This is a genomic window from Rathayibacter sp. AY1C1, assembly GCF_002932105.1.
Lineage (GTDB): Bacteria > Actinomycetota > Actinomycetes > Actinomycetales > Microbacteriaceae > Rathayibacter.
Genome location: NZ_PSWH01000016.1, coordinates 1 through 54,986 on the forward strand (window position 1 = coordinate 1; position 54,986 = coordinate 54,986).

The window sequence follows — 54,986 nt, forward strand, 5'->3', positions numbered from 1 at the left end:
CCCCAGATCGAGAGCGTGCGGCCGGTCGGCTCCCTCCGCAGACCCAGGATGCCGAAGACGAGGCCCGCGGCGCTCGCCCCGGCGCCCTCGACCCCGTTCTCGCTCACCAGCCTGATCCTCGGCGTCACCTCCGTCTTCTTCGGACTGACCGTGATCGCTCCGGCCGCGGGCCTCGTCTTCGGCATCCTGGGTCTGCGGAGGGAGCCGACCGGCCGCACGCTCTCGATCTGGGGCATCGTGCTCAACTCCGTCATGCTCGGCCTCGTCCTGCTCTTCGCGATCGCCGTGCTCGTCGTGGTCGTGCTCGTGCCGCTCGCGGCCCTCGCATCGGGCAGCGACTACCGCTGATCCGCCGCTTCCCGCGTCCCGCGCCTCCTGTCCGCTCCGGCGGCGGGAGGCGCGGTCGTTCCGCGCCCGCCGAGCGGACGCTCCGCGCCCGCGTCCGCCGCCGCCCCGTACCCCGGCGATAGGCTGGCCGCGCAGTTCGCGAGCCCCCTGCACCCTCCGGGGCCGCACGACGACAGCAACGGAGCTGGACGTGCCCCTCGCACCGAGCACCCTCCCCGACCGCGACCCGGAAGGCAGAGCCCTGGACGACACCGAGACCCCCGCCACGCGCACCGAGAGCGACTCCCTCGGCTCGATGGAGATCCCCGCCGAGGCCTACTGGGGCATCCACACGGCGCGGGCCCTCGACAACTTCCCGATCTCGAAGCGCCCCATCTCGATCTACCCCGATCTCGTCCGGTCCCTCGCGACGGTCAAGCTCGCGGCCGCCCGGGCCAACACCGAGCTCGGCACCCTCGCCCCCGCCAAGGCCGAGCTGATCGAGGCCGCGTGCCGCCGCATCATCGACGGCGAGTTCCACGACCAGTTCGTGGTCGGGGTGATCCAGGGCGGCGCCGGCACCTCGACGAACATGAACGCGAACGAGGTCGTCGCCAACGTCGCACTCGAGATCGGCGGCTTCGAGCGGGGCGACTACGCGCACCTGCACCCCCTCGACGACGTCAACCGCAGCCAGTCCACCAACGACGTCTACCCGACCGCGATCAAGATCGCGATGACCTGGTCGCTGCGCCGCCTGCTCGACGAGCTGGCGCTGCTGCGCGAGTCGTTCTCCCGCAAGGCGGTCGAGTTCGGCAGCGTCCTGAAGGTCGGCCGCACGCAGCTGCAGGACGCGGTGCCGATGACGCTCGGCCAGGAGTTCCACGGCTTCGCGACGACCCTCGGCGAGGACCACGCCCGTCTCTCCGAGACCATCTGGCTGCTCGCCGAGGTCAACATCGGAGCCACCGCGATCGGCACAGGCATCACCGCCGATCCGCGCTACGGCGCGGCTGCTGTCCGCCACCTCAACGAGATCACCGATCTCGACCTCGAGATGGCGCAGGACCTCGTCGAGGCGACGAGCGACACCGGCGTCTTCATGTCGTTCTCGAGCGCGCTCAAGCGCTCCGCGATCAAGCTGTCCAAGATCTGCAACGACCTGAGACTCCTCTCCTCGGGCCCCCAGGCCGGCTTCGGCGAGATCAACCTGCCTCCGCGCCAGGCGGGATCGAGCATCATGCCCGGCAAGGTGAACCCGGTCATCCCCGAGGTGGTCAACCAGGTCGCCTACTCGGTGGCCGGGGCCGATGTCACGGTCACGATGGCGGCCGAGGCGGGTCAGCTCCAGCTCAACGCCTTCGAGCCGGTGATCGCGCACTCGCTGCTGCAGAGCATCACCTGGATGACGCAGGCCTGCAGGACGCTCCGCGAGAACTGCATCGACGGCATCACCGCGAACGTCGACCGGCTCGAGGCCATGGTCGCCTCCTCGGTCGGGGTCGTGACGGCGCTCACGCCGAGCATCGGCTACACCGCGTCCGCCGCCCTCGCGAAGGCCGCCCTCGCGACCGGCCGCAACATCGCCGACCTGGTGGTCGAGGCGGGGCTGATGTCCCGCGAGGAGGTCATGCGGCTGATCTCGCCGGCGCGGCTCTCGGGCATCGAGGCGATGACCGCGGCGCTCCCGATCATCGACCCCGCGCCGGAGGCGTGACCGCGGCCGCGAGGCGCGCCCCGGCGTAGCTGCGCCAGGGCGCCCAGCGGCGTCCGGTCTCGGTCAGCGCGCGCTCGCCGGAGGGCAGGCCGAGCGCCGCCGCGCCCCGCCGGAGCACGGGATCCCCGGTGAGCAGGACGTCGGGATCTCCGGTCGCCCGCTGTGCCACCTCGGCCGCCGTGGCCGCGTCGATCCCGGGGACCGCCAGCAGCTGCTCGGCGAGCTCCTCCCGGTCGGCGTCGAGCCGCAGGGCTCCCTCGGCGAGCAGCGTGCAGGTCCGCACCAGCACGTCGGCGGATCCGCGGAGCACGTCGGCGGCGTGCTCGGCGATCACCGCGGGGGAGGGGAAGGCGCGTGCGATCGATCCGCTCGCCACGGACTCCGGGAGCGTCGCGCCGAGCGCTGTGACCAGCCGTGCGGCCTCCCGCCGGCCGAGCAGCGCGCGCACCAGCGTCTCGGCCGGATCGACGGAGCCGGGCACGCGGACACCGGGGCGGTCGGCGACGCTCGGAGCGAGTGCGGGATCGGCCGCGAGGGCCTCGTCCACGGCCCGGGCGTCCGCGTCCAGGTCGAGAACCCGCCTCACCCGGGCGACCAGCGGCCCGACGTCGGCGACGGAGACGAGCGTCGCGCTGCAGCGGACGCTCTCCCCGTCCGCCGCCAGCCGCACCAGTGCCGCGCCCCCGGGCAGGACGAGCGAGCGCGCGTAGCCGCCGGGGGACGCCTCCTCGATGCCCGGGAGCGCGGCGCCGCCGAGCACGTCGAGCACCCCGGGATCGAACGGAGCCCGCACTGCCAGCCGGAGCTCCAGCGTGGTCGCGCCGTCGTGGACGCTCGCCTCGGAGCGCGTGCCGCGGGCCGAGGCGCGCAGGGCCGTCGGGGTCCGCTCGTACACCTCCGCCAGGGTCGCGTTGAACTGCCGGATGCTCGTGAAGCCGGCGGCGAAGGCGACGTCGGACACGGGCAGGTCGGTGCTCGTGAGCAGGAGCCGGGCGGTCTGGGCGCGCTGGGCGCGAGCGAGGGCCAGCGGAGGCGCGCCCAGCTCCTCGCGCAGGATGCGGCCGAGGTGGCGCGCGCCGTAGCCGAGCCGGGCGGCCAGCCCCTCGACCCCCTCGCGGTCGACCACTTCGTCGGCGATCAAACGCATGGCGCGCGCCGCCGTGTCGTCGCGCAGGTTCCACTCGGGGGAGCCGGGGACAGCGTCCGGCAGGCAGCGCTTGCAGGCGCGGAGCCCCGCCTCGTGCGCGGCGGCGGCCGTCGGGTAGAAGCGCACGTTCGCGCGCCGCGGCGTGATGGCGGGGCAGCTCGGACGGCAGTAGATGCCGGTGGAGTGCACGCCGGTCAGGAACCGCCCGTCGAACCGGGAGTCGCGGGAGGCGACGGCGCGGTAGCGCTCCTCGAAGAGCGGATCGGAGTCGGGCACGCCTCGAGCCTCGCACGCGGCGACGTCGAGCAGGAGCGGGAATCGGACACGGGCGTCCGCACCCCGGCCCTCCTCCACGCGCCCGGCGCGTGTCAACCGCCGACAGCGCACCCCGCCCGTGCCCTACTGTCGGCCCCATGAGCGCCTATCCGCCGCCCGCACCACCCGCCACCGCCCGCTCCTCCGTCGTGCCGACCGTGCTCGGCTCGATCGGCGTGGCGCTCCTCGGGATCCTGCTGCTGCTCGTGCTCGCCTACGTGGTCCTCGGACTCGGCGTCAGCGCCGCGGGGATCTGCGCGGTCATCGCCCTCGTCCCGCTGACCGTGGTCCTGCTGGGCGTCCGCTGGGTCGACCGGTGGGAGCCGGAGCCAGCGCTGGGCCTGTGGTTCGCGTTCCTCTGGGGCGCGGCCGGGTCCGTCGCGATCGCGCTCCTGGTCGACCTCGGCGTGCAGATCGCCGTCTACGCGTCCGGGCAGCAGCCGAGCGGATCCGACTTCGTCGGCGCCGTGATCCAGGCGCCGCTGGTCGAGGAGACGGCCAAGGGGATCGGCGTCCTCCTCGTCCTGCTGATCTGGCGCCGGACCTTCGACGGGCCCGTCGACGGCATCGTCTACGCGGCCGTCGTCGCCTCCGGGTTCGCCTTCGTCGAGAACATCCTCTACTTCGGCAGCGCGCTGGTGGAGGGCGGTCTCGGTTCGCTCGCCGTGACCTTCTTCCTCCGCGGGGTGCTCTCGCCCTTCGCGCACGTGCTCTTCACCGCCTGCACGGGCGCGGCCCTCGGCTTCGCCTCGAACCGGCCCGCCGTCGCGCGGCTGCCCATCGCCCTGCTCGGGCTGGCGCTCGCCGCGTTCCTGCACGCGCTCTGGAACGGCTCGTCGTTCCTGGTGTCCGACTGGTTCGGCTTCTACGGCGTGGTCCAGGTGCCGCTGTTCGCGGTCGCCGTGGTCGTGGTGGTGCTGCTGCGCCGGCAGGAGCGGCGCGTGACGCTCCAGCGGCTCGACGACTACGCCGTCGCCGGCTGGCTCTCGCCGGCCGAGGTGCGGATGATCGGCACCGGGGAGGGGCGCCGCACCGCCGCTCGCTGGGCCCGGAGCGCGGGAGGGGACCGGCCGCGGGCGATGCGGGACTTCCTCCGCTCGGCGACGCGGCTCGCGCACCACCGGCAGCACCTCCTGCTCGGCCGCGGCGGACGCACCGGAGCGGTCGACGAGAAGGTCCTGCTCGACGAGCTCGTCGCCCGCCGGGCGGTGCTCACCCGCTGAGCCGGGGCCGCCCCCGCTCAGCCCCGGCGCGCTAGGCGGAGGCGCTGCGCACGCGGCGCTCGCCGGCCGTCACGGGCACGCCGAGCCGGTTCTGCGCGGGCGGCAGCGGGCAGTTGTAGTGGGGCGAGAAGCCGCACGGCGGGATGTACGCCCGGTTGAAGTCCAGGAGTACCGGACCGGGGGTGCCCGCGTCGGCCGCGCCGCCGATCCGCTGCACGACGAGGAAGCGGCCGACGGGGTAGCTCGCGAGCTCCGGGTCGTCGCTGCGGTTGGTCGGATCGCCGAACGGGACGAGGAGCGTGCCGCCGTCGTCGAACGCCGCGACCGTGTACTCGCGGGCGCGCCCGTCGTCCACGAGCGAGAAGGTGATGTCGCCGGGCACGACGAGCTCGCGGGTGGCGCCGTTGTCGCGCAGGTGCTCGAACGGGACGGTGCGGTCCTCGGCGACCGGCTCGAACCACGCCTCGAGCACCCAGGCGGCGTCGAACGGGAAGGTCTCGATGGCGTCGAAGGAGCGGATGCCGTCGGAGGCCGCGTCCCAGACGCGGTAGCCGTACTCCGGCTCGCCGGTGTCGAGGTTCTCGCGGCGCATCCGCGTCAGGGTCGCCGAGGGGCCGTAGCCGGCCAGCGCCTGCTCGTCGTCGACGCTCTCGCCGGGCTCGAGCCAGCGCGTCTCGACGAGGGCGAGATCGCCCCGGGGTCCGGTGACGCGCTCGACGCGTCGGGCGAGCCACGACTCCCAGCCGGCGCGCGCCGACTCCGTGAGGTCGATCGAGGCGCGGGAGGGGGCGGTGACGCTGCTGCTCGGAGTGGCCATGGGGCGTGCAACGCGGGGCCGTCCGGTTCTCTTCCCGGTCGATGACCGGACGGAGGACGGACACCCGCGAGAAAGAGCTCGACGCCCTGCGGCAGCGGCAGGGCCGGCTGCTCGGACGGGGCGTCGAGCTCTTCGTGAGAGAGAGGATGCTCCTCCGCGGCGCCGAGCGCAAGAGGCATCCGGATCCCGCTGTCGGGACGGGCCGCTTCGGATCGCTCGGTAGACTGGACCGCCTGTTTTCCCGCGGCCCCCGGAGCGCATCCCGCGCCTCCCGGCCCGCGGCGGCGGACCCTCGGAAGGCGGACGATGACGGACGGCAGCACTATGCAGGCCACCGAGCTCTCTCGGGAGCGCGACTACGTGGCGGCGCTCTACGCCCGCCTCGACGAGCTGATCGCCCAGGCCCGCGAGGCTCTGGACACCGTTCGCATCGAGAGCGTCGGCGGCAACCACCAGAGCCGCTCCGAGCGCGACGCGTACGCGCGGCTCTACGAGGACCGCATCCGCTCGCTCACCGGCGCCGACGACCGGCTCGCCTTCGGCCGGCTGACGCTCGCGGACGCCGACGCCGAGCACCGCTACATCGGCCGGATCGGCCTGCGCGACGAGGAGCAGGACACGCTGCTGCTCGACTGGCGCGCCCCGCAGTCGGCCGCGTTCTACCAGGCCACCGCCGCCCGGCCGATGGGGACGCGCGCCCGGCGCCACCTCACCACTCGGGGCCGCGAGGTCCTCCGCTTCGAGGACGAGGTCTTCGACGAGGAGCTGCTGCGCGAGGGCACCGTGCTGCAGGGCGAGGGCGCGCTCATGGCGGCCCTCGGCGCGCAGCGCACCGGCCGGATGCACGACATCGTCGCGACCATCCAGAGCGAGCAGGACCGCATCATCCGGTCCGAGCTGCGCGGCGTGCTCGTCGTGCAGGGCGGGCCGGGCACCGGCAAGACCGCGGTCGCCCTGCACCGGGCCGCCTACCTCCTCTACTCCTACCGCGACCGCATCGCCTCCTCCGGCGTGCTCGTGGTCGGCCCCTCGCGGTCCTTCCTCCGCTACATCGAGGCGGTGCTGCCCTCGCTCGGCGAGACGGGCGTCGTCCTCTCGACGCTCGGCCAGCTCTACCCGGGCCTCGACCTCGTCGAGGAGGACGTGCCCGCGGTCGCCCGCGTGAAGGGCTCGGCGCGCATGGCGGAGCTGCTCAAGCGCGCGGTCCGCTCCCGCCAGACCGTCCCGGCCGAGACCCAGGTGCTCGACGTCAACGGCGAGAAGCTCCGTCTGGAGCCGCAGGACGTGGAGCGCGCGATCACCCGCGCGCGCGACACCCGCAAGCCGCACAACGAGGCGCGCGTCTCCTTCGTCAAGACGCTGCTCTCGCAGCTCACCCGCCAGCTCGCCGATCAGCTGCGGAGCCACGGCAGCACGGTCGACGAGGCCGACGAGGCGGTGCTGCGCGAGGACGTGCGGACCGCCCACGACGTCCGCGTCGCTCTCAACACCGCGTGGATCCCGCTGACCCCCGAGAAGCTGCTGCAGGACCTCTACGCCCGTCCGAACTGGTTCGCGACCCTCACGCCGCGCTGGACCGCCGCGCAGCGCTCCCTCCTCCGCCGAGACCGTGACGCTCCGTTCACGGTCTCCGACGTACCGCTGCTCGACGAGGCCGCGGAGCTGCTCGGCGCCTACGACGATCACGCCGACGCCTCGAAGAAGGCCGAGAAGGAGCAGCGCAAGCGCGACGTCGAGAACGCGGAGGCCGCCATCCGCAACATGGGCGTCGACGGCCTCGTCAACGCCAAGGACCTCGCGGCCGGCTTCGCCGAGCGCTCGGTGCTCGGCACCACCGCCGAGCGGGCCGCGGCCGACCGCACCTGGACCTACGGGCACGTCGTGGTCGACGAGGCGCAGGAGCTCTCGCCGATGCAGTGGCGGGTGCTGCTGCGCCGCTGCCCGATGCGCTCGTTCACGATCGTGGGCGACGTCGCGCAGGCGTCCGGCGCCTCCGCCGCCTCGAGCTGGGACGCCGCGCTCCGCGACACCTTCGGCCGCCAGGGCCGGGGAGTGGAGGCGGCGCCGTGGCGCCTGGAGGAGCTGACGGTCAACTACCGCACGCCCGCGCAGATCGTCGCCTTCGCCGAGCGGACGGCGCGCGAGAACGGGCTGGAGATCACGCCGGGGGAGGCCGTGCGCTCCACCGAGTGGCCGGTGCGGACGATCCGCGATCGCGGCGACGCGAGCCTCGCCGAGCGGGTGCTGGGGGCCGTCGTCGAGGACCGGGCGATCGAGGCGGAGGGGACACTCGCGGTCATCGCGCCCGACGACGACCTCGCCGCGATCGCCGAGCGCCTCGAGGAGCGGTTCGGCCGGGAGGTGGGCCGCGGAGCGACCGGGCTCGACCGCGCGATCGCCGTGCTGTCGACGAACGACGCCAAGGGGCTCGAGTTCGACTCCGTGATCATCGCCCGGCCTCGCCTCATCGCGCAGACCGGCGAGCGCGGCGCCGCATCGCTCTACGTCGCGATGACCCGGCCGACGCAGCGCCTCACGCTCGTGGAGTGAGTGCTCGCAGCCCGCTCCCAGACTCCGCTCCCGAGCGCCGTAGGATCGAGGCATGAGCAGCGAGAACCTGACCAAGCCCGAGGTCGACGCCCCTGAGGGCCCGGCCCCCGACACCCTCGTCGTCGAGGACATCGTCGTCGGCGACGGCGCCGAGGCGCAGCCCGGCTCGACCGTCGAGGTCCACTACCTCGGCGTCGAGTACGACACCGGCGAGGAGTTCGACTCCTCCTGGAGCCGCGACCAGTCGATCAACTTCCCCCTCAACAACCTCATCCGCGCCTGGCAGCAGGGCATCCCGGGGATGAAGGTCGGCGGCCGCCGCAAGCTGATCTGCCCGCCCGCGCTGGCGTACGGCCCGGCCGGCGGAGGGCACCCGCTCTCCGGCAAGACCCTGATCTTCGTGATCGACCTGCTCGGCACCGAGTAGCTCCGAGCACACGACGAAGGCGCAGCTCCTAACCGGGCTGCGCCTTCTTCACGCGGTCGACCAGCTCGCGCCAGGCTCCGTCGAGCTCGGTCTCGCCGAGGCGGACGTGGTGCGTCTGCACGCGGATCTCGTAGACGAAGCGGTCGGCCCGGCCGGGGGACTCGCCGTCGGCGGCGTCCCAGGGGAGCGAGCCGAGCAGGTCGCGCCACGCGCCCTCGTCGGGCTGCTGCTCGACGTCGACCCGCCACACCCGGCGGAGGCCGGCGAATCCGCCGCTGCGCGACACGATGACGTCCATGCGCGCGATGCTACCCGCCTCCGCCCTCGATCGGACCGGCTCAGGCGGACAGCGTCACGCCGACCGTCGTCCAGCCGGTGCGCACGGCGGCCTCGACCTCGGAGCCGGATCCGTAGCGCTCGGCGGCGGCCCGCACGGTGAGCGCCGCGAACGCCTCGAAGTCGGCCGTCGCGGTGAGGACGCCCCCGGTCAGCACGTCGTACCAGACCTGCCCAGCGCGCTCCCACGCCTTCCCGCCGAGGGTCGTCGCCGCCACGGCGAACGCGCGGTTGGGGATCCCCGAGTTGATGTGCACTCCGCCGTTGTCGTCGTCGGTCTCGACGTAGTCGGCCATCGAGCCCGGCTGCGGGTCGGAGCCGAGGACGTCGTCGTCGTAGGCGGTGCCGGGGGCGATCATCGACCGCAGGGCCGTGCCCTGCACCTCGTCGGTGAAGAGCCCCTCGCCGATCAGCCAGCTCGCCTCGTCGGCGCTCTCGCCTGCGCCGTACTGCTCCAGCAGGGCTCCGAACACGTCCGAGACCGACTCGTTGAGCGCTCCGGACTGGCCGCGGTAGACGAGGTTCGCCGTGTACTCGGTGATGCCGTGGGCGAGCTCGTGGCCGATCACGCTCTGCGAGACGGTGAAGCGGCGGAACACCTGGCCGTCCCCGTCGCCGAAGACCATCCGCGAGCCGTCCCAGAAGGCGTTGTCGTAGTCGTCGCCGAAGTGCACGGTCGCGTCGAGCGGGAGCCAGGCGTCGTCGATCGAGTCGCGGCCGTACGCACCCTGCAGGAAGGCCGACATCGCGCCGAGGCCGTCGTACGCCTCGTCGACGGCCGCGTCCCCCGTGGCCGCCTCGCCCTCGCGGCGGACGACCGTGCCGGGCAGGGTCTCCTCGGTCCGCGCGTCCGCGATGGTGCGCTGGAGGGACTGCACGCGGGTGCGCGGCGAGGACGTCGCGGTGGCGGTCGGCGCCCCGCGGTCGGGCGCGGGCTCTCCGGGCCGGACGCGCCGGAACGGCACGTCCTGCTCGAGCGAGCGGCTCGCGGCCCGCGCGGCCCGGGCGAAGGCCGGATCGTCGAGGCGGGCGATGCGGACGAGGAGGTACGGCGGCACGACGGTTCGTCTCATGCCCCGATCCTGGCACCGACGTCCGACACGGTCCCGGGCTCGCCCGGCGGGCCCGCATGCGGTAGCGCCGAGCGGTAGCGTGAGCGCGACGAGCGGTTTCCAGCGATCCGGGGCCAGGCCCCGAGGACGACGAGGGCGGACATGGGCATCATCACGCGGGGCTTCTTCGGCAAGAGGGAGGCGGACCCGGACCTCCCGCCGGGCCAGCACCTCGAGAACGGCTTCCCCGTCCTCTCGATCGGGCCCACCCCGAACATCCACGAGTGGGCCTTCTCCATCGACGGCGGGCCCGCGGGCGTCCGCCGCTGGAACCGGGAGGAGTTCGACGCGCTTCCGCACGAGGACGTGCACACCGACATCCACTGCGTGACCCGGTGGTCGAAGCTCGGCACCAGCTGGCGCGGCGTCTCGGTCGACACGCTGCTGGAGGGCCTGGAGACGGATGCCGGCTTCGTCATGGCGCAGAGCTTCGGCGGCTACACGACGAACCTCCCGCTCGCCGAGATCCGCGGCGGGAGGGCCTGGGTCGTCACCGAGTTCGAGGGGAAGCCCCTCGCGGCCGAGCACGGCGGCCCCGCCCGGCTCCTGGTGCCGCACCTCTACTTCTGGAAGAGCGCGAAGTGGGTCCGGACGCTCCGCCTGATGCCCGGCGACGAGCCAGGCTTCTGGGAGCAGAACGGCTACCACATGCACGGGGACCCCTGGAAAGAGGAGCGCTACTGGTGATGTGGACGGAGGCGGTGGCCGAGTCGGTCGCGCCGCTCACGCCCACGTCGCGCCTCCTGGTGCTCCGCGTGCCCGGGTGGCCGGGCCACCTGGCGGGGCAGCACCTCGACGTGCGCCTCACCGCGCCCGACGGCTACCAGGCGAGCCGCTCCTACTCGATCGGCGCCCCGGCCGACGGGGAGCGGGTCGAGCTCGCGGTCGAGCGGCTGGACGACGGGGAGGTCTCCCCGTACCTGGTCGACGGCCTCGAAGCGGGCGACCGGCTCGAGATCCGCGGTCCGATCGGCGGCTGGTTCGTCTGGCGTCCGGAGCAGGCGGAGCCGGTGCAGCTGATCGCGGGCGGGAGCGGCGTGGTGCCGCTGATGGCGATGGCGCGCGAGCACGCCCGGTCCGGGAGCGCGGCGCGGATGCAGCTGCTCTACTCGGTCCGCTCGCCCGTCTTCGCCTACTACCGCGAGGAGCTGGCGGCGCTCGCCGAGCGGCCGGCCGCGACGGGCGGAGTCGCGGTGGACCACGTCTTCACCCGGGTGGCGCCGGCGGGAGCGGCGCGTCCGGCCGGCCGCGTCACTCCGGAGCTGCTCGCCGAGGCGGCTCTGCCGGCCCCGCTCGAGCCGACCGTCTACGTGTGCGGCCCGACCTCGTTCGTCGAGGCCGTCGCCACCGCCCTGGTCGAGCAGGGCCACGCGCCCGAGCGCGTCCGCACCGAGCGCTTCGGCGGCGCCTGACGCCTGTCCCCGCGAGGCGCCGCGCCCCGGCGGCGCCTCGGGGGGAGGGATCACTCGAAGGAGACGGTGCGGTTCTCGCCGATGTCGGGCTGTCCGCCGGTGACGGCGGCCTTGAGGACCTTGAACAGCACGACCGGACGGGGCTCGTCGGTCGCCCACAGCTCGACGGTCTCGGCCTCGACGCGGATCAGCGCGACGGTCGGGTCGTCCTTGCCGTCGGGGAACCAGCCGGCGACGGCCGGGGACCACAGCTCGTCCACCTTCGCCGGGTCGTGCACGACAGTCGCCGAGCCGGCCACCGACAGGTAGCCCTTCTTCGACTCGAACGCGACGTTGACGCTCGGGTTCGCGCGGATGTCGTCGACCTTGGGCGACGGGTCCTGCGTGAAGAACCACAGTTCGCCGTCGAAGTCGATGTCCTGGGCCTTGAGCGGACGGCTGACGAGCTGCCCGGTGGCGTTGACGGTGGTGAGGAGCCCGATCCCGGCGCTCTTCACCATCTCGGTGATCTGCTCGCGGTCGTCGGAGTCGGCGGGAGTGATGTCGGTGTTGGTCATGGTGCCGACGCTACGCGGACCGTGCGCCGCCGCAAGGGGTGGCGACGCCTCACCGCGCGTGTCTAGCGTCGAGGCATGGACACCGAATCGACGTACACCGCCATCCTCGACAGCGGAGCAGAGCAGGAGAGCATCCGCCTCGAGATGATCGACGGCTCCCCGCAGCGCTCCTTCACCCGCCTGGCCGACATCGACGGCGAGGAGGTCGAGGTGGTCTGGGAGCTGGAGCCCGACGACGACGGCTTCCACGTCTACCGCCCGGTGCGGGTCGAGGGCCGCGACGACGACAGCGGACTGGTCTCGGACGACCGGCTGACCGACGGCGGCGGTGCCGACGCGGCCTCCGGCGACTGATCCCCGGCGCGCCCGTCCGCCGGCCTGAGCCGAGCGGGCGGGCGCGCTGTCCCATCCGGCTCGAGGGAGACGCCCCTCCGCTCAGGCCGTCGGGTGCAGGGCGTCGTACCCACGGAAGCCCGGTCGGAGTCGCAGCACCGCGGCGAGGATCGCGATGATCGCGAGCCCGCCCGCGAGCGGCGGCAGCCAGAGCAGCGCGAGCGAGGCGAGCAGTCCCGTGTAGAGGTCGCCGACCCGCGGGCCGCCCGTCACCACGACGATGAACACGCCCTGGAGCCGACCCCGCATGTTGTCGGGGACCGCGGTCTGCAGCATCGTCTGCCGGAAGATCGAGCTGACGTTGTCGGAGGCGCCCGCGCCGGCCAGGGCGACCGCCGCCAGCGCGATGAGCACCGCGTTCGGCGCCGACGCGTCGTGCTGCACGAGTGCGGCACCGAGCAGGACCGCGCCGAACGCGACCACGAACGCTCCGTACACCTGGATCGAGCGGCCGATCGCGAGGCCCTGCCGTCGGACCCCGGTCAGCCGGCCGGAGAAGACGCCGCTGATCAGCGCCCCGATCGCGAACGCGGCCGTGAGCGCGCCCACCGTCACCGCGCCTCCGCCGAGCAGCACGGCGGCGGCCGCCGGGAAGACCACGCGCGGCTGTCCGAAGGTCATGGCCACGATGTCGACCAGGAAGGACATCCGGATGTTCGGGGCACCCTTCAGGAAGCCCAGGCCGTAGCGGAGGGACTCCAGCCCCGGCCGCTGCCGCTCGCCCTCGGGCACGAGCGCCGGCAGCCCCGCGATGCCGAGGAACGCGGCGAGGAACAGCACGACGTCGATCGTGTACGTGATCGCGAAGCCGGAGGAGGCGACCAGCACGCCGGCGAGGGCGGGCCCCACGGTCACCTCGACTCCGCTCGCGATGCCGCCCAGCGCGGCGGCGGCGGGGACCAGCTCGGTGCGGAGCAGCCGCGGAGCCAGCGTCATCCGGGTGGTCACGATCACCGTCGTCGCCACCGCGTTCACGGCGGTGAGCACGTAGAGGGAGAGCGGGGTCTCGGCGCCGAGCCAGGCGAGGGCCGCGATCCCCGCGGTCGAGCCCCAGGCCACGACCGCGGCGAGCAGGAGCACCAGGCGGCGGTCGAACGCGTCGGCGAGCATCCCGCCGTAGAGGCCGGCGATCACGGTCGGGACCAGCGCCACCACGCCGACCAGCGCGACCGCGAGGGTCGATCCGGTGAGCTCGTAGATGTGCAGGCCGACCGCGACGATCGTCATCTGGCCGCCGATGCCCGAGATCACGTTGCCGGCCCAGAGCCGGGCGAAGGCCGGGGACTCGCGGAGGGGGGAGACGTCGAGGACGTGGCTGCGCCGGGGGGCGCGGGGGGTCTGGCTCACTCGCTCCATTCTGCTGACTCCGCCGCCCCGGCGGGCCGCGTCGCGCCGATCCGGGGGCTCAGGGGTCATCCCCTAGGGTGAGAGGCATGAGCACGTCATCCGACGGCGCGCCCGGGCGTCAGGGTCCTCCTGCCCCGCGAGCAGCCGGAGCCGCCCCCTCGCGACGCTCGATCCGCACCGCCGCCGAGGCGGGCGCGCGTCGCGCGGCGGCCGCCACGGGCGGTCGGCGCAGCTCCACGGGCGGCGTCCGCGCCGGAGCCGCTCGGACCGGTGCCACGGCCTCGGGAGCTCGCGGTTTCCTCCGCCGCTACGGAGCCGGGATCGTCTCGGTCCTCCTGGCCGTCCTCGCCGTCCCGCTGTCGTTCTTCGTCTGGTACGCCCTGATCTCGCTCGGCGCCTACCCGGGCGACCAGGCCGTCAGCGACCTGCTGGTCGGCGTGCTCTACACCGCGCTCGTGCACGCGGTCCTGCTCGCCGGGATCCTGCTCGCCGTCTCCACCCTCCGCGCCCGGCGTCGCGAGAAGCGCCCGCCGATCGCCGGCTGGATCGGCGTGGTCCTCAACGTCCTCGTGCTCGTCTACTGGCAGCTGCTGGTCTCGCCGTGGCTCGTCGTACTCTGGAACCGGGCCACCGGCTCCTGATACAGCCCTCCCTCTGGTAGAGTCGTCCGGTTGCCGTTCGACGGCCGCGGATCAAGAGAGCCCACGCATCAGGCGCCGGGCACCGCGCAACGAGAGAGAGGGGATCCCATATATGGCACTCGAAGCAGATGTCAAGAAGGCGATCATCGAAGAGTACGCGACCCACCCCGGTGACACCGGATCCCCCGAGGTGCAGGTGGCCGTCCTGACCAAGCGGATCAAGGACCTCACCGAGCACCTCAAGGAGCACAAGCACGACCACCACTCGCGTCGTGGTCTGCTGCTGCTCGTGGGTCAGCGTCGTCGACTCCTCGGCTACCTGTCGGATGTGGACATCAACCGCTACCGCTCGCTGATCGAGCGTCTCGGTCTGCGCCGCTAGCTCCTCCCGGAGCAGGGCGCGGTCTCGATGACACCGCGAACTTCTTGCCGAACGGGCCGTCCTCCTCGCGGAGGGCGGCCCGTTCGCGTTCCCGGGCGGACGAGGCGCGCGGCGCCGGTCAGGGCAGGGGAGCGGGGCGGTCGACCCCGCCCCACGAGTAGCCGCTCGAGGCCGAGAACCAGTCGGCCGCGGCCCGCTGGAGCGCCGTGTCCTCCTCGGGGCGGCCGGGAGCCTCCACGGCGTCGACGAGCCCGGGCAGGGCGATCCGCCAGGCCGCCGCGCTGCGCTGGGCGCGGCCCCAGTCGCGCGCGCACACCGGGTCCTCGGCCGCCGCGGCGAGAGCCCGCGGCGAGGTCACCCGCCAGCCGGTGTCCGACTCCGCGACCACGACCGCGCAGGTGAGCGCGGCGCCGCGGATGATGCTGTCGGGACCGGCGGAGGGGCCGATCGCCTGATCCTGAGCCGCGACCACCGCGGTGAGCGCGAGCTGCAGCCGGGTCGAGGGCTCGTCGGGCCGCGGTCGGATCCTCCCGTCGCCGGCCGAGACCGAGGCCGCCGATCCGGGTGCGAGGAGCAGCCCGGAGGAGGACTGCGACGCGTGCAGGCTCAGCAGACCCGTCACTCCGTCCGTCCCGCTCGTCACGCCCCGCACCGAGGAGTCGCCGAGACTCCAGACGACGGGGGTGCGGTTGTGGATCGTGAGGCGCCGGTGGTCCTCGTCGAGGCAGGCCACGAGGTGGCCGGCCGGCACGCCCGCTCCGCCTTCGAAGGCGGACGAGGCGGCCAGCAGCTCCCGCGCGTCGTCGCACTGGGCGGGGGCGTCGGAGGCGGCGGCGGACTGGTCGGCGACCGGCGCCCGGGGGGCGAGGGAGCCCTGCACGCCCGCGACCGCCGCCGTGGTGAGCGCCGCGGCGGCGAGGAGGAGGACCACGCCGCGCCTGCCCATCCTCCGCACCTCCTGGTCGGAGGCTAGCCCGGCGCGGGCGCTCGGGCCAGCGCTGCGAGGGGCTCGCGAAGCGTCCGGCAGAAATTCTTTCGAAGAATCTCAGACCGGGTGCATCCGAGGAGGCGCCTCGGCCGGAAGTAGTGGTGAAGGCCCTTCTCGACCACCCCCCGACCCCACGCGGGTCCCATCGTGAAAGAGGAACACCGTGACCACCTCCCGCTTCTCCCGCAGCCTGCTCGCCGGTGCCTGCATCGGAACCCTGGCCGTCGTCGGCATCGCCGCCACGCCCGCCGCCGCCGCCGACGCCGACTCGGCCGACCTCTCGGTCCTGCACGCCGTCCCCGACACCCCGGTCGACGTCTACGTCGACGGCAAGCTGACGCTCGACGACTTCACCCCCGGCTCGCTCGCCGGCCCGCTCGACCTCCCCACCGGCACCTACAAGGTCGCCATCACGGCCTCCACCGCCGCGGACGCCAGCGCCCCCGTGATCGGCCCGATCGACATCAGCCTCGAGGCGGGGAAGAGCTACACCGTCGCGGCGCACCTCAAGCCGGACAACACCCCCACCGCGACCCTCTTCACCAATGACATCTCGAAGACCGCCGCGGGCGAGGGCCGGCTCACGGTCCGCCACATCGCCGCCGCTCCGGCCGTGGACATCCTCGCCGGAGGGTCGCCCGTCCTGACGAACGTGACGAACCCGAACGAGGGCGTGCTGAACCTCGCCCCGGCCACTATCTCGACCGTGGTCGCCGCGACCGGGACCACCGCGCCGGTCATCGGCCCGGCCGACGTGCAGGTCCAGGAGGGCGTGAACACGATCGTCTACGCCTGGGGCAGCCTGGAGAAGGGCAACCTCGCTCTCGCGACGCAGACCATCGATGGACTGCACTCCTCGCCGTCGGGCGTCCCCGCCGGTGAGGCCGGCCTCGCGGCGGACAACCGCCCCGACGCCGCCGCGGGCTGGTGGGGCGGAGCACTGCTCGCCGCCCTCGCCGCTGCCGGCGCTGTGCTGATCGGCCGCCGCACCGCCGCCTCGCGTCGCTGACCCGAGGATCCGACCGCCGGGTCGGCCGTGCTGGAGCGCGGCCGTCCCGGCACCCCCGACCACGACCCAGGAGGACGCCATGAGCCGGAGCCCCTTCCCTCTGCGCGTCCTCGCCGTGGTCGGGCTGATCGTGGCCGGTGCCGGTCTCGCCGGATGCGCGGCGCAGGAGTCCCGGGTGGAGCCCGCTCCCGCCGCCGTCTCCTCGGCGCCCCAGCAGCCGGTGCCGGCCACGGTCCCCTCCTCGCCCGCGGCGACCCTGCCGGAAGCGGTGCCGTCCGTCCCGGTGGCGGATGCTCGGCTCGGCGCGACCCCCGCCCCCACCGCGCTCGCTCCCGAGCGGCTCGTCGTCGACGGGCTCCCCGTCGACATGGCCGTCGAGCCGGTCGGAGTCGCGGACGACGGCACGATGGAGCTCGTGCCCGACACGCAGGTCGCCGGCTGGTACCGCTTCGGCGCCGGCCTAGACGAGCCGGAGGGCACGGTCGTGATCGCCGCGCACGTCGACTCCCTCGCCTACGGTCTCGGGCCGTTCGTCGAGCTGAAGGAGGCGGTCCCGGGCCAGACCGTGACCCTCACCGGCGCGGACGGCGCGGAGCGCGCGTACACCGTCTCGACGGTGGAGACCACGGAGAAGACCACGGTCGACCTCTCGGCCGTGTTCGCCGCCGACGGACCGCCGCGGCTGGTCCTGATCACCTGCGGCGGCGACTTCGACTACGACACCCGCCACTACCTCAGCAACGTAGTGGTCACGGCCGTCCCGGCCGGCTGATCCGCCCGCCCGAGCCTCAGCGACGTACGATGAGCCTCGCAGCGCCGCACGCCCCCGGGCGGCAGCGCTCCCCGCAGCCCTGGAGGGACCCCCTGATCGAGACCATCGAGCCCGCCGACGGCGCCGAGGCCGACAGCGCTCTCGTGGCCCAACTCGGCCGCCGCTTCGCCGCAGGGGAGGAGGCGGCGCTCGCCGAGGCGTACTCGCGCTGGTCGCCGCTGGTCTTCACGCTGGCGCTGCGCTCGCTGGGCGACCGCGGCGACGCGGAGGACGTGGTGCAGCGCGTGTTCGTCTCGGCCTGGACCTCGCGCTCGGGCTTCGATCCCGGACGGGCGGCTCTCGGAGCCTGGCTGGTGGGGATCTCCCGGAGGAGGATCGCGGACGCGCACGAGGCGCGGGCGCGCGAGCGGAGGCTCACCGAGGCCCTCGTCGCCGTCACGCCGGTCGAGGAGGGGGAGGCCCCCGTCGACCTCGAGGCGCGGATCCTGATCGCCGACGAGCTGGCCCGCCTGGATCCCGTCCCCCGGCGGGTGATCGGCCTCGCCTTCTACGAGGACCTCACCCACACCGAGATCGCCGAGCGCACCGGCCTGCCGCTCGGTACCGTCAAGAGCCACATCCGCCGCAGCCTCGACCGGCTCCGCTCCCGCCTGGAGGTGAGCAGCACATGACCCACCTCGATCCCGACGAGCTCGCCCTGCTCGCCCTCGGCGAGCACTCGAGCGACGCCGAGCAGGCCCACCTGCGCGACTGCCCCGACTGCGCCCGGCAGCTGGTCGAGCTCGGCCACGCCGCGGGCCTGGGCCGTGCGAGCCGTGCTGTCGAGCTGGAGGCGCCGCCCGCGATCGTCTGGGACCGCATCCGCGAGGAGCTCGCCCTCGGCGACCTCGGGCCCGGCGCCCTGCCGTCGTCGGCCGCTGCCGTGCCGCCTCCGCTCGCCCTTCCCCCGGGACGGCACCGCCCCGCCCGCCGCCGCCGGCCCCGCGCTCTGAGCGCCGTGCTGGCCGCTCTCGGCGCGCTCGTCATCGGGGTCGCGGGCGGAGCCTGGTGGCAGGCCTCGCGGAGCGACGACACCGCCGCCGTCGTGGCGCGCGCTGATCTCGCCGCTCTCCCCGACTGGCAGGGAGCGAGCGGAACCGCCGAGCTGGAGGACGCCGACGGCACCCGCCGCCTGCACGTGCACCTCGATGCGCAGAGCGCGGACGACTCGTACCGGGAGGTCTGGCTCCTCGCCGCCGACGCCTCCGGGCTGGTCGGGCTCGGCGTGCTCGACGGGACCGACGGCGTCTTCGCCGTGCCCGACGACGTCGACCTCGCCGAGTACCCGCTCGTGGACGTCTCCCAGGAGCCGTTCGACGACGACCCGGAGCACTCCGGCGACTCGATCGTCCGCGGCCCCCTGCGCGAGGGCTGAGGCCTAGGCCGACCGCTCCGCCAGCACGGCCGTGAGCGCCTGCACCGCGGCGGAGGGGCGCGGCGCCGTGCAGACCGAGAGCTCCCAGACCAGCCCCGGCCAGTCGAGCGCGAGGGCCGTGACGCCCTCCAGCGGCTCGACGCCCGCGCGCGGCACGATCGCCGGCCCCAGCCCCGCCTGCACGAAGCGGGGGATCCCCGGCAGATCGGCGACCTCGGTGGCCACCCGGCGCGACGCCCCGGCTTCGCGGAAGGCGAGGTCGACGGCGACCCTGTTGCCGAAGCCGGCGGGCGTGTCCACGAAGGTGAGCCCGTCGAGGTCCTGCGGGGAGGGCGGTCCCGCCGCGGCGAGCGGATGCGCGCTCTCCACCAGCAGGACGTAGTCGCTGCGCACCAGCCGCGTCACCGCCAGGCCCCGCAGCTGCGTCGCCGGCAGTGCCAGCAGAGCGGCGTCGAGCAGGCCGCGGCGCAGGTCCTCGGCGAGACCGGTGGAGCCGGTGGTCGAGGTGCGCAGGAGCAGGTCCACCAGCGGGTGTCGAGTGCGGAAGACGCCGAGCGCGCCGGGCAGGTCGACGAGGTCGAGGGCGGAGAAGGTGCCCACCCGCACCCGCCCGCGGAGCCCCGCCGCGTCGTCGGCCGCGAGCGAGCGCATCCGGTCGAGGCTGTCGATCGCCGATCGGGCCGAGGGCAGGAGCGCCTCGCCGACCGCGGTGAGCGCCACCCGCCGGGTCGAGCGGGCGAACAGCGGCGAGCCGAGCTCCTGCTCGAGCGAGCGGATGCTCGCCGAGAGGGTCGACTGCACGACGAACAGGCGCGCGGCCGCCCGGGTGAAGCTGAGCTCCTCGGCGACGGCGACGAAGGCGGCGAGCTGGCGGTCGTCCATCCGCCCATTATCCAGCAGGGACGATCAATCCAACCGAGATCCTCCGTTGGACACGGATGATGGGGCGGAGCACTGTGGACACCGTGACCACCACCGAGCGCTCCCTCCCGTCCGTCCACCGCCGCGAGCTCCCGCACCGCCACGGCTTCTGGGTGATCGCCGTCGCCTTCCTCACGGTGATGGCGTTCTCGACCGTGCCGACACCGCTCTACGCGATCTACCAGCAGCGCGACGGGTTCCCGGCCTTCGTCGTCACCGTGGTCTTCGCCGCGTACGCGGTCGGAGTCGTGGCGAGCCTCTTCCTCGCCGGGCACGTCAGCGACTGGCTCGGCCGCCGCCGGATCCTGCTCGCGTCGATCCTCGTCGAGGTCCTGGCGGCCGCCGTGTTCCTGCTCTGGCCGGACGTGCCCGGGCTGATCCTCGCCCGCCTGCTGACCGGGCTCGGCGTCGGCGCGCTCACCGCGACGGCCACCGCCCACCTCTCGGAGCTGCGCGCCGTCGCCCGCCCGGAGGAGGGCCCCGGCACCTCCCGCGCCGTCTCCGCCCTCGTCAACATGGGCGGGCTGGCGCTCGGCCCGCTCGTCGGCGGGGTGTTCGCCGTGACGGTGCGCGAGCCCCTGGTCGTCCCGTACGCCGTGTTCCTCGTCCTCCTGGTCGTCCTCGGGATCGGCGTCGCGCTCGTCCCCGAGACGGTCGAGCGGCGCGAGGTCCTCCCTGCCTACCGTCCGCAGCGCCTGGCCGTGCCGGCCGCCTCCCGCGGCGTCTTCCTCTCGGCCGCGGTCGGCGCGTTCGCCGGGTTCGCCGTGTTCGGCCTCTTCACCTCGCTGGCGCCGACCTTCCTCGCCGGGCGCTTCGGCGAGACCTCCCACCTCGAGGCGGGCGCGGTCTCCTTCGGGGTCTTCGCCGCCGGAGCCGTCGCGCAGCTGGTCTCGATCCGGCTGTCCTCGCGGACGGCGCTCCGCCTCGCGGCCGTGGCGCTGACGGCCGGGCTGCTGCTGGTCGCGTCCGGCGCCGTGATCGTCTCGGTGTCCGCCTTCATCGTCGGCGGGGTGCTCGCGGGAGCGGGCGTGGGCCTGCTCTTCCGCCTGGCGCTCGGAGTCGCCGGCTCGCTCGCCACCGACGAGACCCGCGGCGAGGTGCTCGCGGCCGTGTTCCTCGCCGCCTACCTCGGCCTCGCGGTGCCGGTCCTGGCGATCGGTGCCGCGCTCGCGCTCCTGCCGGCCGTCCCGGTCCTGCTCGGCTTCGTCGCCGTCGTGCTCGTCCTGGTGCTCGCGGCGATCGCCCGGTTGCGGCGCACCGCCTGACGCGAGCGGGGGAGGGGCCGCGAGCTGGACAATGGAGGCATGAAGCTCTTCCCGTTCGGACGCGGCGACGCGAACCCCCTCCCCTCCGACGACCGCGGCTCGGGCAAGCTCGACGACTACGACTACGAGCTGCGCCCGAAGTCGCGGCGCGGTGACACCCTCCTCCGCCTCGCCGACTCCCGGCCGCACCAGGACGAGATCGCGCGGGTGCTCGCCCTCGGCGAGGACGAGGTCACGGCCGTGATCCCGCGCCGCACCGCGGAGGAGGAGCGCGTGGACGCTCCGATGCCGGTCCGCCTGTTCGCGGCCCAGCGCCCCTCGGGGCTCGTCGGCCAGGTGCCGCGCGGTCTCGAGAACGTGGTCGAGGCCGCCCTCGCCCGGCTCTCGGAGGCGGGGAGGTCGCCCCGCGTGCCGGCCCGCATCGTGACCGTGAGGGGCGGGCTGCGCGTCGAGCTGCTGATGCACGAGACGCGGGGCTGACGGGCGGAGGGCCCGCCGGGTCGGCGCGGTCCATGGAGGAACCGCACCGCGGCTGATAGCATGAACCGGTTCCGAATCCGAAAGCGACCGCCGGTCGACCCAGGATTCGAGCCACGGAGCAGGCCGGCAGGAAGCTGGTCCTCGGTGGTGGAGTCCCGGACGGCGGCAGCGTGCGACAGAGCACGGGCCGCCGCGGCACGAGTCGCAGGCGGCACGTCCCGCTCGCGGCACAGGTCGCGACAGCCCGGAGCTCTTCTACTGGTGGCCAGCACGAACGCCCTCCACACGACGGCACGGCGCGAAGCCCTGCCGTGGGATCGTCTCGATTCCTGACCGGACCGCTGCTCCGACGAACGCCGGCGCCCAGAAGGGGCGCCGCTGCAGACGTTAAGGAGACAGACCTCTTGGAAGGTCCTGAAATCACATTCGCCGAAGCCGTTCTCGACAACGGCTCGTACGGCACCCGCACCGTCCGCTTCGAGACCGGCCGCCTCGCGCAGCAGGCTCAGGGCGCCGTCGCCGCCTACCTCGACGAGGACACCATGCTCCTCTCGGCCACGTCGGCCTCGAAGAACCCGAAGGACAACTTCGACTTCTTCCCGCTGACCGTCGACGTCGAGGAGCGCTCCTACGCCGCCGGCAAGATCCCCGGCTCGTTCTTCCGCCGCGAGGGCCGCCCCTCCACCGAGGCGATCCTGGTCTGCCGTCTGATCGACCGGCCGCTGCGCCCCTCGTTCGTCGAGGGCCTGCGCAACGAGGTCCAGATCGTCATCACGGTCCTCAGCATCGCGCCGGACGAGTTCTACGACGCCCTCGCGATCAACGCCGCGAGCGCGTCCACGCAGATCTCCGGCCTGCCGTTCTCCGGCCCGGTCGCCGGCGTCCGCCTGGCGCTCATGTCCGACGGCTCCGGCAACGACCAGTGGGTCGCCTTCCCCAAGGCCTCCCAGCTGGAGAACGCCGTCTTCGACCTCACCGTCGCGGGCCGCGTCGTCACCAACGAGGACGGCTCCTCGGACGTCGCCATCATGATGGTCGAGGCCGAGGCCACGGAGTCCTCCTGGAACCTCATCAAGGCGGGTGCGACCAAGCCCAGCGAGGACGTCGTCGCCGAGGGCCTCGAGGCCGCCAAGCCCTTCCTCCGCGCACTCGTCGAGGCGCAGGCGAAGCTCGCCGCCGAGACCGCGAAGCCGGTCAAGGACTACCCGGTTTTCCTGCCCTACGCGCAGGAGACCTACGACAACGTCGCCGAGCTCAGCTACGACGAGCTCGTCCGCGTGTACCAGATCGCCGACAAGGTCGAGCGGCAGGACGCCGACGACGCCCTCAAGGCGCGCGTCAAGGAGCAGATCGCCGAGCGCATCGCCTCGGGTCAGCTGTCGGCCGAGGCCTACAACCAGGTCGGAGCGGCGTACAAGTCCGTCACGAAGGTGGTCGTCCGCGGCCGCATCCTCCGCGACGGCGTGCGCATCGACGGACGCGGCCTGGCCGACATCCGCCCGCTCGACGCCGAGGTGCAGGTCATCCCGCGCGTCCACGGCTCGGCCATCTTCCAGCGCGGCGAGACCCAGATCCTGGGTGTCACCACGCTGAACATGCTCAAGATGGAGCAGCAGATCGACTCGCTGTCGCCCGTCACCAAGAAGCGGTACCTGCACCACTACAACTTCCCGCCCTACTCGACCGGTGAGACCGGCCGCGTCGGATCGCCGAAGCGTCGCGAGATCGGGCACGGCTTCCTCGCCGAGCGCGCCCTCGTGCCGGTGCTGCCGAGCCGCGAGGAGTTCCCCTACGCGATCCGCCAGGTCTCCGAGGCGCTGAGCTCCAACGGCTCGACCTCGATGGGCTCGGTCTGCGCGTCGACCCTGTCGCTCCTCAACGCCGGAGTGCCGCTGCGCGCCCCGGTCGCGGGCATCGCGATGGGCCTCGTGTCCGACGTCGTCGACGGCCAGACCCGCTACGCGGCGCTGACCGACATCCTGGGCGCCGAGGACGCGCTCGGCGACATGGACTTCAAGGTCGCCGGAACCGCCGAGTTCGTCACGGCCATCCAGCTCGACACGAAGCTCGACGGCATCCCGTCGTCGGTGCTCGACGCCGCGCTCAAGCAGGCCAAGGACGCCCGCACCACGATCCTCGCGGTGCTCACGGCGGCCATCGACCAGCCCGACGAGATGGCCCCGACCGCGCCCCGCGTGATCTCGGTGCAGATCCCCGTCGACAAGATCGGCGAGCTGATCGGCCCCAAGGGCAAGACGATCAACGCGATCCAGGACGAGACCGGCGCCGACATCTCCATCGAGGAGGACGGCACCGTCTACATCGGAGCCGTCGACGGTCCGTCGGCCGAGGCCGCGCGTGCGCAGGTCAACGCCATCGCGAACCCGACCAACCCCGAGGTCGGCGAGCAGTTCCTCGGAACCGTCGTCAAGCTCGCGACCTTCGGCGCGTTCGTCTCGCTCCTCCCCGGCAAGGACGGACTGCTGCACATCAGCGAGGTCCGCAAGCTCGCCGGCGGCAAGCGCGTCGAGAACGTCGAGGACGTCCTCGGAGTCGGCCAGAAGCTGCTCGTCCAGATCACCAAGATCGACGACCGCGGCAAGCTGTCCCTCGCGCCCGTCGTGGCCGAGGAGGCCGAGGTCGAGGCACCCGCCGAGAGCTGATCCCTCCTGCACGACCGTGACGCCCGTCCCACTCCGGTGGGGCGGGCGTCCGTCGTCGGCGGGGGCATGGGGTACGGTGGCGGGACCGCGCCGCACCGCCCCGACCGGAGGACTCCGTGACCGACCCGACGCCGCTGGCCACCGAGCCGGAGACGCTGCTCCTCTCACGCACCCTGGGTCGGACCGGCCTCCCCGTGCATCCGCTCGCCCTCGACGGCTCCGTCTTCGGCTGGGCCGCCGGGATCGACGACACCACCGAGGTGCTCGACGCTTTCGGCCGTCTCGGCGGCACCCTGATCTCGACCGCGGACCACTACGCGACCGGTCGGAGCGAGTACATGATCGGCCGCTGGCTCGAGCAGAGCGGGCTGCGCGAGCGGATGCTGGTCGCGACGAAGGTCGGCCGGCACCCGGACGCGCCGGGCCTCGCCCCGGAGGACGTCCGCATCGCGATCGAGGGGAGCCTCGAGCGGCTCGGCACCCGGATCGACCTGCTCTCGTTCGACAGCGAGGACCCCGGGATCCCCATCGCCGACAGCCTGGCGGCGGTCGCGCCGTTCCTGGCGGACGGATCGGTCGGCGCCCTGGGCGCCGCGCACTTCAGCGGAGCCGCGATCACGGCGCTGCACGAGACGGCGACCGCGTTCGCGCTGCCGTCGCTCTCGGCCGTCGTGTCGGAGTACAGCCTGATGGAGCGCCGGACCTACGAGACCGACGTCGCCCCCGAGGTGGTGCGGCTCGAGCTCGGCACCCTCGCGCGGCTGCCCCTGGCGAGCGGCTACCTCACCGGCGCCCTGCGCAGCCGCACGGACGAGCCGGAGTCGGCCCTGTTCGAGGCGGGCCTGGACTACGTCGGCCGCCACGGCTCCCGCGTGCTCGCTGCCCTCGACGAGATCGCGGGGGCCCACGGCACGGAGCCCGGCGTGGTCGCGCTCGCCTGGGTGCTCTCGCACCAGGAGGTCTCGGCGGCGATCGTCCGGGCGCGGAACGCCGCGGAGCTCGAGTCGCTGTTCGCGGCGGCCGCGCTCCCGCTGACCCGGAGCGACATCGCTCAGCTGGACCGCGTCTCCGCCTGAGGCTCTCGCCCGCTGGTCCGCCGCCGTCGAGCGCCGCGCCCCGCGCCGGGCTCGGAGCGGGGCGCGGCGAGGTTCAGCGGCGCAGGATGCGCGCCTCCCACGGGCCGAGCGTCGACCCGGTCGCACTGGCGACGTTGCCGAGGACCGTCTCGGCAGCCGCCCACTCCTCGAGCAGCGGCACCTCGAGCGGCTCACCGGACACGTTCCCGACGACGAGCAGCTCGCCCGGTCCGGTGCGCGTGAAGGCGAAGAGCGCGGGGTGCTCGGGCTCCAGCAGCGCGAAGCGGCCCAGCTGCACCGTCTCGTCGGCGTGCCGCAGCGCGATCAGCGCCCGGTAGTACTCGAAGACCGACCGCTCGGCGGCCCGATCGGCGGCGACGTTCACCTCGGCGGCGTTCGGGTTGACCGCGATCCACGGCTCGCCGGTCGTGAAGCCGGCCTGGAGGCTGTCGTCCCACTGCACCGGCGTGCGGGCGTTGTCGCGGCTCTGCGCGCGCAGCCCGGCGAGCACGGTCGCCGGGTCCTCGCCGCGCTCGCCGACGGCCTCGGCCCAGTAGTTCAGGGACTCGACGTCGCGGAAGTCCTCGATGCCGGCGAACGGGACGTTCGTCATCCCGATCTCGTCGCCCTGGTAGATGTACGGCGTGCCGCGCTGGAGGTGGAGGAGCGTCGCCCAGAGGGTCGCGGACTCGTAGCGGTGCGCGCCGTCGTCCCCGAAGCGCGAGACGAGACGCGGCTGGTCGTGGTTGCCGAGGTACAGGCTGTTCCAGCCGCGCTCGGCCAGGCCGTCCTGCCAGCGCGCGAGGTTGGCCTTCAAGGCGACCAGGTCCAGCGGCACCGGGTGGAACTTGTCGACTCCGTGGTCGATGCCGACGTGCTCGAACTGGAAGACCATGTCGAGCTCACGCCGCTCGGGATCGGTCACGAGCACCGCCTCCTCGAGGGTGACCCCGGGCATCTCGCCGACGGTGAGGAAGGAGCCCTCGCGGTGCGCGAACACGGCCTCGTGCATCTCGCGGAGGTACTCGTGCAGCCGCGGACCCACCCCTCCGACGATCCCCGCGCCGCCCTGCTCGCCGTCGACGGCTCCGACGTCCTTCGAGACGAGGTTGATCACGTCCATCCGGAAGCCGTCCACTCCGCGGTCGAGCCAGCGGTTCATCATCGCGTGCACCGCGTGCCGCACCTCGGGGTTCTCCCAGTTGAGGTCCGGCTGCTGCACCGCGAAGAGGTGGAGGAAGTACTCGTCCGTCGCCGGGTCGAGCGTCCAGGCCGGGCCGGAGAAGTAGGAGCGCCAGCCGTTCGGCTCGGCGACGTCGAGGCCGGCGCCGGCGGCCGCCTCGAGCTCGCGGCCGGGCTCGGCCGAGCGGCGCCCGCGGCGCCACCAGTACCAGTCGCGCTTCGGGTCCTCCTGCGAGGAGCGGGACTCGACGAACCAGGCGTGCTCGTCGCTCGTGTGGTTGACCACGAGGTCCATCACGATGCGGATGCCGCGCTCGTGGGCCTCCGCGAGGAGCAGGTCGAACTCCTCCAGCGTCCCGAACCGCGGGTCGATGTCCTCGTAGTCCGAGATGTCGTAGCCGTTGTCGTGCTGCGGTGACGGGTAGACCGGCGAGAGCCAGATCACGTCGACCCCCAGGTCGGCGAGGTGGTCGAGCTTCGAGCGGATGCCGCCCAGGTCGCCGATGCCGTCGCCGTTCGAGTCCGCGAACGAGCGCGGGTAGATCTGGTAGACGACGGCGCTCGTCCACCAGGGCGCGGACGTCTCCCGCTCGGGGGAGTCGGAGGTCGGGGCGGCGGTCTCGGAGGGGGTCGGGGCGGCGGAGTCCATGGTCGCGAATCTAGCCCGGACGGCCGACACGGAGGGGCCCGCCGCACCGCTCGCCGGCGCGAGTCGACCCCGCCGGCGGCGCCCGTGTAACGATCTGGTGAACCGTGCGCGACCCGGCGGAGTGGCGGCTCCGGCGCTCGGATACTCTCTCCCCTGGCGGGACCCGAGCCGCCGCAGGGAGAGTGGTGGCGTGCCCAGGGACAGGACCGGCGCCGTCGTGCGGGCTCCCCGTCACAGTGCCGTCCCGCTCCCGCCCGCGGTCTCCCGCGCAGCCGCCTCGAGCGGCGTCCTCGCCGAGACCGGCCCCGTCGAGCCGACCGCCGTCGCACCCTCGCGCCGCCGGCCGATGGGCGACTCCGGCCACGACCTCTTCCCCTTCGTGCTCGACGCGGCGGCCCTCGGCCGCGACGACGGTGCCGCGCTGCTCGAGCGCTACGCGGCGTGGGGCGGCAACGGCGTCGTCGTCACCGACTCGAGCCTCGCTGAGGGCGTCGGCGGCTGGCCCGCCGGACACCGCGACCGGGACCGCTTCCTCCTGATCGGCCGCTTCGCCGCTCCGGTCGGCGCGCCCGCGACGCCGCGTGCGCTGGTGGACCGTGTCGAGGGGGCGCTGCGCCGCCTCCGCACCGATCGCCTCGACGTGCTGGCGGTCCGCCCCGACGGGGCCGGACGCCTCGACGAGCTCCTCAGCGCCGTCGACGTGCTGCTGGCGCGCGGGCTGGTGCGGTCGGTGGTCGCCTCCGGGTTCTCCCCGGAGGAGCTGTTCGAGGCGCGCGTCCTGGCCGCCCACGGGCTGCCCCGCCTCGCCGGCGCGGAGGTCCGCTGGAACCTGCTCGAGCGGCCCGGCTCGGAGGGCGATCTCGGCCTCGTCGCCGCCGGCCAGGGACTCGCCCTGCTCGCGACCGTCCCCCTCGCCCACGGGTTCCTCCGCGGCGCCGAGCGCACCCGCCGCGAGCTCGGCCGCCTGCCCGACGGGGCACTCGCCGCCGCCCACCTCGGGCGCCGCGGACGCCGGGTCCTCGCCGTCCTCGACGCGATCGGTGCCGAGCTCTCGGCCGCTCCCGCCGCCGTCGCCCTGGCCTGGCTGCTCGGCCGGCCGCGGCTGACCGCCGCGACGGTCGCCCCGCGCTCACCCGCCGACGTGGACGCGCTGGTGCGCGCGGTCTCGCTCGAGCTCGACCCCGGACACCTGGCCGCGCTGGAGCGCGCGCGCCGCTGACCGCGCCCGTCCGCGACGCCCCCTGCACCTCTCCCGCCACGGCGCGACAGCCCGGCTCGGGCCGCCGTCGCGGTGGCCTAGGGTGGGCACGATGAATCACGGAGTCGCACTGCCCCTCGACCAGCCGGAGACGTCAGTCCGGGCCGCAGGCGGATCCACGGTCCGCCGCTCCGTCCTCCCGAGCGGTGTCCGCATCCTCAGCGAATCGGTGCCCGGCGCCCGCAGCGCCACGATCGGCTTCTGGGTCGCCGCGGGTTCTCGCGACGAGCGGCCCGGCCGCCCCGCGACCGCGGGCGAGCCCGCCGTGCCCTCCAACGTCGGCTCGACGCACTTCCTCGAGCACCTGCTGTTCAAGGGCACGCAGAAGCGGTCCGCCCTCGACATCGCCGTGTCCTTCGACTCCGTGGGCGGGGAGCACAACGCTCTCACCGCCAAGGAGTACACCTGCTACTACGCCAAGATCCAGGACCGCGACCTCCCGATGGCGGTCGAGGTGATCGCCGACATGGTGACCTCGAGCCTGATCGATCCGGACGAGTTCGAGACCGAGCGCGGGGTCATCCTCGAGGAGCTGGCGATGGCGGACGACGATCCGGCCGACGTGGCGGGCGAGAAGCTGTTCGAGGCCGTGTTCGGCGACCACCCGCTGGGCCGCCCGATCGGGGGCACCGCCGCGACCATCGGCGAGGCCACCCGGGACGCGGTCTGGGCGCACTACCGCGCCGCCTACCGCCCGCGAGACGTGGTGATCACCGTCGCCGGCGCCGTCGACCACGAGGCGCTCGTCGCGCTGCTCCAGCGGGTCCTCGTCGCCGACGGCTGGGACCTCGGCACGGCGGCCCCGCCCGTCGAGCGGCGCGTCGGCGGCCGTGCGTCCTACACCCGCGGCAGCGCCCTGTCGGTGGTGCACCGCCCCACCGAGCAGGCGAACCTGCTGGTCGGCTTCCCCGGTCTCGCCGCGGGCGACGAGCGGCGGATGACGATGGGCGTCCTCAACTCGATCCTCGGCGGCGGCATGTCCTCGCGGCTGTTCCAGGAGGTACGCGAGAAGCGCGGCCTGGCCTACTCCGTCTACTCCTTCGCCCCGTCCTACTCGGACGCGGGCCTCTTCGGGCTCTACGCCGCGTGCACCCCGGCGAAGGCGGGGACGGTCGCCGAGCTCCTGCTCACCGAGTTCCACCGCCTCGCCGAGGACGGCGTCACCGACGACGAGCTCGCCCGCGCCCGCGGCCAGCTCTCGGGAGCGGCGGCGCTCGCGCTGGAGGACTCCGACACCCGGATGTCGCGCCTCGGACGCGCCGAGCTGACCTTCGGCGAGTTCGTCGACCTCGACGAGAGCCTGCGCCGACTCGCCCTCGTCGGCGCGGAGGACGTCCAGGCACTCGCGGCAGACTTGGCCCGGGGGCCGTCGTCGATCTCGGCCGTCGGCGCGGTCGACGAGTCGGCCTTCGCCGGGATCGCCGGGATCGAGAGCGCCTCCGCGATCTGATCCGATCGTCGAACGCCCGCTGACCGCGCACCGCCGCGCCGCACCAGGGAGGACCCCGTGTCCCACTACATCTACCTCGTCCGCCACGGCGAGCAGCAGGACGCCGAGCACGGCATGCCGGACGGCCCGCTCTCGGCCCGTGGTGAGCGCCAGGCGAGGCTCATCGCCGAGCGGCTCGGCGGAGTCCCCTTCACCGGAGCGTGGCACTCGCCGCTGCGCCGGGCCGAGGAGACGGCCGCGCGCTTCCAGACGCTTCTGCCGAGCCTGCCGCTCCAGCCGTCCTCGCTGCTGTTCGACTGCATCCCCTCGGGGCCGACCCCGGACATGCCCAAGGCGTTCGAGCCCTTCTTCGGCAGCGTCACCGCGGCCGAGATCGAGGCGGGGCACGCGCAGATGCAGGACGCGGTGGCCGAGTTCCTGGCGCCGTCGCGCGAGGACCGCCACGACCTCCTCATCACCCACAACTTCGTGATCGGCTGGTTCGTCCGCCACGTGTTCGACGCTCCCGACTGGCGGTGGCTGGGCCTCAACCAGGCCAACTGCGGGCTGACGATCATCCGCGTCCGCTCCCGCAAGCCGCCGGTGCTCGTCGTGCACAACGACCTCTCGCACCTGCCCGTGGAGCTGCGCACCGGCCTGCCCGAGGCCCAGCCGTACTGAGCTGCGGGCTACGCTGAGTCGGTGACTACCTCCGTCGCCGTGGTCGGCGCGTCCGGCCGACTCGGCTCGTTCACCTGCTCGCTCATCGAGGCGTCGAGCGAGTTCTCGCTCGTCGCGCGGCTCGGCTCGCGGAGCGATCCCGCCGAGATGCTCGAGGCCGACGTCGTCGTCGACATGACCGTGCCGGCCGTCAGCCAGCAGATCGTCGACTTCGCCGTGGCCAACGGGAGGAAGGTGCTCGTCGGCACCTCCGGCTGGACCGGCGACCGGATCGCGGCCCTCCGGCGCAGCGTCGCCGAGCAGCCGGAGGCCGGCGTCGTGATCATCCCCAACTTCTCGCTGGGCTCGGTGCTCGCGACCGCGCTGGCCACCGTGGCCGCGCGCTTCTTCGACGCCGCCGAGATCGTCGAGACCCACGGCGCCCGCAAGGTCGACTCGCCCTCCGGGACCGCGGTCCGCACGGCCGAGCTGCTGCTGCGCGCCCGGGCCGAGCTCGGTCCGGTGCAGGCTCCGCACACCGACCAGCGGGCCCGCGGCCAGCAGGTCGCGAGCGTCCCGGTCCACAGCCTCCGCCTGCCCGGAGTGGAGGCGCGCCAGGAGGTCGTCTTCGGCGGCACCGGCGAGACGGTCACCATTCGGCACGACACCACCTCGCAGGCCTCCTACGAGCAGGGCGTCCTGCGCGCTCTCGACGCGGTCCGGACGACCACGGGCGTGGTGGTGGGCCTCGACGCGCTGATCGACCTGCGCGCCGCCTTCGACGCCGCGCCTCTCGACGAGCGGCCGGTCGACGAGCAGCCCGTCATCGACCGGGCTCCGTCCGGCCAGGCCGCCGCAGCGACGAGCACCCCGTGAGGACCCGCATCGGCGTCGTCCTGATGGCGGTCCTGCTCGCCCTCTACCTGTTCGTCTGCCTGCAGTACTCCGTCGTCGCCTTCGCCGCGGCGACGGTGCCCGGCATCGTGATGGGCGTCGGCCTGCTGATCCTCGGCGCCGTCGGCGTCTGGGGGCTCGTGCGCGAGCTGCTGTTCGGGCTCCGCGCCGAGAAGCTGGCCCGTCGGCTGGAGGGCGAGAACGCGCTGCCGCAGGAGGTCCTCGACTCGCGGGCCAGCGGGCGTCCGCTCCGGGAGGAGGCGGACGCGCTGTTCCCGCAGTACGCGGAGGAGGTCGATGCGCAGCCCGGGAGCTGGCGCGCCTGGTACCGCCTCGGCCTCGCCTACGACGCCAGCGGCGACCGCAAGCGCGCCCGAGGCGCCATCCGCCGGGCCATCGCGCTGGAGCACGAGGCTCCGGCCTGACCGCTCGGCCGCGACCCGAGCGCGGCTCTCCGGCGAGTACCGCTCAGGCGGCCCGGATCAGGCGAGCACCCACTCCAGCGCCTCGCCGACCGTGCGGTGGCGGAACTCGAAGCCGTCGTCGAGCAGCCGCTGGGGGACCAGGCGCTGGCTCGAGAGCAGGAGCTCGTGCCCGGCGTCGCGCAGCGCGAGCTCGATGATCTTCTCGGGGACGGCCAGCTTGAACGGGCGGTGCAGCTGCTCGGCGAGGGTGCGCATCACGTCGTTCGCGGTCGCCGGCACCGGTCCGGCGAGGTTCACCGGGCCCGAGAGCGAGGACGTGAGCAGGTGGCGGATCGCCGCGGCCTCGTCGTAGAGGCTGATCCAGGGCCAGGCCTGGTTGCCGCTGCCGAGGGGTCCGCTGAGGCCGAGCTTCGTCAGGGGCAGGAGCGGCTTGAGCGCGCCGCCGTCGCCGAGGACGAGCCCGGTGCGAGCGGTGACTACCCGCGTGGCCTCGGGCGCGAGGTGGGCGGCCTTCTCCCAGCGGTCGACGACGTCGGCGAGGAACCCGTCGCCGCGCGAGGACTGCTCGGTGAGCTCCTCGCCCGGGCGGTCTCCGTAGTAGCCGACCGCGGAGGCGTTGATCAGCGTCGTCGGCGGGGTCGAGGACATCCGCATCGCGTCGGTGAGGGTCTGCGTGGACTGGATCCGCGAGTCGAGGATCTCCCGCTTGTAGGACGCGGTCCACGGCAGGCGGCTGATCGAGGCGCCGGAGAGGTTGATCACGGCGTCGACGCGGTCGAGCACGCTGAAGTCGAGCATGTGCGAGGTGGGCGCCCAGTGGAACTCGTCCGGGCTCGACGGCGCGTGGCGCACCAGGCGCAGGATCTCGTGCCCCTCGGCGCGCAGCTGGCGGGTCAGCTCGGAGCCGATCATCCCGCTGGCGCCCGAGATCAGGACGCGGAGCCGGGGAGCGGACGCATTCGGCCGGGCCGAGGGCAGCTCGGACGGCGTCGACACGTGCTCGCCCGGCGTGCGCGCGGCGCGTCGCGGCGAGCCGGAGTCCGTGGTCCCGTCGTGGTCGGAGTGCCGTGCGGATGAGTCGCTCATGGTGCCTCCCGGAGCCGGTCGCGGGCCGCCCGCGAAGCGGACCCAGCCTAGAGCCTCACGCCCGGGAGCCGGCCGAGCGCCCGACCAGGCCGGCCCGCGCGAGCACGAGGTAGAGCTCGCAGCCCAGGCAGAGGCCGAACACGGCGTTGAGGAAGGCGGCGAGGAAGGCGACGGCCGCGGCGACCGGAACCGATCCCGGGACGCCGGCGACGTGCAGGAGGACGCCGGCGCCGGTCACCACCAGGCCGATCAGCTGGGCGAAGCGCGGCGGGCGGGCGTCCTCCCACTCGCGCGGCGGTGCCAGGTGCGGCCGGACCACCCGGCGGAACAGCACCGCCCAGGGGCCGGAGCCGACGCCGCGCGCGGCCGACCAGGCGAAGAGGGCGGCGAGCGCGAGCAGCAGGAGGAAGCCGGGCTGGGAGAGCCGGCCGTCGAGGTCGGCCCGGGCCGCGGCCGCGAGCCCGAGGCCCACGGCCGTGAGGAGGAGTGCGGCGGTGACTCCGGCGGCGACCCTCGGGCCGCGGGGATCGACGGTGCCGGACGGGGGAGTGGCGCCGGTGGTGGAGGGGGAGCGGGTGCTCATCATGTCTCCTGGAGTCGGTCGAGCTCGATGGTCAGGGCGGCCCGGGTCGGAGCGCCGCCGACGCGGCTGCGCGGCACTCCGTCTCGATCGAGCAGGAGGAGCGTGGGCGTCTGCCGGACGCGGAAGCGCGCCGCGAGGTCGGGGCGGTGCGTCAGATCGACGTCGAGGTGCGCCAGCCCGGGCCGCTGCTGGGCGAGCTCCCCGAGCATCCGTCGCACTGCAGGGCACCGCGTGCAGACGTCGGTCGAGAACTGCACGACTGTGGCCCGGGTCCCGAGCACTGCGCCGGGGACGAGCTCGCCGGGGTCGATCGCGGGGTCCTGGCGCGAGGGGGCGCTCGCGACGCGCCCGGAGCGGGCCCGATGGACAGCCCCGAGGACGACGCCCAGCACGACGAGGCCGAGCAGTGCGGCGAGGATCGTCACGGGCTCCATCCGGGAAGCGTAGGTCGGCGCGGGCGCTGCGCGGACGACTGTTTCGGGATGTGACGACGGCCGCGGTCGGAGCGTGGTCTAGGTTCGATCCGTGACCGAACAGAGCAGCCTCAGCGCAGACCCGAGTAGTCCCGTCTTCCGCAGTGATGTCGTCGTCGAGCTGGTCCGCGCGAGCGCCCACGACTCCGACGTGCTGTTCGCGGCCCGCGTCTCGACCCAGGGCGAGAAGACGCTCGCCGAGGCGCTCGACGGCGAGGAGTCCGACGCCGAGCTGCAGCGCAAGCGCGACCGCGGCCTGATCAACTACCTCATGCGCGACCGCCACGGCTCGCCGTTCGAGCACAACTCGATGACCTTCTACGTGCAGGCGCCGATCTTCGTCTTCCGCGAGTTCATGCGGCACCGCATCGCCTCCTACAACGAGGAGTCGGGCCGCTACCGCGAGCTCCGTCCGGTCTTCTACGTGCCCGGCCCCCGCCGCAACCTCGTGCAGGTCGGCAAGCCCGGCGCCTACTCCTTCGAGCCGGGCACCCCCGAGCAGGCCGAACTCGTCGCCGAGGAGACGCGCCGCGTCAGCACGCAGGCCTACGAGTCGTACCGGCGGATGCTCGGCGAGGGCGTCGCCCGCGAGGTCGCCCGGATCGTCCTCCCGCTGAACATCTACTCGTCGATGTACGTCACGCTCAACGCCCGCTCGCTGATGAACTTCCTCTCCCTGCGCACCAAGCGCGAGGACTCGACGTTCCCCTCCTTCCCGCAGCGCGAGATCGAGATGGCGGCCGAGCAGATGGAGACGCACTTCCAGGAGTTGATGCCCCTCACGGCCGCCGCCTTCACGGCGAACGGCCGGGTCGCCCCGTAGCCCGCCGACCGGCGAGCACGAGCGGGCCGTCCCGCCCGATCCGCCTGCTGCCGTCCGCGCGGGCGGCTCCGGGAACCTCCTCCCGGCGGCGCGGCGGCGACCCGCTACCCTGGCAGCGTGTCAACTCCGGAGAATCCCTTCGGCCAGGTCCTGGTCGCCCTGGTCACCCCGTTCACCGCCGACGGCGAGGTCGACTGGCCCGGTGTCGAGAAGCACATCGACGACTGCATCGCAGCGGGCGCGGACGGCATCGTGGTCACCGGGACCACGGGCGAGACCAGCACCCTGACCGACCCGGAGAAGATCCGCCTCGTCGAGGTCGGCCGCTCGGTCGCCGGGGGCCGCGCGAAGATCATCACGGGAGGCGGCTCGAACGAGACCGCCCACGCCATGCAGCTCGCCCGTCAGAGCGAGAAGGCCGGCGCCGACGGCAACATGATCGTCACCCCGTACTACAACAAGCCCACGCAGGCGGGCGTGCTCACCCACTTCCGGATGATCGCGGATGCGACGGACCTGCCGGTGATCCTCTACGACATCCCCGGCCGCACTGGCGTGCCGATCCGCTACGAGACGATCCTGCGGGCGGCCAAGCACCCGAACATCCTGGCCGTGAAGGACGCGAAGGGCGATCTCTCCGAGGTCAGCCGCGTGCTCAACCAGACCGACCTGATGTACTTCTGCGGCGACGACGCGAACGTGCTCCCCGAGCTCGCCATCGGCGCCACGGGGCTCATCGGCGTCACCGCGAACATCGCCGCCGCGCCGTACCGCACGATCGTCGACGCCGTGAACGCGGGCGACCTCCACGCGGCCACCCGCGCACACCAGCAGCTCGAGCCGCTCGTGCGCGCCGTGATGACGCACGTCCCCGGGACCGTCGCCGCGAAGTACATCCTGCACGGCCTCGGCCGCATCTCCTCGCCGCGCGTGCGGCTGCCCCTGGTCGGCCCGGAGGAGTCGGAGGCGGCGCTCATCGAGGACGAGCTCGGCCTGGTCCGCGACATCCCGGGCGTCGACTTCCGCAACTTCCGGCCCGACCGCAACGCCGCGGCCGGCGGCGCCCTCCCGAAGGTCGCCGGCACCACCCGCTGAGCCCGAGCGGCACGTCCCGAGAAAGCACCGCTGGAGAAGGAGGGCGCATGCCCGGTCCCGTGATCATCCCCGCCCCGCTCGCTCCGGGAACGCTCCGGATCATCCCCCTCGGCGGCCTCGGCGAGATCGGCCGCAACATGACCGTCTTCGAGATCGACGGCAGGCTCCTGGTCGTCGACTGCGGCGTGCTCTTCCCGGAGGAGGACCAGCCGGGCGTCGACCTGATCCTCCCGGACTTCACGCCCATCCGGGACCGGCTCGACGACATCGTCGGAGTGGTCCTCACCCACGGCCACGAGGACCACATCGGCGCCGTCCCCTACCTGCTCCGCCTGAAGCGCGACATCCCGCTGATCGGCTCCACCCTCACGCTCGCCCTCGTCGAGGCGAAGCTCAAGGAGCACCGGATCACGCCGTACACGCTCACGGTGAAGGAGGGCGACGTCGAGAACCTCGGGCCCTTCGAGCTCGAGTTCGTCGCCGTGAACCACTCGATCCCGGACGCGCTGGCCGTGTCGATCGTCACCGACGCGGGCTCGGTGCTGCACACCGGCGACTTCAAGATGGACCAGCTGCCGCTCGACGGCCGGATCACCGACCTGCGCGCCTTCGCCCGCCTCGGCGAGGAGGGAGTCGACCTGTTCATGGTCGACTCCACCAACGCCGACGTCCCCGGCTTCACGCCGAGCGAGCGCGACATCGGCCCGGTCATCGAGAGCGTCATGGCCAGGGCAACCCGCCGTGTCATCGTCGCGAGCTTCTCCAGCCACGTGCACCGGGTGCAGCAGGTGCTCGACGCGGCTCACGCCACGGGCCGCCGCGTGGCGCTGCTCGGCCGCTCCATGGTCCGCAACATGCGCATCGCCGCGGATCTCGGCTACCTGCACGTCCCTCCGGGAGTCCTGGTCGACATGAAGAAGTCGGGCGACGTCCCCGAGGACAGGATCGTCTACATGTCCACCGGGTCGCAGGGCGAGCCGATGGCCGTCCTCAGCCGGATGGCCAACCTCGATCACCAGATCGAGCCGGGGGAGGGCGACACGGTGATCCTCGCCTCCAGCCTCATCCCCGGCAACGAGAACGCGGTGTACCGGGTCATCAACGGGCTCACCCGGCTCGGAGCGACCGTCGTGCACAAGGGCAACGCGAAGGTGCACGTGTCCGGGCACGCCGCAGCCGGCGAGCTCCTCTACTGCTACAACATCCTCAAGCCGCTGAACGTGATGCCGGTGCACGGCGAGTACCGGCACCTGGTCGCGAACGCGCAGCTCGCGCGTGAGACCGGGATCGCGGAGGAGAACACGATCATCGCCGAGGACGGCACCGTGATCGACCTGCTCGACGGCAGGGCGACCGTCGTCGGACGGCTCGACCTGGGGTTCGTCTACGTCGACGGATCGTCGGTGGGCGAGATCACCGACGCCGACCTCAAGGACCGGCGGATCCTCGGCGAGGAGGGCTTCATCTCGATCATCGTGGTGGTCGAGGCGGGCACGGGGCGGATCGTCGTCGGCCCCGAGATCCACGCGAAGGGCTTCGCGGAGGACGACAGCGTCTTCGACGAGGTCAAGCCGCGGATCGCGGCCGCGCTCGAGGAGGCGGTGCGGAACGGGGCGAACGATCAGCACGCGCTCTCGCAGGCCGTCCGTCGCGTCGTCGGCCGCTGGGTCAACACCTCCTACCGCCGCCGGCCCATGATCGTGCCGCTCGTCATCGAGGCCTGAGCCTCCCGGCCGGCGGCGGATCGGCGCCGGCGGTCGCGGCGCGGGTCACCGGCCCTGACGGGGGCGGCGGGTACGGTGGCCTCATGGCGACCAGTACCAAGACGACCTCGCGCGGGCGCGGCAGCGCGACTCCGCGCTCCGGCGCGCCGCGATCCGGACGGGGCTCGGGCAAGGCGGCCGCCGAGACGAAGACGGTTGCCTTCGAGTCCGCCCCGCGCACCAACCCCGCCGTGCGGTTCTGGATGGCGCTGGCCCACCTCGCGGGCGGCGCCGCCCGCGCCCTCGGTCCCGAGCGGCTGGCGAAGGAGGAGCGCCGCGACGGCGTCCCCTTCCTGCTGCTGCTGCTGGCCGTCGCGGGCGCGGTGGTCGAGTGGTTCCTCGCGACCGACCCGGTCGCCCTGGTGCTCGACGCGTGGAGCTTCGGCGGCTTCTTCGGCCGGGTCGCCTACGTGCTGCCGGTCGTCCTTCTCCTCTTCTCCCTCTGGCTCTTCCGGCACCCCCGGTCCGTCGACGACAACGGGCGGATCGGCGTGGGCGTCATCACGCTGCTCGTCGCCTCCGCCGGCATCTGCCACGCGCACCTCGGCCTGCCGCAGCCCGGCCAGGGAATCGAGACCATGGCGGCCGCGGGAGGCGTCCTCGGCTGGCTGGTGGGCGCCCCGCTCGCGGCGATCGCCACCGTCCCCGGCGCGACCGTGCTGCTGTCTCTCGTGATCCTGCTGTCGCTGTTCATCATCACCAAGACCCCGCCGAACCGCATCGGCGCGCGCTCGCGGGAGCTCTACGGCTACCTCTTCGGCGCCCCTGTGCTCGACGACGAGGAGCGCGCCCGCCTCAAGGCCGAGCGGGCCGCCGCGAAGGCCGCGGCGAAGGCGGAGGCCGAGCAGGAGGAGGACGCGCAGCAGGACGGCGGAGAGCTGCCCTGGTGGCGGCGCACCGAGTCCGGGCGCGAGGACGAGCCGACCGTGCAGACCGAGCTCCCGATCGACTCCTTCACCGAGGTGCTCGAGGGCACCGCGCCCGCCCGCGGCCGCGCGAAGGGCTTCGACACCGCGCTCGAGGAGCGCGACGACGAGGCCCACCCGCCGACCCGCTCCTACGCCACCGAGGTGCTGGCCGAGGCCGAGACCGCCGAGGCGGCGCTCGCCCGCTTCGAGCAGACGGGCGCTCCCCGCGGCGCGACCGGCGTGGTCGACGACGACGCGACCGAGGTCATCCGGCTCGACCGCCTCGACGTGGCGCCCGCCGTCCCGATCCCGCCCGTCATCGAGACCGGCCCGATCGCGCCCCTCGCCGAGGAGGACCCGACCGCCGGTTTCGACTCCTCGTTCGAGGACGACGCGCCGTACCGCCTCCCCTCGGCGGCCGCCCTCTCGACGGGCACGCCCTCCAAGGCGCGCTCGGCGGCCAACGACGAGATGGTCCGCGCCATCACCGAGGTGCTGCAGCAGTTCAACGTGGACGCGACGGTCACCGGCTTCTCCCGCGGCCCGACCGTCACCCGCTACGAGATCGAGCTCGGCCCCGGCGTCAAGGTCGAGCGCGTCACCGCGCTCAGCAAGAACCTCTCCTACGCCGTCGCCAGCAACGAGGTCCGGATCCTCTCCCCGATCCCGGGCAAGAGCGCGATCGGCGTCGAGATCCCCAACACGGACCGCGAGATCGTCTCGCTGGGCGACGTCCTCCGCTCGCCGGCCTCGACGACGTCCACGCACCCGATGACCATCGGCGTCGGCAAGGACGTCGAGGGCGGCTACGTCGTGGCGAACCTCGCCAAGATGCCGCACCTCCTGGTCGCCGGCTCCACCGGCTCCGGCAAGTCCAGCTTCGTCAACTCGATGATCACGAGCCTGCTGATGCGCGCGCGCCCGCAGGACGTGCGGATGGTCCTGATCGACCCCAAGCGCGTGGAGCTCACTATCTACGGCGGAGTGCCGCACCTGATCACTCCGATCATCACGAACCCCAAGAAGGCCGCCGAGGCGCTGCAGTGGGTCGTGAAGGAGATGGACATGCGCTACGACGACCTGGCGTCGTTCGGGTTCCGTCACATCGACGACTTCAATGCGGCCGTCCGCGCGGACGAGATCAAGCTCCCGGCGGGCAGCAGCCGCGTCCTCAAGCCGTACCCGTACCTCCTCGTGGTGGTCGACGAGCTCGCCGACCTGATGATGGTCGCCCCGCGCGACGTCGAGGACTCGATCGTGCGCATCACCCAGCTCGCGCGCGCCTCGGGCATCCACCTCGTGCTGGCCACGCAGCGGCCGAGCGTCGACGTGGTGACCGGCCTCATCAAGGCGAACGTGCCCAGCCGCCTCGCCTTCGCGGTGACCAGCGTGACCGACTCGCGGGTCATCCTCGACCAGCCGGGAGCCGACAAGCTCATCGGGCAGGGCGACGGCCTCTTCCTCCCCATGGGCACCAACAAGCCGATGCGCGTCCAGGGCGCCTGGGTCCGCGAGGACGAGATCGCGAAGGTCGTCGAGCACGTCACCCGTCAGGCGCAGCCCGAGTACCGCCAGGACATCACCGTGCAGGCGCAGCGCAAGGAGATCGACTCCGACATCGGGGACGACCTCGAGCTGCTGGTCGCGGCGGCCGAGCTCGTCGTCAGCACGCAGTTCGGCTCGACCTCGATGCTGCAGCGCAAGCTCCGCGTCGGCTTCGCCAAGGCCGGCCGACTGATGGACCTGCTCGAGTCGCGCGAGGTCGTCGGCCCCTCCGAGGGGTCGAAGGCCCGCGACGTGCTGGTCACCGCCGAGCAGCTGCCGGGCGTCCTCGCGCGGATGCGCGGCGAGGACACGGGCGAGGGGCCGGCCGCGCCGTCCTCGGTCGCCCCGGACCCGTACGCGGATCCGCTGGCCGAGCCGACGGGGCCCGCCGCCACCGACTACCACGACGACGACGAGGGGTCCGGCGAGGACGCCTGGACCCTGACGGGACGCGAGTGACCGTCCCGGTCGCCCGCACTGCGAGGAACGGCGGAGCACGATGACCCACCCCACCGCACCGGCTCCGGCCGCGTCGGGCAACTGGAACCTGCCGAACGCGATCACGGTCGTCCGGATCCTGCTGGCGCCCGTCTTCTTCTGGCTCCTGCTGGCCGACGGGGGGCAGGACGGCGGGATCCGGATCGCCGCGGCGCTCCTCTTCATCGTCGCGATCGCCACGGACGGCATCGACGGGCACATCGCCCGGAGCCGGGGCCTCGTGACCGATCTCGGCAAGCTCCTGGATCCGATCGCCGACAAGGTGCTCACCGGCGCGGCGCTCGTCGGGCTCTCGATCGTCGCGGAGCTGCCGTGGTGGGTGACGATCGTCATCCTGGTGCGCGAGATCGGCATCACCGTGTTCCGGATGGCCGTGCTCTCGGACCGGGTGATCCCCGCGTCGCGGGGCGGCAAGCTCAAGACGATCGTGCAGTCGATCGCGATCTCCCTCGCTCTGCTGCCGCTCTGGGCCGTCCTCGGCGAGTGGGTCCACTGGCTGAACGGCATCACGATGACGGCGGCGGTGGTGCTCACGGTCGCCACCGGGATCGACTACCTCGCCGACGCCGCCCGCCAGAGCCGGGCCGCCCGGTCGACGCGGTGACGGCCGCGCAGCTGATCGCCGAGCTCCGGCGGCGGGGTGTCGACCTCGCCGTCGCGGAGTCGCTCACCGGCGGCGCGCTCAGCTCCGCCCTCGTGGAGGTGCCCGGCGCCTCCGCCGTGTACCGCGGGGGAGTGGTGAGCTATGCCACCGACCTCAAGGACCGGCTCCTCGGGGTCGACGCGCGCGTCCTCGGCGAGCGGGGGCCCGTCGATCCCGGAGTCGCCGTGCAGATGGCGCGCGGAGCGTCCTCGCGGCTCGCAGCCGACGGGCGTCCGACGCTCGGCCTGGCGACGACGGGGGTCGCCGGTCCGGATCCGCAGGGGGATGCGGCCGTCGGCACCGTCTTCGTGGCGGCCGTCCTCGGCGAGGACGAGCTCGTCCGTGAGCACCGGTTCGACGGCGACCGCGCCGCGATCCGCGCCGCCTCGGTCGACGCGGCTCTCGCCCTCGGCGCGGAGCTGATCTCCCGCGGCGCATGAGGCGGATACCCAGCGAGGGCCCTCCGGGAATCGGAATGCGCCGCATTGCGGCCCGGTTACAACTGGTGTCGCTCACACGCAAAGTCCAGTCATCCGGTATTAGAGTCGACACCATACGAACCGGGTAGTGAACAGCTATCCGGTTCTCTCGTCCCAGCCCCCCGATCACCCGCTCCGGAATCTCCGGCGCTCGTGCTCGCGGTGCAGGTGCACGACATGCGGTTGACGTGGAGAAGGAGGGTCCAGTGGTTCTAGTTCGTCAGGAGATCGGCGATGTCCTCAGGGACTTTCGCCTGCAGAAAGGTCGTACGCTCCGTCAGGTGGCGAGCAAGGCGAGCGTTGCGCTCGGCTACCTGAGCGAGGTCGAACGCGGTCAGAAGGAGGCCTCCTCGGAGATCCTCGCCTCTGTCGCCGACGCCCTCGACACCCCCATCTCGGTGATCATGCGCGAGGTCGGCGATCGTCTCGCCGTCATCGAGGGCATCGACACCATCCCCGACACCATTCCGGCCGACATGGTCGCCGGCTTCGACGCGGACCTCGTCACGCAGTAGTCGGCCCCCGTCCCCTCCACTCACCGCACCCGTTCCACGCGAAGGGCGCCCAGGCTCCGGCCGGGCGCCCTTCGGCGTTCCCGGGGGAGTGCGGCCTCCGGGCAGCGGCTACCGTGGACGCATGCGCTTGAGCGAGTTCCGGCAGCTGGTGGACGACGAGTTCGGCGGCGCCTACGCCCGTGTCCTGGTCTCGGACCTCGTGCTGACCGAGCTCGGGGGCCGCACCGCCGAGCGCGCCCTCGCGGACGGAGCGGAGCCGCGCGAGGTCTGGCTCGCCCTCTGCCGCGCCAACGACGTCCCGGAGGCCCGGTGGCACGGCGTGGATCCGCGAAAGCGCCACCGCTGACGCTCCCGTCGCCGAAGTCGTGTTCGACACGCCGACGGCTCGTGCTCGAATCCGTGTTCGAACGGGACTAGGCTCCTCCACAGAAGCAGGAACGGCCCCGTCTCCACGGAGTCGCTCTCGCTCGGCCCCGATGTCGGTGGTCGGGCGTACCGTCGGAGACACCTGAACGGACCTGCTTCACCGCCTTGTCGCAGCCGGCCGGCACTGTCACTCCGACAGCCACCGGCATGTCGCGACAGCCTGTAGGCGACACCACCACGAACACGAGAGCGAGACGGCCATGCCCAGTTCCTCCGACCGCGAGAAGTCCCTCGAGACCGCACTCGCCCAGATCGACCGCCAGTTCGGCAAGGGCGCCGTCATGCGCCTCGGCAGCGACGACCGCGCTCCCGTCGAGGTGATCCAGACCGGTTCGATCGCGCTCGACGTCGCGCTCGGGATCGGCGGGCTCCCCCGCGGCCGCATCGTCGAGATCTACGGCCCCGAGTCCTCCGGAAAGACCACCCTCACGCTGCACGCGATCGCGAACGCGCAGCGCAACGGCGGCATCGCCGCCTTCATCGACGCGGAGCACGCGCTCGACCCCGAGTACGCCAAGAAGCTCGGCGTCGACATCGACTCCCTCCTCGTGTCGCAGCCCGACACCGGAGAGCAGGCGCTCGAGATCGCCGACATGCTCGTGCGCTCGGGCTCGATCGACCTCATCGTGATCGACTCCGTCGCGGCCCTCGTGCCGCGTGCCGAGATCGAGGGCGAGATGGGCGACTCCCACGTCGGCCTGCAGGCCCGCCTCATGTCCCAGGCGCTGCGCAAGCTGACCGGCGGACTGAACACCACGAACACCACGATGATCTTCATCAACCAGCTGCGCGAGAAGATCGGCGTCTTCTTCGGAAGCCCCGAGACCACGGCGGGCGGCAAGGCGCTCAAGTTCTACGCGTCGGTCCGCCTCGACATCCGCCGCATCGAGACGCTGAAGGACGGCACCGACGCGGTCGGCAACCGCACCCGCGTCAAGGTCGTGAAGAACAAGATGGCCCCGCCCTTCAAGCAGGCCGAGTTCGACATCCTCTACGGCGTCGGCATCTCCCGCGAGGGCAGCCTGATCGACTTCGGTGTCGAGCACGAGATCGTCCGCAAGTCGGGCGCCTGGTACACCTACGACGGCGACCAGCTCGGCCAGGGCAAGGAGAAGGCGCGCCAGTTCCTCATCGACAACCCCGATGTGGCCGCCGAGATCGAGAAGCGCATCCTGGTCAAGCTCGGCGTGATCGTCGACCCGAACGCGGCCGTCGAGGCCGCGCCGGTCGCGATCGAGACCAAGCAGCCCGTGCGCAAGGGCGCCTAGCCCGTGGCGGAGAAGGCCGCGGAGGGGGCGAAGGGCCGCCCCGTGGCCTTCCTGCCCTGGGTCGACCGGAGTGCGGCGGGCGACGAGGGCTGGGCTCCGGCGGCGCCGGACGCCGACGGGGCCGGGTCGCTTCCGGATCCGTCCGGAGCCGGAACGCCGCGTACCAGTGCTCCCGGGGCGGCCGCAGGCGAGTCGGGAGGCTCCGCCGTCGGGGGCGCCGCGTCTCCGGCCTCCGAGCGGATCGCCGAGCTCTCGGCTCATGTCGCCCGGCGCGCGCCGGCGTTCGTCGAGAACGCGGAGGACGAGGACGACGACGACGCGATCGAGATCCCGGAGGAGATCGATCCCGAGCAGGTCGCGGATCGGATCGTACGGGGGCTCTCCCGCAAGAGCCTCTCGGTCGCCGAGGTCGAGGCGCGCCTCTACACGGAGGGCGTCGCCGAGAAGGACGCCCTCGAGATCCTCGAGCGCTTCACGCGCTTCGGCTACCTCGACGACCTCCGCATGGCGGAGCAGCTGGTCGTCTCGCTCCGTGACCGCAAGAAGCTCGGCCGCTCCTCCATCCAGCAGGAGTTGCGCGCGCGGAAGATCGACCCCGAGGCGATCGCGTCAGCGCTCGACGAGCTGGACGGCGACGACGAGTACCGCACGGCGCTCGAGCTCGCGCGCAAGCGCCTGCCGAGCCTGCGCTCGCTCTCCGACGAGGTCGCCGAGCGCCGGCTCACGGGATTCCTCGCGCGCCGCGGCTACGCCGGCGGACTCGTGCAGCGCGTCGTCCGCGAGACGATCCGCAAGCCGGGGTCGGGCGTCCGCTTCCGCTGACACGGCGGGCCGGGAGCGGTCCGACCGGAGCGTAGAATCCCACACCATGAGCACGCTCGGTACCGCCCCGTCGCCCGTCGCCGAGACCCGGCCGAGGACCTACGAGGTCCGTACGTTCGGGTGCCAGATGAACGTGCACGACTCCGAGCGGCTGAGCGGTTCGCTCGAGGCGGCGGGCTACGTGTCCGCCGATGGAGCCGAGGCCGACGTCGTCGTGATCAACACCTGCGCGGTGCGCGAGAACGCCGACAACAAGCTCTACGGCAACCTCGGCCACCTCGCGTCGGTGAAGCGCCGACACGAGGGGATGCAGATCGCGGTCGGCGGCTGCCTCGCGCAGAAGGACAAGAACGTCATCCTCGACCGCGCCCCGTGGGTCGACGTCGTCTTCGGCACGCACAACATGGGCGCCCTCCCGAGCCTGCTCGAGCGCGCCCGCCACAACGACGAGGCGCAGCTCGAGATCCTCGAATCGCTCGATGTCTTCCCCTCCACGCTCCCCACGAAGCGCGACTCGACCTACAGCGGCTGGGTCTCGATCTCGGTCGGCTGCAACAACACCTGCACCTTCTGCATCGTCCCCTCGCTCCGCGGCAAGGAGAAGGACCGGCGTCCCGGCGACGTGCTCGCCGAGATCCAGGCGCTCGTGGACGACGGCGCGATCGAGGTCACCCTTCTCGGCCAGAACGTGAACTCCTACGGCGTCGAGTTCGGCGACCGCCAGGCGTTCTCGAAGCTGCTCCGCGCGGCGGGCACCATCGACGGGCTCGAGCGGATCCGCTTCACGAGCCCCCATCCCGCGGCCTTCACCGACGACGTGATCGACGCCATGGCCGAGACGCCGGCGGTGATGCCGCAGCTGCACATGCCGCTCCAGTCCGGCTCCGACCGCATCCTCAAGGCGATGCGCCGCTCCTACCGCTCCGAGAAGTTCCTCGGGATCCTCGACCGGGTCCGCGATCGCATCCCGCACGCGGCGATCAGCACCGACATCATCGTGGGCTTCCCCGGCGAGACCGAGGCCGACTTCCAGGAGACCCTGCGGGTGGTCGAGGCGGCCCGCTTCGCCTCCGCCTTCACCTTCCAGTACTCCATCCGACCCGGCACCCCGGCCGCGACGCTGCCCGACCAGATCCCCAAGGCGGTCGTCCAGGAGCGCTACGAGCGGCTCGTCGCCCTGCAGGATGCGATCAGCGAGCAGGAGAACCGCACGGTCGTCGGCCGCGAGGTCGAGGTCCTCGTCGCGACCGGCGAGGGCCGCCGCGACACGGAGACGCACCGGCTGAGCGGACGCGCCGAGGACAGCCGTCTGGTGCACTTCGACGTGCCCGAGGGCTCCGAGCAGCCGCGTCCCGGAGACGTGGTCTCGGTCCGGGTCACCCGTGCCGCGCCCTTCTACCTCCTGGCGGATTCGCCCGACGGCGCGCCGCTCCGCATCCGCCGCACCCGCGCGGGCGACGCCTGGGACCGGGCGCAGACCGAGTCCTGCGGAGTTCCGGCCGCCCCGGGCGCGAGCGGGGCGCCCCGGGTCTCGCTGGGCCTGCCGTCGCTGCGCGTGCGCGACGCCGGCACGCTGACGACGCCGATCTACGACGCCCTCGATGGCGAGCGCTGAGACCGGAGCCCCCGATACCGCGCCGGAGCTCATCGCGGTCGTCGGCGCGACCGGCACGGGCAAGTCCGACCTCTCGCTCGAGCTCGCCGAGGCGATCCGGCAGGACGGCGGCGCCGCTGAGATCGTGAACGCCGACGCGATGCAGCTCTACCGCGGGATGGACATCGGCACCGCGAAGCTGCCCGCCGACGAGCGTCGGGGCGTCCCGCACCACCTGCTCGACGTCCTCGACGTGACGGAGGAGGCGTCGGTCGCCCGCTACCAGAGCGAGGCGCGGCGCGTGATCGAGAGCGTGCTGGCGCGCGGGGCGACGCCGATCCTCGTCGGGGGCTCCGGTCTGTACGTCTCCAGCGTCGTCTTCGAGTTCTCGTTCGCGGGCACCGACCCGGCCGTCCGGCGCCGGCTCGAGGAGACCGCCGAGCGGGAGGGCCTGGGCGCCCTCGTCGAGCGGTTGCGCCGGATCGACGCCGGAGTGGCCGAGCGGATCGGTCCGCACAACGCCCGGCGCATCGTCCGCGCGCTCGAGATCGCGGAGCTCACCGGCGGGAGCACGCACAGCGCGCTGATGTCCGACGAGCCGGTTCGGTGGCGCCCCGCCTCGATCCTGTTCCTCGAGGCTCCGCGGGAGGAGCTGGTGCAGCGCCTCGACCGGCGGGTGGAGCGGATGTGGGCGACCGGGATGCTCGACGAGGTCGAGCGGCTCGTCCCCTTCGGCCTGGAGCGCGGCGTCACAGCCGGGCGGGCCATCGGGTACGCCCAGGCGCTCGCCCAGCGTGCCGGCGTCCTCCGCGAGGAGGAGGCGATCGCGGCGACGCAGGCGCTCACGCGCCGCTACGCACGTCGGCAGAACAGCTGGTTCCGGCGCTACGCCGGCGCCCACCGGCTCCCGTACGACGCGCCGGACCTGGTGTCGCGGGCGCACGCCGCCGCCCAGGCCGCCGCTCCCGCTCCTCGCTAGGCTGTGCGCCATGACGATCGAGCTGCACTTCACCAAGGGCCAGGGCACCGGCAACGACTTCGTGCTCTTCAGCGACCCGGACGGTGAGGTCGACCTCTCGCCCGCGCAGATCGCGATGATCTGCGACCGCCACTTCGGCGTCGGCGCCGACGGCGTCATCCGTGCCGTCCGCTCCCGCGCGATCCCGGAGGGCGCCGCGGCTCTGGCCGAGGAGAGCGAGGCGGAGTGGTTCATGGACTACCGCAACGCCGACGGCTCGATCGCCGAGATGTGCGGCAACGGCATCCGCGTCTACGCCGCGTTCCTGCTCGCGGGCGGCCTCGCGGCGCTCGAGCCCGGCGACACCCTGCCGATCGGCACCCGCGCCGGCGTCCGCGACGTCACCCGCAGCGGTGCCGGGTTCCAGGTCGACCTCGGCCGCTGGGAGCTGGCGGGCGGCGAGCCCCTGGTGCGGGCGAAGGAGCTCAAGGTCGCGCGCCCCGGTCTCGGGATCGACCTCGGCAATCCGCACGTGGTCGTCGCCCTCAGCAACGACGAGGAGCTCGACTCCGCCGACCTCTCCTACATCCCGCAGCTCGACCCGGAGCCCGAGGACGGCGCGAACGTCGAGTTCGTGGTTCCCGGCGAGCCCCTGGTCCACGACGGGATCGGGCGGATCCGGATGCGCGTGCACGAGCGCGGCAGCGGCGAGACCCTGAGCTGCGGCACGGGTGCCGCGGCGGCGGCACTGGCGGTGCGCTACTGGGCGGGAGCGCGCGCTCCGCAGGCCTGGCGCGTGGAGGTCCCGGGCGGCACGCTCGGCGTGACGATGTTCGCGGCGGAGGAGGGCGAGCACGTCGGGCTCTCCGGCCCGGCCGACCTCGTCTTCACCGGGACGATCCGGATCGACTGAGGACCCGGTCAGGCCAGGCGGGTCGTCCGCAGCACGCGGAAGCCCTTCGCCGAGGAGACGCGCTCCACGTCGAGCCGCCCGGCGAACGCGGCGCCCAGCCAGGTCTGGAGCGAGTCGGAGCCGAGGTTGCGCTGCACGACGAGCCAGGCGTCCGCGCCCTCCTCGAGCCGCGGCAGCCAGCGTTCGAGCAGGAGGTGCAGCTCCTCCTTGCCGATGCGGATCGGCGGGTTCGACCACACGGTGCGGAAGCGGACGTCGTCGGGAACATCCTCGGGCAGCACGGCGTTGACATTGAGGACGCCGAGTTCCTCGCAGTTGCGACGGACCAGCTCGAGCGCCCGCTGGTTGACGTCGACCGCCCACACCCGGGCGTCGGGGGATGCGAGGGCGAGCGCGAGGGCGATCGGGCCCCAGCCGCAGCCGAGGTCCAGCAGGTCCCCGTCAGCGGGGGCGTCGGGCACCGCGTCCAGCAGGACGCGTGTGCCGAGATCGACGTGACCGGGGCTGAACACCCCTCCTGCCGTCGTGACCTCGAGGTCGCGGCCGGCCAGGCGGGCCTGGATCCTGCGGGGCCGGAGGTCGCCGTCGGGAGTACTCGAGAAGTAGTGCTCGGCGGCCATGAGAAGTGAACCTATCAAGACCTGAGGAGTTAGTGTTATCCGGATGACGGAAGACCTGAACGAGACCGACACGACCGAGGCCGTGGACGTCGTCTCGAGGGTCCTGGCGAACGCGCAATCGCGTTCGGCAGGGTACTCGCGCTTCGTCGCGGGTGGAGCCCAGGCGCTGCAGAGCGCCGGCCACGAGGGCGAGAACAGCGACGGCGAGCAGTTCGACCGCGACGACCGGCAGGCGCTGCGACGCGTCGCCGGACTCTCGACCGAGCTCGAGGACGTCACGGAGGTCGAGTACCGCCAGCTGCGCCTGGAGAACGTCGTGCTCATCGGCGTGTACTCGCAGAATTCGCTGGAGGACGCGGAGAACTCGTTGCACGAGCTCGCCGCGCTCGCGGAGACGGCGGGAGCGACGGTCCTCGACGGCCTGCTCCAGCGCCGCCCGCACCCCGATCCGAGCACCTACCTCGGCAAGGGCAAGGCCCAGGAGCTCGCGGGGCTCGTCGCGGCCCTCGGCGCGGACACGGTCGTCGCCGACACCGAGCTCGCACCGAGCCAGCGGCGTGCGCTGGAGGACGTGGTGAAGGTCAAGGTGATCGACCGCACCGCGGTGATCCTCGACATCTTCAGCCAGCACGCGAAGAGCCGTGAGGGCAAGGCGCAGGTCGAGCTCGCGCAGCTCGAGTACCTGCTCCCGCGACTGCGCGGCTGGGGCGAGTCCATGTCCCGCCAGGCCGGCGGCCAGGTGGGCGCGGGAGCCGGAATGGGCTCGCGCGGTCCGGGTGAGACGAAGATCGAGCTCGATCGTCGCCGCATCCACACCCGCATGGCGCGCCTGCGCAAGCAGATCACGGCGATGAAGCCCGCCCGCGAGGCCAAGCGCGCGAACCGCAAGCGCAACGCCGTCCCCTCGGTGGCGATCGCGGGGTACACGAACGCCGGCAAGTCGAGCCTGCTGAACCGGATGACGCACGCGGGCGTCCTCGTCGAGAACTCGCTCTTCGCGACCCTCGACGCCACCGTTCGCAAGGCCCAGACGAAGGACGGGCGCCTCTACACGCTCGCCGACACGGTCGGCTTCGTGCGAGCGCTTCCGCACCAGCTCGTCGAGGCCTTCCGGTCGACGCTCGAGGAGGTCGCGGACTCCGATGTGATCGTCCACGTCGTGGACGCCTCCCACCCCGATCCGGCCGGGCAGATCGCCACCGTGCGCGACGTGATCGGCGAGGTGGGCGCCCGCAGCATCCCCGAGATCATCGCCTTCAACAAGGCCGATCTGGTGGACGAGGGCACGCGGCTGGTGCTGCGCGGTCTCGCTCCCGACGCGGTCTTCGTGTCGGCGCGCAGCGGCGAGGGCATCGACGAGCTGGAGGCGCGGATCGCCGAGATCCTGCCCGAGCCGGACGTCGAGATCGACCTGCTCGTGCCGTACGACCGTGGCGACGTGATCTCGCATCTGCACCGCAGCGGCCGGATCCTGTCGACGCAGTACGTCGAGGGCGGCACCCACGTGGTCGCCCTCGTGCACGCCGATCTGGCGGGCTCGCTCACCGAGTTCGCGGTTCCGCGCGCGGCCGTCCAGGCCTGATCGCCACCACCCGAGCGCCCGTCTCCCCGTCAGGGAGGCGGGCGCTCGGCGCATCCGGGAGGGGGTGCGGCGACCCGCACCACCGACCGGCGGCGGCGGGAGGGTTCGGCGACGGGGCGTCGGCGGCCCTCCTCCGCCTTCCCGTGACCGTGACGGAGGGGCGCGCGCCCCGATCGCCCGTGCCCCTCCTGCACGCCCGGTGTCAGACCGAGCGGAGGACCGCCACGATCTTCCCGAGCACCTCTGCCTCGTCGCCGAGGATCGGCTCGAAGTTGGAGTTGCGGGGCAGCAGCCAGGTGTGGCCGTCGCGCTGGCGCAGCACCTTGACGGTGGCCTCGCCGTCGAGCATGGCCGCCACGATCTCGCCGTTCTCGGCGGTGCGCTGCGAGCGGACCACGACCCAGTCGCCGTCGCAGATCGCGGCGTCGATCATCGACTCGCCGACGACCTTGAGCATGAAGAGCTCGCCCTTGCCGACGAGCTGCCGGGGAAGCGGGAACACCTCGTCGATCTGCTGGTCGGCCATGATCGGCACGCCCGCCGCGATCCGGCCGACGAGGGGGACCATCGCCGCGTCGCCGACCGTCGCGGTCGACTCGAACGACCCGTCGTCCTCCGTCGAGCTGGGGACGTCGATGAGGATCTCGAGGGCGCGGGGCCGGTTCGGGTCGCGGCGCAGGTAGCCGCTGAGCTCGAGCTGGTTGAGCTGGTGGGTGACGCTCGACAGCGAGGCGAGGCCGACCGCGTCGCCGATCTCGCGCATGCTCGGCGGGTAGCCGCGGCTCGACACCGAGCGCTGGATCGCGTCGAGGATCGCGAGCTGCTTGGCGCTCAGGCTCTTCCGGCGCCGGCCCGCGGCCGCCTTCGTCTTGGCGGCCGGGGTCCCGGCCCTCTGCGCGTCGCTCACGATGCTCCCTCTTCCCGGTGCGCACGCCGCGTGCGCGCCCGCCCGGTCGCGACCCGACAAGGAATGTCGGTGGTCGCTGCTCTACTACGACCAGGCTCTCGAAACTGTATCCGCCGGAACTCACGACTCGGAACATTCGTTCGAGTGTGTCGCGCGCGAGTCCGCCCGCGGATCAGCCGGAACGGTCCCTTGACCGCTCCGTCGTTCGAAGATATGTTCGGTACAGGCGTTCGGGGCGGCCCTCCCGGCCGAGGGCCTCCCCGAATCCCTGTTGAAAGGAGCGATCCCATGACCGCACAGCTCACCTCCCGCCCGCTCCAGCGCTCGTCCGCGGCCCGGCCCGTCGAGGTCCTGCCGTCCGCTTCCGAGCCGATGAACGCGTTCGGCGAGGCGCGGATCGTCCGCACCCGTCTCCGCCTCACGCGCCGCGGCCGCGCCGTGGTGGCCGCTCTGGGAGCCCTGCCGATCGTCACGGGTGCCTTCGCCTTCGGGCTCAACGGCGGTGGAGCGGTCGCGTCGAGCGACGCCGCTGCAGTCGAGTTCCAGTACGTCACCGTCCACGCGGGCGAATCGCTCTGGTCGCTCGCCGAGGAGCTCGCCCCGCAGGCGGACCCGCGCGACGTGGTCGACGACATCCTCTCCCTCAACCAGCTCTCGAGCGCGGGCGTCGAGCCCGGGCAGCGCCTCGCCGTCCCGGCCGAGTACGACACCGCTCGCTGAGCCGGGCTGCCCGGTCGTCCGCGTCGGGCGCTTCGCTACCATTCCCTGGTGACGACTCTCGACGACCTGCCCCTCCGCGACGACCTCCGAGGCAAGCACCCGTACGGCGCACCCCAGGCGGTCGTGCCCGTCGCCCTCAACGTCAACGAGAACACCCACCCGGTCCCGGACGACGTGATCGCCGACATCGTCGGGCGGGTCTCGGAGGCGCTGCGCACCGTCAACCGGTACCCCGACCGCGAGTTCCGAGAGCTGCGCGACTCCCTCGCCGGCTACCTCGGTCACGGGCTCACCGCGGACGGCGTGTGGGCTGCGAACGGATCGAACGAGGTGCTCCAGCACGTCCTTCAGGCGTTCGGCGGTCCCGGGCGCTCGCTGCTGGGGTTCGCGCCCACCTACTCGATGTACTCGATCCTCGCGTCGGGGAGCGGAACGGAGTGGATCCCCGCTCCGCGCGAGGCGGAGTTCGAGATCGGAGCCGAGTACGCCGCGGAGCAGGTGCGCCGGGCCCGGCCCGACATCGTCTTCCTCTGCGCGCCGAACAACCCGACCGGGACGCCGCTCGACCTCGCCGTGATCGAGGCGGTCTACGACGCGACCGACGGCGTCGTCGTCGTCGACGAAGCGTACGCCGAGTTCGCCGGCAGGGGCGCGCCCACCGCGCTGAGCCTCCTCCCCGGGCGACCGCGCCTGCTCGTGTCCCGCACCATGAGCAAGGCCTTCGCCTTCGCCGGTGTCCGCCTGGGCTACCTCGCCGCCGACCCCGCGGTGATCGACGCGCTCCGCCTCGTCCGCCTCCCGTACCACCTGTCGGCCCTCACCCAGGCCGCCGCGACCGCCGCCCTCGCTCACGCCGACGAGATGCTCGCCATGGTCGGCGAGATCATCGTGCAGCGCGACCGGATGATCGACGGACTGCGCGCCCTCGGCTACCGCCCGTACACGACCGGCAGCAACTTCGTCCTCTTCGGCGGCGTCGCGGATCCGGCCGCCGTGTTCGAGGGCCTGCTCGCCCGCGGCGTGCTCATCCGCGACGTCGGCATCCCGAACCACCTCCGCGTCAGCGCCGGCACCGAGGAGGAGACGACCGCGTTCCTCGAGGCGCTCGCCTCCCTCCCCGCACCGTCGGCCGACCCCGCGGTGGCGCTTTCGCGCGAGTAGAGGTCCGCCCTGGGTCGGTGACGCGGCGCGAATAGACTGGGAGGCATGACCTCCCCGAGCGCCGCACCCGGGCGCACCGCCTCCCTCAGCCGTGCCACCAGCGAGTCGAGCATCGAGCTCTCCCTCGACCTCGACGGCACGGGCGTCGCCGATCTCGAGACCGGCGTGCCCTTCTTCGACCACCTGCTGACGGCGTTCGCGAAGCATTCGCTCACGGACCTGCGCGTCCGGGCCCGCGGCGACATCGAGATCGACATCCACCACACCGCGGAGGACATCGGCATCGTGCTCGGCACGGCCATCCGACAGGCCCTCGGCGACAAGGCCGGGATCTCCCGCTTCGGCGACGCGCTCGTCCCCCTCGACGAGGCGCTCGTGCAGGCCGTCGTCGACATCTCGGGGCGCCCCTACCTCGTGCACACCGGCGAGCCGGAGGGCTTCGCGCTGCACCTGATCGGCGGCCACTTCACCGGGTCGATGGTGCGCCACGTCTTCGAGGCGATCGCGTTCAACGCCGGCCTCACCGTGCACGTCACGGTGCTCGGCGGCAGGGACCCGCACCACATCGCCGAAGCGGAATTCAAGGCGTTCGCCCGCGCCTTCCGTCAGGCCAAGGCCCTCGACCCGCTCGTCTCCGGCGTGCCGTCGACGAAGGGCGCGCTGTGAGCTCGGCCCGCCCCTCCGTCGTGGTCTACGACTACGGCTCGGGGAACGTGCACTCCGCCGTCAAGGCGCTCGAGCTCGCCGGGGCCGACGTCGAGCTGACGGGGGACCGGCAGCGGGCGCTGGAGGCGGACGGCCTCCTCGTGCCCGGCGTCGGCGCCTTCGACGCCGTGATGTCGGCGCTGACCCGCGCCCGCGGCGGCGAGATCATCGAGAAGCGCCTCGCCGGCGGGCGCCCCGTCCTGGGCATCTGCGTCGGGATGCAGGTGCTCTTCGAGCGCGGCGTCGAGCGCGGGGTCGAGAGCGAGGGCCTGGGCGAGTGGCCGGGGACGGTGGACCTCCTCCCGGCCGAGGTCGTCCCGCACATGGGCTGGAACACCGTCTCCGTTCCCGAGGGCTCGGTGCTCTTCGACGGCATCGCCGAGGAGCGCTTCTACTTCGTGCACTCCTACGGCGCCCGCGAGTGGTCGCTCGACGTGATGCCCCCGTTCCCGCGTCCCGCGGTCACCTGGGCCGATCACGGAGGCCCCTTCATCGCCGCGGTCGAGAACGGGCCGCTCTCGGCCACGCAGTTCCACCCCGAGAAGTCGGGGGCCGCCGGGCTCCGGCTGCTGGCCAATTGGCTGGGCACCCTCCGCACGAACTAGGATCGGCCGGTGGTCGGCGCCTCCAGGGGCCGGCACCGGCTCCGAGACTGAGGATGACGATGAGCGAGTTCACCAAGGCCCCGGGCCTGGTCCTCCTGCCCGCGATCGACGTGGCGGGCGGCAGGGCCGTGCGGCTCACGCAGGGCGAGGCCGGGACCGAGACCAACTACGGCGACCCGATCGACGCCGCGGGCGACTGGGCCGACCAGGGCGCGGAGTGGATCCACCTCGTCGACCTCGACGCCGCCTTCGGCCGCGGCGACAACCACGGCATCATGAAGAAGGTCATCCGGCAGGTGAAGGGCGTCAACGTCGAGCTCTCCGGCGGGATCCGCGACGACCGCAGCCTCGAGTCCGCGCTGAGCGCCGGCGCGAAGCGCATCAACCTCGGCACCGCGGCGCTCGAGAACCCCGAGTGGGCCGCGAGCGTCATCGCGCAGTACGGCGACCAGATCGCCGTCGGTCTCGACGTCCGGGGCACCACGCTCGCCGCGCGCGGCTGGACC

General features: G+C 73.0%; 56 protein-coding genes (1 of these 56 running past the window's edge). 42 read left to right on the forward strand and 14 right to left on the reverse strand.

The features are described 5' to 3' along the window. Both C5C71_RS09245 and C5C71_RS09250 read left to right on the forward strand, forming a co-directional pair. On the forward strand, positions 1-348 hold a 348-nt coding region (locus C5C71_RS09245; protein WP_104337579.1), incomplete at its 5' end, for a DUF4190 domain-containing protein. Between the two features lie 241 nt (positions 349-589). Then, positions 590-2,044 (forward strand): aspartate ammonia-lyase, encoded by a 1,455-nt coding sequence (locus C5C71_RS09250; protein WP_258064082.1) that lies wholly within the window; start codon positions 590-592, stop codon positions 2,042-2,044. Here C5C71_RS09250 and C5C71_RS09255 read toward each other — a convergent pair. Further along, positions 2,019-3,467, reverse strand: a complete 1,449-nt coding sequence (locus tag C5C71_RS09255; protein WP_181065684.1) for an Ada metal-binding domain-containing protein — start codon at positions 3,465-3,467, stop codon at positions 2,019-2,021. The two genes, C5C71_RS09250 and C5C71_RS09255, sit on opposite strands and share 26 nt — an antisense overlap. Positions 3,468-3,604: 137 nt before the next feature. Between C5C71_RS09255 and C5C71_RS09260 the strand changes: the two genes are divergently transcribed. Continuing rightward, entirely contained in the window at positions 3,605-4,729 is a 1,125-nt protein-coding gene (locus C5C71_RS09260; RefSeq protein WP_104337581.1) for a PrsW family intramembrane metalloprotease, read from the forward strand. Positions 4,730-4,760: 31 nt separating this feature from the next. Here the strand turns inward: C5C71_RS09260 and C5C71_RS09265 are convergent, their stop codons facing one another. Further along, positions 4,761-5,546, reverse strand: coding sequence for a DUF1684 domain-containing protein (locus tag C5C71_RS09265; protein ID WP_104233244.1), 786 nt, complete (start codon positions 5,544-5,546; stop codon positions 4,761-4,763). A gap of 306 nt (positions 5,547-5,852) precedes the next feature. Between C5C71_RS09265 and C5C71_RS09270 the strand changes: the two genes are divergently transcribed. Further along, positions 5,853-8,096: a UvrD-helicase domain-containing protein gene (locus C5C71_RS09270; RefSeq protein WP_258068698.1), complete on the forward strand. Its 2,244-nt coding sequence runs from the start codon at positions 5,853-5,855 to the stop codon at positions 8,094-8,096. A 52-nt stretch (positions 8,097-8,148) separates the two neighbouring features. Further along, complete coding sequence (locus tag C5C71_RS09275) at positions 8,149-8,523, forward strand: FKBP-type peptidyl-prolyl cis-trans isomerase (RefSeq protein WP_104224823.1); 375 nt, start codon at positions 8,149-8,151, stop codon at positions 8,521-8,523. A gap of 28 nt (positions 8,524-8,551) precedes the next feature. Here C5C71_RS09275 and C5C71_RS09280 read toward each other — a convergent pair whose 3' ends face one another. Together C5C71_RS09280 and C5C71_RS09285 are read right to left on the reverse strand one after the other, a co-directional pair. Continuing rightward, entirely contained in the window at positions 8,552-8,821 is a 270-nt protein-coding gene (locus tag C5C71_RS09280) for a protealysin inhibitor emfourin (protein ID WP_104337583.1), read from the reverse strand. Between the two features lie 40 nt (positions 8,822-8,861). Next, on the reverse strand, positions 8,862-9,932 hold the full coding sequence (locus tag C5C71_RS09285; protein WP_104337584.1) for a M4 family metallopeptidase: 1,071 nt from the start codon (positions 9,930-9,932) through the stop codon (positions 8,862-8,864). A 141-nt stretch (positions 9,933-10,073) separates the two neighbouring features. Between C5C71_RS09285 and C5C71_RS09290 the strand changes: the two genes are divergently transcribed. Together C5C71_RS09290 and C5C71_RS09295 are read left to right on the forward strand one after the other, a co-directional pair. Continuing rightward, on the forward strand, positions 10,074-10,658 hold the full coding sequence (locus C5C71_RS09290; protein WP_104224820.1) for a molybdopterin-dependent oxidoreductase: 585 nt from the start codon (positions 10,074-10,076) through the stop codon (positions 10,656-10,658). After that, a complete protein-coding gene (locus tag C5C71_RS09295; RefSeq protein ID WP_104283799.1) occupies positions 10,658-11,383 on the forward strand; it encodes a ferredoxin reductase in 726 nt (241 codons plus the stop codon). The genes C5C71_RS09290 and C5C71_RS09295 overlap by 1 nt, the downstream gene beginning before the upstream one ends. 50 nt (positions 11,384-11,433) lie before the next feature. Here the strand turns inward: C5C71_RS09295 and C5C71_RS09300 are convergent, their stop codons facing one another. Continuing rightward, positions 11,434-11,940 carry a pyridoxamine 5'-phosphate oxidase family protein gene (locus C5C71_RS09300; protein ID WP_104337585.1) on the reverse strand — a complete coding sequence of 169 codons (507 nt, stop codon included), beginning with the start codon at positions 11,938-11,940 and terminating at the stop codon, positions 11,434-11,436. A gap of 75 nt (positions 11,941-12,015) precedes the next feature. Between C5C71_RS09300 and C5C71_RS09305 the strand changes: the two genes are divergently transcribed. Beyond that, a complete protein-coding gene (locus tag C5C71_RS09305; protein WP_104224817.1) occupies positions 12,016-12,294 on the forward strand; it encodes a hypothetical protein in 279 nt (92 codons plus the stop codon). A gap of 81 nt (positions 12,295-12,375) precedes the next feature. Here C5C71_RS09305 and C5C71_RS09310 read toward each other — a convergent pair whose 3' ends face one another. Continuing rightward, positions 12,376-13,680, reverse strand: coding sequence for an MFS transporter (locus C5C71_RS09310; protein ID WP_258062855.1), 1,305 nt, complete (start codon positions 13,678-13,680; stop codon positions 12,376-12,378). 86 nt (positions 13,681-13,766) lie between these two features. On the opposite strand from C5C71_RS09310, the gene C5C71_RS09315 reads away from it, so the two are divergent. Together C5C71_RS09315 and rpsO are read left to right on the forward strand one after the other, a co-directional pair. Beyond that, positions 13,767-14,321, forward strand: coding sequence for a hypothetical protein (locus C5C71_RS09315; protein ID WP_104224815.1), 555 nt, complete (start codon positions 13,767-13,769; stop codon positions 14,319-14,321). Positions 14,322-14,433: 112 nt separating this feature from the next. Then, complete coding sequence (rpsO, locus tag C5C71_RS09320) at positions 14,434-14,703, forward strand: 30S ribosomal protein S15 (RefSeq protein WP_068252328.1); 270 nt, start codon at positions 14,434-14,436, stop codon at positions 14,701-14,703. A 118-nt stretch (positions 14,704-14,821) separates the two neighbouring features. On the opposite strand, the gene C5C71_RS09325 is transcribed toward rpsO, so the two are convergent. Beyond that, the gene (locus C5C71_RS09325; protein ID WP_104260616.1) at positions 14,822-15,649 is read right to left on the reverse strand and encodes a hypothetical protein; all 828 of its coding nucleotides are present in this window, start codon (positions 15,647-15,649) and stop codon (positions 14,822-14,824) included. A gap of 205 nt (positions 15,650-15,854) precedes the next feature. Here C5C71_RS09325 and C5C71_RS09330 point away from each other — a divergent pair, with 205 nt between their 5' ends. The 4 genes from C5C71_RS09330 to C5C71_RS09345 all read left to right on the forward strand — a co-directional run bounded on the left by C5C71_RS09330 (position 15,855) and on the right by C5C71_RS09345 (position 18,886). Next, complete coding sequence (locus C5C71_RS09330) at positions 15,855-16,700, forward strand: DUF4397 domain-containing protein (protein ID WP_104224813.1); 846 nt, start codon at positions 15,855-15,857, stop codon at positions 16,698-16,700. 79 nt (positions 16,701-16,779) lie between these two features. Then, positions 16,780-17,472 (forward strand): class F sortase, encoded by a 693-nt coding sequence (locus C5C71_RS09335; RefSeq protein WP_104337586.1) that lies wholly within the window; start codon positions 16,780-16,782, stop codon positions 17,470-17,472. A gap of 29 nt (positions 17,473-17,501) precedes the next feature. Continuing rightward, positions 17,502-18,143, forward strand: coding sequence for an RNA polymerase sigma factor (locus C5C71_RS09340; protein ID WP_104337587.1), 642 nt, complete (start codon positions 17,502-17,504; stop codon positions 18,141-18,143). After that, on the forward strand, positions 18,140-18,886 hold the full coding sequence (locus C5C71_RS09345) for an anti-sigma factor (RefSeq protein WP_104239041.1): 747 nt from the start codon (positions 18,140-18,142) through the stop codon (positions 18,884-18,886). Before C5C71_RS09340 ends, C5C71_RS09345 begins: the two co-directional genes overlap by 4 nt. A 3-nt stretch (positions 18,887-18,889) precedes the next feature. Here the strand turns inward: C5C71_RS09345 and C5C71_RS09350 are convergent, their stop codons facing one another. Continuing rightward, complete coding sequence (locus tag C5C71_RS09350; RefSeq protein WP_104233255.1) at positions 18,890-19,768, reverse strand: LysR family transcriptional regulator; 879 nt, start codon at positions 19,766-19,768, stop codon at positions 18,890-18,892. Between the two features lie 83 nt (positions 19,769-19,851). Between C5C71_RS09350 and C5C71_RS09355 the strand changes: the two genes are divergently transcribed. The 4 genes from C5C71_RS09355 (at position 19,852) to C5C71_RS09370 (ending at position 25,291) form a co-directional block, all read left to right on the forward strand. Beyond that, entirely contained in the window at positions 19,852-21,072 is a 1,221-nt protein-coding gene (locus C5C71_RS09355) for an MFS transporter (protein WP_258068699.1), read from the forward strand. A gap of 39 nt (positions 21,073-21,111) precedes the next feature. After that, entirely contained in the window at positions 21,112-21,552 is a 441-nt protein-coding gene (locus tag C5C71_RS09360; RefSeq protein ID WP_104226292.1) for a hypothetical protein, read from the forward strand. A 404-nt stretch (positions 21,553-21,956) separates the two neighbouring features. Next, positions 21,957-24,215, forward strand: a complete 2,259-nt coding sequence (locus tag C5C71_RS09365; RefSeq protein ID WP_104224806.1) for a polyribonucleotide nucleotidyltransferase — start codon at positions 21,957-21,959, stop codon at positions 24,213-24,215. 116 nt (positions 24,216-24,331) lie between these two features. Then, positions 24,332-25,291, forward strand: a complete 960-nt coding sequence (locus C5C71_RS09370; RefSeq protein ID WP_104226294.1) for an aldo/keto reductase — start codon at positions 24,332-24,334, stop codon at positions 25,289-25,291. A gap of 73 nt (positions 25,292-25,364) precedes the next feature. Here C5C71_RS09370 and C5C71_RS09375 read toward each other — a convergent pair whose 3' ends face one another. Continuing rightward, positions 25,365-27,122: an alpha-glucosidase gene (locus C5C71_RS09375; protein ID WP_104337589.1), complete on the reverse strand. Its 1,758-nt coding sequence runs from the start codon at positions 27,120-27,122 to the stop codon at positions 25,365-25,367. Positions 27,123-27,312: 190 nt separating this feature from the next. Here C5C71_RS09375 and C5C71_RS09380 point away from each other — a divergent pair, with 190 nt between their 5' ends. The 5 genes from C5C71_RS09380 to C5C71_RS09400 all read left to right on the forward strand — a co-directional run bounded on the left by C5C71_RS09380 (position 27,313) and on the right by C5C71_RS09400 (position 31,788). Then, positions 27,313-28,341, forward strand: coding sequence for an aldo/keto reductase (locus C5C71_RS09380; RefSeq protein WP_181065686.1), 1,029 nt, complete (start codon positions 27,313-27,315; stop codon positions 28,339-28,341). Between the two features lie 91 nt (positions 28,342-28,432). Then, positions 28,433-29,830, forward strand: coding sequence for a pitrilysin family protein (locus C5C71_RS09385; RefSeq protein ID WP_104224504.1), 1,398 nt, complete (start codon positions 28,433-28,435; stop codon positions 29,828-29,830). A gap of 57 nt (positions 29,831-29,887) precedes the next feature. Next, a complete protein-coding gene (locus tag C5C71_RS09390; RefSeq protein WP_104224462.1) occupies positions 29,888-30,490 on the forward strand; it encodes a histidine phosphatase family protein in 603 nt (200 codons plus the stop codon). A 21-nt stretch (positions 30,491-30,511) separates the two neighbouring features. After that, positions 30,512-31,345, forward strand: a complete 834-nt coding sequence (gene dapB / locus C5C71_RS09395) for a 4-hydroxy-tetrahydrodipicolinate reductase (protein WP_104337590.1) — start codon at positions 30,512-30,514, stop codon at positions 31,343-31,345. Beyond that, the gene (locus C5C71_RS09400) at positions 31,342-31,788 is read left to right on the forward strand and encodes a hypothetical protein (RefSeq protein WP_104250175.1); all 447 of its coding nucleotides are present in this window, start codon (positions 31,342-31,344) and stop codon (positions 31,786-31,788) included. Before dapB ends, C5C71_RS09400 begins: the two co-directional genes overlap by 4 nt. Before the next feature lie 57 nt (positions 31,789-31,845). On the opposite strand, the gene C5C71_RS09405 is transcribed toward C5C71_RS09400, so the two are convergent. Genes C5C71_RS09405 through C5C71_RS09415 form a run of 3 tightly spaced genes read right to left on the reverse strand, consistent with a single transcriptional unit; the run spans position 31,846 to position 33,891 of the window. Beyond that, on the reverse strand, positions 31,846-32,874 hold the full coding sequence (locus C5C71_RS09405) for a TIGR01777 family oxidoreductase (RefSeq protein ID WP_104226299.1): 1,029 nt from the start codon (positions 32,872-32,874) through the stop codon (positions 31,846-31,848). Between the two features lie 55 nt (positions 32,875-32,929). After that, on the reverse strand, positions 32,930-33,457 hold the full coding sequence (locus C5C71_RS09410) for a DUF4395 domain-containing protein (RefSeq protein ID WP_104233265.1): 528 nt from the start codon (positions 33,455-33,457) through the stop codon (positions 32,930-32,932). After that, entirely contained in the window at positions 33,457-33,891 is a 435-nt protein-coding gene (locus C5C71_RS09415) for a thioredoxin family protein (RefSeq protein ID WP_104233266.1), read from the reverse strand. Before C5C71_RS09415 ends, C5C71_RS09410 begins: the two co-directional genes overlap by 1 nt. Positions 33,892-33,982: 91 nt before the next feature. Here C5C71_RS09415 and thyX point away from each other — a divergent pair, with 91 nt between their 5' ends. The 13 genes from thyX to dapF all read left to right on the forward strand — a co-directional run bounded on the left by thyX (position 33,983) and on the right by dapF (position 48,180). Then, positions 33,983-34,753, forward strand: a complete 771-nt coding sequence (gene thyX / locus C5C71_RS09420) for an FAD-dependent thymidylate synthase (protein WP_104224468.1) — start codon at positions 33,983-33,985, stop codon at positions 34,751-34,753. A gap of 117 nt (positions 34,754-34,870) precedes the next feature. Further along, the gene (gene dapA / locus C5C71_RS09425) at positions 34,871-35,848 is read left to right on the forward strand and encodes a 4-hydroxy-tetrahydrodipicolinate synthase (RefSeq protein ID WP_104224469.1); all 978 of its coding nucleotides are present in this window, start codon (positions 34,871-34,873) and stop codon (positions 35,846-35,848) included. Between the two features lie 47 nt (positions 35,849-35,895). Beyond that, positions 35,896-37,572 (forward strand): ribonuclease J, encoded by a 1,677-nt coding sequence (locus C5C71_RS09430; protein ID WP_104337591.1) that lies wholly within the window; start codon positions 35,896-35,898, stop codon positions 37,570-37,572. A gap of 83 nt (positions 37,573-37,655) precedes the next feature. Next, entirely contained in the window at positions 37,656-40,523 is a 2,868-nt protein-coding gene (locus C5C71_RS09435) for a DNA translocase FtsK (protein ID WP_104337592.1), read from the forward strand. A gap of 40 nt (positions 40,524-40,563) precedes the next feature. Then, positions 40,564-41,166, forward strand: a complete 603-nt coding sequence (pgsA, locus tag C5C71_RS09440) for a CDP-diacylglycerol--glycerol-3-phosphate 3-phosphatidyltransferase (protein ID WP_104337593.1) — start codon at positions 40,564-40,566, stop codon at positions 41,164-41,166. Next, positions 41,163-41,645: a CinA family protein gene (locus C5C71_RS09445; protein ID WP_104224473.1), complete on the forward strand. Its 483-nt coding sequence runs from the start codon at positions 41,163-41,165 to the stop codon at positions 41,643-41,645. Before pgsA ends, C5C71_RS09445 begins: the two co-directional genes overlap by 4 nt. A 245-nt stretch (positions 41,646-41,890) precedes the next feature. Next, on the forward strand, positions 41,891-42,199 hold the full coding sequence (locus C5C71_RS09450) for a helix-turn-helix domain-containing protein (protein ID WP_068207524.1): 309 nt from the start codon (positions 41,891-41,893) through the stop codon (positions 42,197-42,199). A gap of 121 nt (positions 42,200-42,320) precedes the next feature. Continuing rightward, entirely contained in the window at positions 42,321-42,545 is a 225-nt protein-coding gene (locus C5C71_RS09455; protein ID WP_104224474.1) for a DUF3046 domain-containing protein, read from the forward strand. A gap of 280 nt (positions 42,546-42,825) precedes the next feature. Further along, positions 42,826-43,893, forward strand: coding sequence for a recombinase RecA (gene recA, locus C5C71_RS09460; protein WP_104224475.1), 1,068 nt, complete (start codon positions 42,826-42,828; stop codon positions 43,891-43,893). Between the two features lie 42 nt (positions 43,894-43,935). Then, entirely contained in the window at positions 43,936-44,715 is a 780-nt protein-coding gene (locus C5C71_RS09465; protein ID WP_146076892.1) for a regulatory protein RecX, read from the forward strand. Positions 44,716-44,761: 46 nt separating this feature from the next. Then, entirely contained in the window at positions 44,762-46,330 is a 1,569-nt protein-coding gene (miaB, locus tag C5C71_RS09470; protein ID WP_104327415.1) for a tRNA (N6-isopentenyl adenosine(37)-C2)-methylthiotransferase MiaB, read from the forward strand. After that, the gene (gene miaA, locus C5C71_RS09475) at positions 46,317-47,288 is read left to right on the forward strand and encodes a tRNA (adenosine(37)-N6)-dimethylallyltransferase MiaA (protein ID WP_104262716.1); all 972 of its coding nucleotides are present in this window, start codon (positions 46,317-46,319) and stop codon (positions 47,286-47,288) included. Before miaB ends, miaA begins: the two co-directional genes overlap by 14 nt. Before the next feature lie 10 nt (positions 47,289-47,298). Further along, positions 47,299-48,180, forward strand: a complete 882-nt coding sequence (dapF, locus tag C5C71_RS09480) for a diaminopimelate epimerase (RefSeq protein WP_104226308.1) — start codon at positions 47,299-47,301, stop codon at positions 48,178-48,180. An 8-nt stretch (positions 48,181-48,188) separates the two neighbouring features. Here dapF and C5C71_RS09485 read toward each other — a convergent pair whose 3' ends face one another. Further along, positions 48,189-48,800 (reverse strand): class I SAM-dependent methyltransferase, encoded by a 612-nt coding sequence (locus tag C5C71_RS09485; protein ID WP_104224480.1) that lies wholly within the window; start codon positions 48,798-48,800, stop codon positions 48,189-48,191. A 43-nt stretch (positions 48,801-48,843) separates the two neighbouring features. Between C5C71_RS09485 and hflX the strand changes: the two genes are divergently transcribed. Next, on the forward strand, positions 48,844-50,382 hold the full coding sequence (hflX, locus tag C5C71_RS09490) for a GTPase HflX (RefSeq protein ID WP_104224481.1): 1,539 nt from the start codon (positions 48,844-48,846) through the stop codon (positions 50,380-50,382). A gap of 202 nt (positions 50,383-50,584) precedes the next feature. Here hflX and lexA read toward each other — a convergent pair whose 3' ends face one another. Then, positions 50,585-51,289 (reverse strand): transcriptional repressor LexA, encoded by a 705-nt coding sequence (lexA, locus tag C5C71_RS09495; protein WP_104224482.1) that lies wholly within the window; start codon positions 51,287-51,289, stop codon positions 50,585-50,587. A gap of 288 nt (positions 51,290-51,577) precedes the next feature. On the opposite strand from lexA, the gene C5C71_RS09500 reads away from it, so the two are divergent. The 5 genes in view from C5C71_RS09500 to priA are tightly spaced (at most 59 nt apart) and all read left to right on the forward strand, a layout consistent with a single transcriptional unit that may run on beyond the window. Then, entirely contained in the window at positions 51,578-52,009 is a 432-nt protein-coding gene (locus C5C71_RS09500) for a LysM peptidoglycan-binding domain-containing protein (protein ID WP_308471750.1), read from the forward strand. Positions 52,010-52,054: 45 nt separating this feature from the next. Continuing rightward, positions 52,055-53,170 carry a histidinol-phosphate transaminase gene (locus C5C71_RS09505; RefSeq protein WP_104337594.1) on the forward strand — a complete coding sequence of 372 codons (1,116 nt, stop codon included), beginning with the start codon at positions 52,055-52,057 and terminating at the stop codon, positions 53,168-53,170. Positions 53,171-53,215: 45 nt separating this feature from the next. After that, positions 53,216-53,836 carry an imidazoleglycerol-phosphate dehydratase HisB gene (gene hisB, locus C5C71_RS09510; protein ID WP_104224484.1) on the forward strand — a complete coding sequence of 207 codons (621 nt, stop codon included), beginning with the start codon at positions 53,216-53,218 and terminating at the stop codon, positions 53,834-53,836. After that, the gene (gene hisH, locus C5C71_RS09515) at positions 53,833-54,480 is read left to right on the forward strand and encodes an imidazole glycerol phosphate synthase subunit HisH (protein ID WP_104337595.1); all 648 of its coding nucleotides are present in this window, start codon (positions 53,833-53,835) and stop codon (positions 54,478-54,480) included. Before hisB ends, hisH begins: the two co-directional genes overlap by 4 nt. Positions 54,481-54,539: 59 nt before the next feature. Then, a protein-coding gene (priA, locus tag C5C71_RS09520) for a bifunctional 1-(5-phosphoribosyl)-5-((5-phosphoribosylamino)methylideneamino)imidazole-4-carboxamide isomerase/phosphoribosylanthranilate isomerase PriA (protein ID WP_104224506.1) crosses the window boundary here: on the forward strand, positions 54,540-54,986 show its 5' portion. Its footprint extends 300 nt past the window's final position; only the first 447 of its 747 coding nucleotides appear in the window; the start codon lies at positions 54,540-54,542; the stop codon falls past the right edge of the window.

Bases quoted from the DNA above. Each gene is read 5' to 3' on its own strand.
- C5C71_RS09260 (WP_104337581.1), top strand. From the start codon at position 3,605: ATGAGCGCCTATCCGCCGCCCGCACCACCCGCCACCGCCCGCTCCTCC.
- C5C71_RS09265 (WP_104233244.1), bottom strand. From the start codon at position 5,546: ATGGCCACTCCGAGCAGCAGCGTCACCGCCCCCTCCCGCGCCTCGATC.
- C5C71_RS09270 (WP_258068698.1), top strand. From the start codon at position 5,853: ATGACGGACGGCAGCACTATGCAGGCCACCGAGCTCTCTCGGGAGCGC.
- C5C71_RS09275 (WP_104224823.1), top strand. From the start codon at position 8,149: ATGAGCAGCGAGAACCTGACCAAGCCCGAGGTCGACGCCCCTGAGGGC.
- C5C71_RS09280 (WP_104337583.1), bottom strand. From the start codon at position 8,821: ATGGACGTCATCGTGTCGCGCAGCGGCGGATTCGCCGGCCTCCGCCGG.
- C5C71_RS09285 (WP_104337584.1), bottom strand. From the start codon at position 9,932: ATGAGACGAACCGTCGTGCCGCCGTACCTCCTCGTCCGCATCGCCCGC.
- C5C71_RS09290 (WP_104224820.1), top strand. From the start codon at position 10,074: ATGGGCATCATCACGCGGGGCTTCTTCGGCAAGAGGGAGGCGGACCCG.
- C5C71_RS09295 (WP_104283799.1), top strand. From the start codon at position 10,658: ATGTGGACGGAGGCGGTGGCCGAGTCGGTCGCGCCGCTCACGCCCACG.
- C5C71_RS09300 (WP_104337585.1), bottom strand. From the start codon at position 11,940: ATGACCAACACCGACATCACTCCCGCCGACTCCGACGACCGCGAGCAG.
- C5C71_RS09305 (WP_104224817.1), top strand. From the start codon at position 12,016: ATGGACACCGAATCGACGTACACCGCCATCCTCGACAGCGGAGCAGAG.
- C5C71_RS09315 (WP_104224815.1), top strand. From the start codon at position 13,767: ATGAGCACGTCATCCGACGGCGCGCCCGGGCGTCAGGGTCCTCCTGCC.
- rpsO (WP_068252328.1), top strand. From the start codon at position 14,434: ATGGCACTCGAAGCAGATGTCAAGAAGGCGATCATCGAAGAGTACGCG.
- C5C71_RS09325 (WP_104260616.1), bottom strand. From the start codon at position 15,649: ATGGGCAGGCGCGGCGTGGTCCTCCTCCTCGCCGCCGCGGCGCTCACC.
- C5C71_RS09335 (WP_104337586.1), top strand. From the start codon at position 16,780: ATGAGCCGGAGCCCCTTCCCTCTGCGCGTCCTCGCCGTGGTCGGGCTG.
- C5C71_RS09340 (WP_104337587.1), top strand. From the start codon at position 17,502: ATGAGCCTCGCAGCGCCGCACGCCCCCGGGCGGCAGCGCTCCCCGCAG.
- C5C71_RS09345 (WP_104239041.1), top strand. From the start codon at position 18,140: ATGACCCACCTCGATCCCGACGAGCTCGCCCTGCTCGCCCTCGGCGAG.
- C5C71_RS09350 (WP_104233255.1), bottom strand. From the start codon at position 19,768: ATGGACGACCGCCAGCTCGCCGCCTTCGTCGCCGTCGCCGAGGAGCTC.
- C5C71_RS09360 (WP_104226292.1), top strand. From the start codon at position 21,112: ATGAAGCTCTTCCCGTTCGGACGCGGCGACGCGAACCCCCTCCCCTCC.
- C5C71_RS09375 (WP_104337589.1), bottom strand. From the start codon at position 27,122: ATGGACTCCGCCGCCCCGACCCCCTCCGAGACCGCCGCCCCGACCTCC.
- C5C71_RS09385 (WP_104224504.1), top strand. From the start codon at position 28,433: ATGAATCACGGAGTCGCACTGCCCCTCGACCAGCCGGAGACGTCAGTC.
- C5C71_RS09405 (WP_104226299.1), bottom strand. From the start codon at position 32,874: ATGAGCGACTCATCCGCACGGCACTCCGACCACGACGGGACCACGGAC.
- C5C71_RS09410 (WP_104233265.1), bottom strand. From the start codon at position 33,457: ATGAGCACCCGCTCCCCCTCCACCACCGGCGCCACTCCCCCGTCCGGC.
- C5C71_RS09415 (WP_104233266.1), bottom strand. From the start codon at position 33,891: ATGGAGCCCGTGACGATCCTCGCCGCACTGCTCGGCCTCGTCGTGCTG.
- C5C71_RS09430 (WP_104337591.1), top strand. From the start codon at position 35,896: ATGCCCGGTCCCGTGATCATCCCCGCCCCGCTCGCTCCGGGAACGCTC.
- C5C71_RS09435 (WP_104337592.1), top strand. From the start codon at position 37,656: ATGGCGACCAGTACCAAGACGACCTCGCGCGGGCGCGGCAGCGCGACT.
- pgsA (WP_104337593.1), top strand. From the start codon at position 40,564: ATGACCCACCCCACCGCACCGGCTCCGGCCGCGTCGGGCAACTGGAAC.
- C5C71_RS09455 (WP_104224474.1), top strand. From the start codon at position 42,321: ATGCGCTTGAGCGAGTTCCGGCAGCTGGTGGACGACGAGTTCGGCGGC.
- recA (WP_104224475.1), top strand. From the start codon at position 42,826: ATGCCCAGTTCCTCCGACCGCGAGAAGTCCCTCGAGACCGCACTCGCC.
- miaB (WP_104327415.1), top strand. From the start codon at position 44,762: ATGAGCACGCTCGGTACCGCCCCGTCGCCCGTCGCCGAGACCCGGCCG.
- miaA (WP_104262716.1), top strand. From the start codon at position 46,317: ATGGCGAGCGCTGAGACCGGAGCCCCCGATACCGCGCCGGAGCTCATC.
- dapF (WP_104226308.1), top strand. From the start codon at position 47,299: ATGACGATCGAGCTGCACTTCACCAAGGGCCAGGGCACCGGCAACGAC.
- C5C71_RS09485 (WP_104224480.1), bottom strand. From the start codon at position 48,800: ATGGCCGCCGAGCACTACTTCTCGAGTACTCCCGACGGCGACCTCCGG.
- hflX (WP_104224481.1), top strand. From the start codon at position 48,844: ATGACGGAAGACCTGAACGAGACCGACACGACCGAGGCCGTGGACGTC.
- C5C71_RS09500 (WP_308471750.1), top strand. From the start codon at position 51,578: ATGACCGCACAGCTCACCTCCCGCCCGCTCCAGCGCTCGTCCGCGGCC.
- hisB (WP_104224484.1), top strand. From the start codon at position 53,216: ATGACCTCCCCGAGCGCCGCACCCGGGCGCACCGCCTCCCTCAGCCGT.